Source organism: Streptomyces sp. NPDC059957 (assembly GCF_042730015.1).
Taxonomy (GTDB): domain Bacteria; phylum Actinomycetota; class Actinomycetes; order Streptomycetales; family Streptomycetaceae; genus Streptomyces.
In genome coordinates this window covers 107,729-154,043 of record NZ_JBHWMB010000011.1, presented here as the reverse complement: position 1 = coordinate 154,043, position 46,315 = coordinate 107,729, and the positions used below count along the sequence as shown (strand labels likewise).

General features: G+C 71.6%; 36 protein-coding genes and 3 pseudogenes. 22 read left to right on the top strand and 17 right to left on the bottom strand.

Features of this window, described 5'->3' with window-relative positions:
* From ACFWBW_RS10565 to ACFWBW_RS10555, 3 genes and pseudogenes are all read right to left on the bottom strand, one after another.
* Positions 1–304, bottom strand: a pseudogene (locus tag ACFWBW_RS10565) (hypothetical protein); the annotation flags it as partial.
* Positions 305–534: 230 nt separating this feature from the next.
* Entirely contained in the window at positions 535–1,290 is a 756-nt protein-coding gene (locus tag ACFWBW_RS10560) for a DUF402 domain-containing protein (RefSeq protein ID WP_385370344.1), read from the bottom strand.
* A gap of 112 nt (positions 1,291–1,402) precedes the next feature.
* Positions 1,403–2,818 (bottom strand): class II fumarate hydratase, encoded by a 1,416-nt coding sequence (locus ACFWBW_RS10555; protein WP_385370342.1) that lies wholly within the window; start codon positions 2,816–2,818, stop codon positions 1,403–1,405.
* 107 nt (positions 2,819–2,925) lie between these two features.
* Between ACFWBW_RS10555 and ACFWBW_RS10550 the strand changes: the two genes are divergently transcribed.
* The gene (locus ACFWBW_RS10550) at positions 2,926–4,473 is read left to right on the top strand and encodes a ricin-type beta-trefoil lectin domain protein (RefSeq protein ID WP_385370340.1); all 1,548 of its coding nucleotides are present in this window, start codon (positions 2,926–2,928) and stop codon (positions 4,471–4,473) included.
* Positions 4,474–4,560: 87 nt separating this feature from the next.
* On the opposite strand, the gene ACFWBW_RS10545 is transcribed toward ACFWBW_RS10550, so the two are convergent.
* Both ACFWBW_RS10545 and ACFWBW_RS10540 read right to left on the bottom strand, forming a co-directional pair.
* Complete coding sequence (locus ACFWBW_RS10545; RefSeq protein ID WP_385370338.1) at positions 4,561–5,331, bottom strand: glycerophosphodiester phosphodiesterase; 771 nt, start codon at positions 5,329–5,331, stop codon at positions 4,561–4,563.
* 526 nt (positions 5,332–5,857) lie between these two features.
* Entirely contained in the window at positions 5,858–7,522 is a 1,665-nt protein-coding gene (locus ACFWBW_RS10540; protein ID WP_385370336.1) for a fumarate hydratase, read from the bottom strand.
* A 150-nt stretch (positions 7,523–7,672) separates the two neighbouring features.
* Between ACFWBW_RS10540 and ACFWBW_RS10535 the strand changes: the two genes are divergently transcribed.
* From ACFWBW_RS10535 to ACFWBW_RS10525, 3 genes are all read left to right on the top strand, one after another.
* Positions 7,673–8,353: a DUF1707 domain-containing protein gene (locus tag ACFWBW_RS10535; protein ID WP_385370334.1), complete on the top strand. Its 681-nt coding sequence runs from the start codon at positions 7,673–7,675 to the stop codon at positions 8,351–8,353.
* A 68-nt stretch (positions 8,354–8,421) separates the two neighbouring features.
* Entirely contained in the window at positions 8,422–9,021 is a 600-nt protein-coding gene (locus ACFWBW_RS10530) for a TIGR03086 family metal-binding protein (RefSeq protein WP_385370333.1), read from the top strand.
* A gap of 181 nt (positions 9,022–9,202) precedes the next feature.
* Positions 9,203–9,577, top strand: a complete 375-nt coding sequence (locus ACFWBW_RS10525) for a WhiB family transcriptional regulator (protein WP_374213444.1) — start codon at positions 9,203–9,205, stop codon at positions 9,575–9,577.
* Positions 9,578–9,679: 102 nt separating this feature from the next.
* Here ACFWBW_RS10525 and glpX read toward each other — a convergent pair whose 3' ends face one another.
* Positions 9,680–10,711: a class II fructose-bisphosphatase gene (gene glpX / locus ACFWBW_RS10520; protein ID WP_243335787.1), complete on the bottom strand. Its 1,032-nt coding sequence runs from the start codon at positions 10,709–10,711 to the stop codon at positions 9,680–9,682.
* A gap of 211 nt (positions 10,712–10,922) precedes the next feature.
* Here glpX and ACFWBW_RS10515 point away from each other — a divergent pair, with 211 nt between their 5' ends.
* Positions 10,923–11,441 carry a DUF4245 domain-containing protein gene (locus ACFWBW_RS10515; protein WP_385370359.1) on the top strand — a complete coding sequence of 173 codons (519 nt, stop codon included), beginning with the start codon at positions 10,923–10,925 and terminating at the stop codon, positions 11,439–11,441.
* Between the two features lie 84 nt (positions 11,442–11,525).
* On the opposite strand, the gene ACFWBW_RS10510 is transcribed toward ACFWBW_RS10515, so the two are convergent.
* The 4 genes from ACFWBW_RS10510 to ACFWBW_RS10495 form a co-directional block, all read right to left on the bottom strand.
* Positions 11,526–12,116 carry a malonic semialdehyde reductase gene (locus ACFWBW_RS10510; protein ID WP_385370330.1) on the bottom strand — a complete coding sequence of 197 codons (591 nt, stop codon included), beginning with the start codon at positions 12,114–12,116 and terminating at the stop codon, positions 11,526–11,528.
* Between the two features lie 99 nt (positions 12,117–12,215).
* Entirely contained in the window at positions 12,216–12,443 is a 228-nt protein-coding gene (locus ACFWBW_RS10505; RefSeq protein WP_250742764.1) for an exodeoxyribonuclease VII small subunit, read from the bottom strand.
* A gap of 95 nt (positions 12,444–12,538) precedes the next feature.
* Positions 12,539–13,762: an exodeoxyribonuclease VII large subunit gene (gene xseA, locus ACFWBW_RS10500; RefSeq protein WP_385370328.1), complete on the bottom strand. Its 1,224-nt coding sequence runs from the start codon at positions 13,760–13,762 to the stop codon at positions 12,539–12,541.
* Between the two features lie 9 nt (positions 13,763–13,771).
* A complete protein-coding gene (locus tag ACFWBW_RS10495; protein ID WP_385370326.1) occupies positions 13,772–15,223 on the bottom strand; it encodes an APC family permease in 1,452 nt (483 codons plus the stop codon).
* Between the two features lie 87 nt (positions 15,224–15,310).
* Between ACFWBW_RS10495 and ACFWBW_RS10490 the strand changes: the two genes are divergently transcribed.
* Together ACFWBW_RS10490 and ppgK are read left to right on the top strand one after the other, a co-directional pair.
* Positions 15,311–16,351, top strand: a complete 1,041-nt coding sequence (locus ACFWBW_RS10490; protein WP_385370325.1) for a 4-hydroxy-3-methylbut-2-enyl diphosphate reductase — start codon at positions 15,311–15,313, stop codon at positions 16,349–16,351.
* Between the two features lie 50 nt (positions 16,352–16,401).
* Positions 16,402–17,154, top strand: a complete 753-nt coding sequence (gene ppgK, locus ACFWBW_RS10485; protein WP_385370324.1) for a polyphosphate--glucose phosphotransferase — start codon at positions 16,402–16,404, stop codon at positions 17,152–17,154.
* A gap of 95 nt (positions 17,155–17,249) precedes the next feature.
* Here ppgK and ACFWBW_RS10480 read toward each other — a convergent pair whose 3' ends face one another.
* Positions 17,250–17,729 carry a DUF6542 domain-containing protein gene (locus tag ACFWBW_RS10480; protein ID WP_385370322.1) on the bottom strand — a complete coding sequence of 160 codons (480 nt, stop codon included), beginning with the start codon at positions 17,727–17,729 and terminating at the stop codon, positions 17,250–17,252.
* Positions 17,730–17,862: 133 nt separating this feature from the next.
* On the opposite strand from ACFWBW_RS10480, the gene ychF reads away from it, so the two are divergent.
* On the top strand, positions 17,863–18,951 hold the full coding sequence (gene ychF, locus ACFWBW_RS10475; protein ID WP_385370321.1) for a redox-regulated ATPase YchF: 1,089 nt from the start codon (positions 17,863–17,865) through the stop codon (positions 18,949–18,951).
* Positions 18,952–19,041: 90 nt separating this feature from the next.
* Here the strand turns inward: ychF and ACFWBW_RS10470 are convergent, their stop codons facing one another.
* Positions 19,042–20,010, bottom strand: a complete 969-nt coding sequence (locus ACFWBW_RS10470; protein ID WP_385370320.1) for a hypothetical protein — start codon at positions 20,008–20,010, stop codon at positions 19,042–19,044.
* A 21-nt stretch (positions 20,011–20,031) separates the two neighbouring features.
* Here ACFWBW_RS10470 and ACFWBW_RS10465 point away from each other — a divergent pair, with 21 nt between their 5' ends.
* From ACFWBW_RS10465 to ACFWBW_RS10445, 5 genes are all read left to right on the top strand, one after another.
* Complete coding sequence (locus ACFWBW_RS10465) at positions 20,032–21,261, top strand: CapA family protein (protein WP_385370318.1); 1,230 nt, start codon at positions 20,032–20,034, stop codon at positions 21,259–21,261.
* A gap of 91 nt (positions 21,262–21,352) precedes the next feature.
* The gene (locus ACFWBW_RS10460) at positions 21,353–23,668 is read left to right on the top strand and encodes a HAMP domain-containing protein (protein ID WP_385370316.1); all 2,316 of its coding nucleotides are present in this window, start codon (positions 21,353–21,355) and stop codon (positions 23,666–23,668) included.
* A gap of 4 nt (positions 23,669–23,672) precedes the next feature.
* Positions 23,673–25,421, top strand: coding sequence for a poly-gamma-glutamate synthase PgsB (gene pgsB / locus ACFWBW_RS10455; protein WP_385370314.1), 1,749 nt, complete (start codon positions 23,673–23,675; stop codon positions 25,419–25,421).
* Entirely contained in the window at positions 25,418–25,900 is a 483-nt protein-coding gene (locus ACFWBW_RS10450) for a poly-gamma-glutamate biosynthesis protein PgsC/CapC (RefSeq protein ID WP_243335815.1), read from the top strand. Before pgsB ends, ACFWBW_RS10450 begins: the two co-directional genes overlap by 4 nt.
* A gap of 67 nt (positions 25,901–25,967) precedes the next feature.
* A complete protein-coding gene (locus ACFWBW_RS10445) occupies positions 25,968–27,044 on the top strand; it encodes a C40 family peptidase (RefSeq protein WP_385370312.1) in 1,077 nt (358 codons plus the stop codon).
* Between the two features lie 79 nt (positions 27,045–27,123).
* On the opposite strand, the pseudogene ACFWBW_RS10440 reads toward ACFWBW_RS10445, so the two are convergent.
* Both ACFWBW_RS10440 and ACFWBW_RS10435 read right to left on the bottom strand, forming a co-directional pair.
* Positions 27,124–27,448, bottom strand: a pseudogene (locus tag ACFWBW_RS10440) (hypothetical protein).
* A gap of 25 nt (positions 27,449–27,473) precedes the next feature.
* Positions 27,474–29,165, bottom strand: coding sequence for a PucR family transcriptional regulator (locus tag ACFWBW_RS10435; protein ID WP_385370310.1), 1,692 nt, complete (start codon positions 29,163–29,165; stop codon positions 27,474–27,476).
* 275 nt (positions 29,166–29,440) lie between these two features.
* On the opposite strand from ACFWBW_RS10435, the pseudogene ACFWBW_RS10430 reads away from it, so the two are divergent.
* From ACFWBW_RS10430 to ACFWBW_RS10420, 3 genes and pseudogenes are all read left to right on the top strand, one after another.
* Positions 29,441–29,752 (top strand): annotated as a pseudogene (locus ACFWBW_RS10430) ((2Fe-2S)-binding protein); the annotation flags it as partial.
* A gap of 62 nt (positions 29,753–29,814) precedes the next feature.
* Positions 29,815–32,205, top strand: a complete 2,391-nt coding sequence (locus ACFWBW_RS10425) for a xanthine dehydrogenase family protein molybdopterin-binding subunit (protein ID WP_385370308.1) — start codon at positions 29,815–29,817, stop codon at positions 32,203–32,205.
* Positions 32,206–32,410: 205 nt separating this feature from the next.
* Positions 32,411–34,519: an MMPL family transporter gene (locus ACFWBW_RS10420; RefSeq protein ID WP_385370306.1), complete on the top strand. Its 2,109-nt coding sequence runs from the start codon at positions 32,411–32,413 to the stop codon at positions 34,517–34,519.
* Between the two features lie 65 nt (positions 34,520–34,584).
* On the opposite strand, the gene ACFWBW_RS10415 is transcribed toward ACFWBW_RS10420, so the two are convergent.
* Positions 34,585–36,501 (bottom strand): FtsX-like permease family protein, encoded by a 1,917-nt coding sequence (locus ACFWBW_RS10415; RefSeq protein WP_385370304.1) that lies wholly within the window; start codon positions 36,499–36,501, stop codon positions 34,585–34,587.
* A gap of 109 nt (positions 36,502–36,610) precedes the next feature.
* On the opposite strand from ACFWBW_RS10415, the gene ACFWBW_RS10410 reads away from it, so the two are divergent.
* From ACFWBW_RS10410 to ACFWBW_RS10390, 5 genes are all read left to right on the top strand, one after another.
* Entirely contained in the window at positions 36,611–37,921 is a 1,311-nt protein-coding gene (locus ACFWBW_RS10410; protein WP_385370302.1) for a sensor histidine kinase, read from the top strand.
* A 35-nt stretch (positions 37,922–37,956) separates the two neighbouring features.
* On the top strand, positions 37,957–38,598 hold the full coding sequence (locus ACFWBW_RS10405) for a response regulator (RefSeq protein WP_385370357.1): 642 nt from the start codon (positions 37,957–37,959) through the stop codon (positions 38,596–38,598).
* A gap of 185 nt (positions 38,599–38,783) precedes the next feature.
* Positions 38,784–40,037, top strand: a complete 1,254-nt coding sequence (locus ACFWBW_RS10400; protein WP_385370300.1) for an alpha/beta hydrolase-fold protein — start codon at positions 38,784–38,786, stop codon at positions 40,035–40,037.
* 273 nt (positions 40,038–40,310) lie between these two features.
* Complete coding sequence (locus ACFWBW_RS10395; RefSeq protein ID WP_385370355.1) at positions 40,311–41,366, top strand: alpha/beta hydrolase; 1,056 nt, start codon at positions 40,311–40,313, stop codon at positions 41,364–41,366.
* On the top strand, positions 41,282–42,172 hold the full coding sequence (locus ACFWBW_RS10390; RefSeq protein ID WP_385370298.1) for a trypsin-like serine peptidase: 891 nt from the start codon (positions 41,282–41,284) through the stop codon (positions 42,170–42,172). The genes ACFWBW_RS10395 and ACFWBW_RS10390 overlap by 85 nt, the downstream gene beginning before the upstream one ends.
* A 23-nt stretch (positions 42,173–42,195) precedes the next feature.
* Here the strand turns inward: ACFWBW_RS10390 and ACFWBW_RS10385 are convergent, their stop codons facing one another.
* Both ACFWBW_RS10385 and ACFWBW_RS10380 read right to left on the bottom strand, forming a co-directional pair.
* Complete coding sequence (locus ACFWBW_RS10385) at positions 42,196–43,086, bottom strand: EamA family transporter (RefSeq protein ID WP_385370296.1); 891 nt, start codon at positions 43,084–43,086, stop codon at positions 42,196–42,198.
* A 101-nt stretch (positions 43,087–43,187) separates the two neighbouring features.
* A complete protein-coding gene (locus tag ACFWBW_RS10380; protein ID WP_385370294.1) occupies positions 43,188–44,309 on the bottom strand; it encodes a pyridoxal-phosphate dependent enzyme in 1,122 nt (373 codons plus the stop codon).
* A gap of 219 nt (positions 44,310–44,528) precedes the next feature.
* Between ACFWBW_RS10380 and ACFWBW_RS10375 the strand changes: the two genes are divergently transcribed.
* Entirely contained in the window at positions 44,529–46,103 is a 1,575-nt protein-coding gene (locus ACFWBW_RS10375; RefSeq protein WP_385370292.1) for a S8 family peptidase, read from the top strand.
* The last annotated feature ends 212 nt before the right edge of the window (positions 46,104–46,315 follow it).

Genomic DNA, 46,315 nt, shown 5'->3' with positions numbered 1-46,315 from the left:
CGGCGACGTCGATGTTGATGTCGCCGATCTGCAGGACCTCGGGGGCGGGCTCCTCGGTGCGGCGAAGACGCACCCGCACGCCGCCGGGCTCCGCGGTCCCGTCGGAGGCGGACGGCGCTTCCGCCGTGGCGCGGGGGCGGGGCAGGTCCGCCGCCTGGGGCTGCGCATGCGTGCGCACGGCCTCGGCCGCCGGGAGCGGGGCCTTGCCGTGGCCCAGTTCCTCCGTGCCGTGGCCGGGCTCGTCCGTCCGACCGCCGGAGGCAACCGGCTGGGGGCCCTCCTGAGAGGTGGGGTACTCCGTCACGCGTGGCATTCCGTCCGTTTGCGCTCGATGTGCGCTGCACTCAACTCGGTCAGTCGCGGTATACCCGCTCAGCGGCGGGGACACCATCACCCCGCGTTTCCGCGTCCCGCTCGTTACCTCTCGTTATCGCGTCGGCCTAGGTCAAATGCTGTTCCGCAGGCGACATTTGACCGCCGACACCCCGGCGGAGGACGATCCTACGATTGCACCCCGGGGGCGCATCAAGGGTCTCATGAGGTCATATGCGCCGGGGTGCGGTCCCAATCCTCCGGCAGGGCCGGTACGCCCCAGGCCGGGTCAGGTCGCCAATCCTGCCAGCCTGCGGAGAACGGCGGACCCCAGGCCCGGATCACGTCCACCGCCGCGCGACCGGCCTCGCGCACGCGCCCGGCCTGCTCCGGGTCCATCAGACCGGACCGCTGGGCCTGTGCGAACTCGTCCTCGTCGAGCCACTTCCAGCTTCGGTCCGGGTAGACGGCGATGTCGAGGAAGTGGTCCACGGAGTCCACCCCGCCGGCCCACCGGGACAGGGGCTCCTCCAGGTTCACGTACCAGTTCTTGAGCCGCCAGCCGGGCCCCCAGAACAGCCACACCGACCAGGGGTCCCCGGGCCGTGCCAGCTTCAGCACCCCAGCCCCGAACCAGCGCGACCGTACGGTGGTCCGCGGCGCGGTGTACCGGGTGGCGAGCGGCTCCTCGTGGACCGGGGTCCCGTCGGCGAGCACCGGCTTGACGCACTCGGTCCCGGGAGCCATCCACACCGCGAGCAGCTCGTCGGTGTCGCTCACCACGGTCACGGGCCGGCAGATGTGGACGGCGCCCTTCGCGGCGGGCGCGTGGTCGCGGTAGCGCCAGAGGATCTGATCCCCGGGCGCCCAGCGGACGCCCTCCGCGGTTCCGCGCTCCGCGCTCCGTGCCCCGCTCCGCGGCGAGCCCGGTGCCGAGCTCCGCGCGCTGCCGCCCCCGCGGCCTCCGGTACCTGTCATGGGCAGATCTTAGGGCGGGGGTCCCGAGGATCGCCGCGCTGCAGGTCACCGAGGTGCCCGGGGGCGGGAAACGACCGGATCCGGACCCCGTCGCGGGGCGGCCGCGCCGGGGTCAGGGGCGGGTCATCCGCAGCACGTCCAGTGCTTCGTCGAGCTGCTCCAGGGTGAGGTCGCCGCGGTCCACGTAGCCCGACTCCAGGACGACCTCCCGGATCGTCTTGCGCTCCGCGAGGGACTTCTTGGCGACCTTGGCGGCCTCCTCGTAGCCGATGTACCGGTTCAGCGGGGTCACCACGGAGGGCGAGGACTCGGCGTACTCCCTGGCCCGGGCCGTGTTGGCGGTGATTCCGTCCACGGTGCGGTCGGCCAGCAGGCGGGTCACGGAGCCCAGCAGCCGGATGGACTCCAGCAGGTTGCGGGCCATCACGGGGAGCATCACGTTGAGCTCGAAGTTGCCCGCGGCGCCCGCCACGGCGACCGCCGCGTCGTTCCCCATCACCTGGGCGGCGACCATCAGCGCGGCCTCCGGCACGACCGGATTGACCTTTCCGGGCATGATCGAGGACCCCGGCTGGAGATCCGGGAGATTGATTTCGGCCAATCCGGTGCGCGGGCCCGAGGCCATCCAGCGCAGGTCGTTGCAGATCTTGGTGAGTGATACGGCGACCGTACGGAGCATTCCGGACGTCTCTACGAGTGCGTCCCGGGCCCCCTGGGCCTCGAAGTGGTCCCGGGCCTCGGTCAGCGGCAGCCCCGTCGCCGCGGCCACCTCGGCGATCACGGCCGCGGAGAACCCGGGCGGGGTGTTGATCCCGGTGCCCACGGCGGTCCCGCCCAGCGGCAGTTCGGCCAGCCGCGGCAGCGCCGCCCGCAGCCGCTCGACGCCGTAGCGGAGCTGGACCGCGTACCCGCCGAACTCCTGGCCCAGGGTGACCGGCGTGGCGTCCATCAGGTGCGTCCGGCCGGCCTTGACCACCAGGGAGAACTCGGCGGACTTGCGCTCCATCGCGCCCGCCAGGTGCTCCAGGGCGGGGATGAGCTCGCCGGTGACGGCGGCGGTGGCGGCGATGTGGATGGAGGACGGGAAGACGTCGTTGGAGCTCTGCGAGGCGTTGACGTGGTCGTTGGGGTGCACGGCGCGGCCGAGCCGCTCGGTGGCCAGGGTGGCGATCACCTCGTTGGCGTTCATGTTGGACGAGGTGCCGGAACCCGTCTGGAACACGTCGACGGGGAACTGCTCGTCCCAGCGGCCCCCGGCGACCTCGCCGGCCGCCGAGACGATGGCGGCGGCGATGTCCTCGTCGAGCACGCCGAGCCGGGCGTTGACGGCGGCCGCCGCGGCCTTGATCCGGGCCAGTGCCTCGATGTGGGCGCGCTCCAGGCGCTGTCCGGAGATGGGGAAGTTCTCGACCGCGCGCTGGGTCTGAGCTCGCCATTTGGCGTCCGCGGGGACGCGGACGTCGCCCATGGAGTCGTGCTCGATGCGGAACGCCTCGGGGGCGTCGTCCGGCTGCTGATCTTCGGTCATCTGTGGTGCCTCCTCAAAAAGTTGAGCAATTGTCTTGTTCGGACTGTTCCCAACTCGCCTACCGGCCAGTAAATACCGGGGGTAACACCGAGATCGGGGAGGCGTTCATGGCACGTGCCCGTACACAATCAAGGATCAGACTCAGATCTACCTTCGCCGCCGTAGTGGCGGCGGCGGCCGCCCTCGGGGGCGTCACCGCCATCACCCCCACGGCCCAAGCGGCGACCACCGCGGAGTCCTCCGCGGCTGCCGCGGTCACACCCCTCACGCCCGAACTGGAGGCCATCCGGGCCGCCGAGGCCGTCAAGATCTACGGCGACTCCGCGATCCGCCCGCTCGCGGACCGCAAGACCGGCCTGATCTCGCTCGGCGACAGCGAGATCTCGGGCGAGGGCGTCGGCAACTACGACCCCGCCACCAACACCCCGTCCAACCAGTGCCACCGCTCGCCCGACGCGGCGATCCACCGCACCGGCATCGCGGCCGACTACACCTTCAACGCGGCCTGCTCCGGCGGCTACACGGGCAACATCAAGATCGGAGGCAGCAAGCAGTACGCCGACGAGCTGGTGCAGAGCGACAGCCTGGCCATCAAGGCCCGCAACACCAGGATCAAGATGGTGCTGCTGGTCGCCGGGGCCAACGACGACCTGCAGTTCGGCCCGGTCATGACCGACTGCGTCACCCGCTGGGTGCTCAGCCAGGGCACCTGCGAGCCGAAGTACGGCCCGGGCTGGCAGGCGCGCGTCGACGGACTGAAGCCCAAGGTGCAGTCGACGATCGGCGACCTGAAGTCTGTCATGCGCGACGCGGGCTACGCGGACTCCGACTACAAGCTGGTCGTGATGGGCTACCCCAGCCCGATCGGCCCCGACTTCTACGACAACCCCGACTTCCCCGGCAAGCTCCCCGGAGGCTGCGCCGGCTACGACTCCGACGCCGCCTGGGGCCGCAACTACGCGGTGCCCACCTTCGAGAAGGGCATGCGCGCGGCCGCCCTCGCCGCGGGCGCGACCTACCTCGACAACTCGCGGCTCTTCCAGGGCCACGAGGTCTGCATGGAGGACACCTGGGCCCGCGGCCTCTACCTCGACCTCGGGGACCACTTCCCGTGGGACGAGAACACCGCCCGCCAGTCCTTCCACCCCAACTACCGCGGCCACGGCGCCTTCGCTTCCTGCCTGACCCAGCTCTACGCCTCCGGCCTGCGCGAGGCCTCCTGCGCCGACCCGGCGAGCACCGGCACCCCCGTCCTGCAGGCCGGGGCCTGGGACGACCTGTACAAGCCGCTGAAGAACGAGGCGACGGGCAACTGCGTCGACTCCAACGGGGGCGCCAGCGCCAACAACACCAAGATCCTCGGCTGGGACTGCCACGGCGGCCGCAACCAGGGCTGGTGGTACGACTCCGCCAAGAAGTCCCTCCACATCGAGCTCACCCACGACCGCTGCCTGGACGCACCCGGCGCCAACTACGGCGGCGGCACCGCACTGATCATCTGGAACTGCCACGGCGGCGCCAACCAGCAGTTCGTCCGTGACGGAGCCACCTTCCGGCCCGCCGCCGCCCCGGGCATGTGCCTGACGGTGGCCGGGGCGCACGAGCCGCTGCGCCTGCAGACCTGCAACGGCTCGGCCAACCAGCGCTTCGTGTAACCCCTGCGGACCCGTACCCCCGTGGGTCCGATGTTCCGTACGACCCCCCACGCCCGGCCGGCGCACCCCGGCCGGGTGCTCATGGGCTCACAGGTCGAGCAGCAGCTTGCGTACGTCCCGGGGCCGGTTGGTGATGAGCGTGTCCACGCCCAGGCGGACGCACAGCTCCACGTCCTCGGGCTCGTCCACGGTCCACACGCGCACCTGGAGCCCCTTCGCCTTCAGCCGGGCCACCAGCCCGGGATCCCGCCGTACGAGCTCGATGCCCGGACCCGCGTGGGTGGCGTACGGGGGCCGGACCGGCCGGACCCTGCGCTCGATCAGGTACACGGCCGGCAGCCCCGGCGCGAGGCGGTGCATCCGGGTCAGCGCGGACCGGGAGAAGCTCATCACCTCGACGCGGCCGGCGGAGCCGTCGGCGAGCCCGTACTCCGAGAGCAGCGACGCGAGCTCGGCCTCCAGCCGGCCGCCTGCGCGGGTGGGGTGCTTGGTCTCCACGGCCAGCCCGACGGGGTACGGCGCGGCCAGCGCCTCCTTGAGCAGGTCCTCGAACAACAGCACCCGGGCCCCGGCGTGGCCGGGCCCCTTCCACACCCCGAAGTCGAGGGCGCGCAGCTCCTCGTACGTCATCTCGGAGACGACCCCGCGCCCGTCGGAGGTCCGCTCCACCCGCCGGTCGTGCACACAGACCAGCCGGTGGTCGGCGGTGAGCCGCACATCGCACTCGAGCGAGTCGGCCCCGTCGGCGATGGCCTGCCGGTAGGCCTCGATGGTGTGCTCGGGATGCTCGTGGGAGGCCCCGCGGTGAGCGATGACCCGCGTTCCGCGGGCCGGGGGGAGGTCGGTCGTCGCTGACATACGGAAATCCTTGCAAACCGGGGTGAACGCGCTGGTGCGGGGTCGTGTCCCCGACGTTAACCGGATGCGGTGGCCTACCGGGCAGGGCAGGGTGTCGCCATGCCGGAGCCGATGATGCCCATCTCGCCCTGTGAGCCGTGCTCGCGCTGTGTCTTCCACGCGTGGCAGCTGATCGAGGGGGGCCGGCTGCTGTGGAGGTCCGAGTGGGAGTGCGACACCTGCGGCTTCGGATCCCCGGACACGTGCAACCGCGACGAAGGATGGGGCCGGGCCCCGGAGGAAGTCCGCGCGGCCGTGGTGGCGGCAGAGGGCACGGTCCTGCTCCGCGTGAGCGGCGCCCGCGCCGCGGCCCTGAAAGCCTTTCGTGACGAGCTCGGCCTGACGATGCAGGAGCTCTTGGCCGCCGTCCGCGACGGCTACCGCGCCACCCCGGTGGAGGCCCGCCACCTGACGGCCCGCCCCCGACACCGGCCGGGTGCGCCAACGGGCCCCTCCGCCTGGTGGGGGAGGGGCCCTTCAGGGTGTTCTACAGGCCCGGGCCGCGGACCGGGATGTGGGTGAAGGTGGGTTCCGGGGCCGGGTTCTGGAAGAAGTCGTTGCCCTTGTCGTCGACCACGATGAAGGCCGGGAAGTCCTCGACCTCGATCTTCCAGACGGCTTCCATGCCGAGCTCCTCGTACTCCAGGACCTCGACCTTCTTGATGCAGTCCTGGGCGAGGCGGGCCGCCGGGCCGCCGATGGAGCCGAGGTAGAAGCCGCCGTGCTTGCCGCAGGCGTCGGTGACCTGCTGGGAGCGGTTGCCCTTGGCCAGCATGACCTTGGAGCCGCCCGCCGCCTGGAACTGCTCGACGTAGGAGTCCATGCGGCCGGCCGTGGTCGGGCCGAAGGAGCCGGACGCGTAGCCCTCAGGGGTCTTCGCGGGGCCCGCGTAGTAGACCGGGTGGTCCTTGAGGTACTGCGGCATCGGAGCGCCCGAGTCCAGCAGCTCCTTGATCTTGGCGTGCGCGATGTCGCGCGCGACGACCAGCGGGCCGGTCAGGGAGAGACGGGTCTTGACCGGGTGCTTGGTCAGGGTCGCCAGGATGTCGTCCATCGGCTGGTTCAGGTCGATGGAGACGACGTCCGCCGACTCGTCGAGGTGGTCGTCGGTGGTCTCCGGCAGGAAGCGCGCCGGGTCGCGTTCCAGCTGCTCCAGGAAGACGCCCTCCGCGGTGATCTTCGCGGTGGCCTGGCGGTCCGCGGAGCAGGAGACGGCGATCGCGATCGGGAGGGACGCGCCGTGGCGGGGGAGGCGGACGACGCGGACGTCGTGGCAGAAGTACTTGCCGCCGAACTGCGCGCCGATGCCGATCTTCTGGGTCAGCTCGAAGACCTGCTGCTCCAGGGCCTCGTCGCGGAAGCCGTGGCCCAGGGGGGAGCCCTCGGTGGGGAGCTCGTCCAGGTAGTGGGCCGAGGCGTACTTCGCGGTCTTGAGGGCGTGCTCCGCCGAGGTGCCGCCGACCACGATCGCCAGGTGGTACGGCGGGCAGGCCGCCGTGCCGAGCGAACGGATCTTCTCCTCCAGGAACTTCATCATGGAGGCCTCGTTGAGGACCGCCTTGGTCTCCTGGTAGAGGAAGGACTTGTTGGCGGAGCCGCCGCCCTTGGCCATGAAGAGGAACTTGTACGCGCCGCCGTCGGTCGCGTACAGCTCGATCTGCGCGGGCAGGTTCGAGCCGGTGTTCTTCTCCTCCCACATGGTGACCGGGGCCATCTGCGAGTAGCGCAGGTTCAGGCGGGTGTAGGCGTCGTAGATGCCGTGGGAGAGGGCTTCCTCGTCACCGCCGGAGGTCAGGACGTTCTGGCCGCGCTTGCCCATCACGATCGCCGTGCCCGTGTCCTGGCACATCGGCAGGACGCCGGCCGCCGCGATGTTCGCGTTCTTGAGGAGGTCGAGGGCGACGAACTTGTCGTTCGCCGAAGCCTCGGGGTCGTCGATGATGCGGCGCAGCTGCGCGAGGTGCGCGGGGCGCAGGAAGTGCTGGATGTCGTGGATCGCCTCTTCGGCGAGCTTGCGCAGCGCCTCCGGCTCGACCTTGAGGAACGTACGGCCGTCGGCCTCGAAGGTCGAGACGCCTTCGGAGGTCACCAGGCGGTACGGGGTGGAGTCCTCGCCCAGGGGCAGCAGGTCGGTGTACGCAAACTCTGGCATGACGGCAGTCATTCCCTCACTCGGCAGACGGCGCTGACGACCGTTTGGCAGCGCGGTATCCAGCGTAGGACCTCTTCCGGTGGCTTTTGTTGTGAGGTAAGGCTCACTGGCCAGTATCGCGATCTATCGTGTCTCGCTATGCTGGGGCCCGTGGACCTGGAAAAGCAGCCCTCATCCGCGCCGGCCCCCGCGCCGGCCCCCGCACCCGCACACGGGCTGCGCGCCTCCGACGCGGACCGGGACCGGATCGCGCACATCCTGGCCGACGCCGTCGCCGAGGGCCGGCTGACCGCCGAGGAGCACTCGGACCGGCTCGACTCGCTGTACGCGGTCAAGACGGTCGCCGAGCTGGACGTGCTCGTACGGGACCTGCCCGCACCCGGCGCCGGCAGCCGGCAGGAGCCCGCGTACGCGGAATCGCCCGCGGGCGCGCCCGTCGAGACGGTCGTGGCCGTGTGCAGCAGCTCCTCCCGCAAGGGGCGCTGGCGGCCGGGCGCGCACACCCGCGCGATCTCCGTCATGGGGGACATCAGCATCGACCTGACCCAGGCGGTCTTCGAGCAGCAGGTCACCGAGATCAACGTGACCAGCATCCTCGGCAACGTCGAGATCCTGGTCCCGGAGAACGTCACCCTGCGCGGCTACGGCAGCGGGGTCCTCGGCAACTTCGAGGTGCACGGCGAGGGGCGCGGCGAGACCGATCCGCAGGCACCGGTCGTGATCGTCCGCGGCTTCGCGCTGCTGGGCAACATCGAGGCCCGCCCCAAGCTCGGCGCCCGCCTGGTGGACCTGGCGCGCAGGATCCGCAAGGGGTGGGAGGGTACCCGGTAAGATCGACGCGCGGGCAACTGCCTCTGAAATAAGCCTCTTTGGCCGGTAAGTTCTCGTAGGGTCGGCCCATGACCGTATCCAAGTGGGACCTGCTCGACCAGGCATACGATGCCCTGCGCTCCGTCGCGGGAGCCGTACCGGCCGGCGCCCTGAGCGCGCCGACGCCGTGCGACCAGTGGAATGTCGGCCAAGTGCTCCAGCACGCGGCGGGCGATCAGCTCGCCTACGCGGGCCGCCTCACCGGAGGGCCGGGACCGGCCGAGGACCCCTTCGCGCCCACCGGCGCCCTGGCCGGCAGCCCCGAGGAGCTGCTGGAGCCCGCCCTCGCCGCCGCCGCCGAAGCCTTCGCGGGGGTGGAGCCGGGCACCGCCGAGGTGGCCGTCCCGCTGCCCCCGTTCACCCTCGACGCCGAGACCGCGGTCGCCGCGGCCGCCCTCGACGCGGCCGTCCACGCCTGGGACATCGCCGTCGCCACCGGCCAGGTCTCCCCGCTGACCCCCGCCCTCGCCACGGCCCTGAGCCCGGCGGCCCGGGCGCTCGCGGAGCCGCTGCGCGGGTTCGCGTACGGCCCGGCGCTCCTCCCCGCCCCCGATCCGGACGCCGATCCGGTCGGTGCGCTGCTCGCCTTCCTGGGGCGCCGCCCCGACTGGACGCCGTCCGCCGCGTGACGTCCGGGTGACGGGGGCGGGGCCGGGCGGGGTCGCCCGGGGCCGTCCCGGGCGGGGCCGGGCGGGATCACCTTTCGGTCGAACCGGCCGGATCGGCGGCACAGGGTGCATAGGGGCGCGCACAGCGGGTAGGGACAGGTGCGTCGCCTCTCGCTCGCGTATACGTCGTCAGGAGTAGACCGTGCCGCATCCGCCGCGCCAGTCCCTGCAGGTAGCCGCCGTCCAGAGTCTTCAGGGGCGCCCGGCGGCGGTCGTGCCGAAGCCGCGGGTGCCGGCCAGGGAAGAGGACGGTCCATGGCACGCGGACGCGGTGTGCCGGCGCGACGAGGCGGGCCTGTTCTTCGCCCCGTCCAAGGAGCCGACCGCCGCCCGGCTGTCCCGTGAGGACGCTGCCAAGCGGGTCTGTGCCCGCTGCCCCGTCATGGTCGCCTGCCGGGAGCACGCGCTGATCCAGCCCGAGCCCTACGGAGTCTGGGGCGGTCTGACGGCCGCCGAGCGCCGGGTGGTGCTGGCCCGCCGGCGGCGCCGGGCGGGGGAGCTGCGCGAAGCCTCGTAGAGCCGGAGCTTCGTCGGCCCGCAGCGCTGCAGGCATACGGAAGGGGCGCCCCCGCCGCACGCGGGAGCGCCCCTTCCGTGATGCCGTGCCGTCGCCCGTGGCCTACTTGGCGCGGTCGAAGTCGATCGCGCTGTACGCGCGGAGCTTCGAGAGGCGGTGGGTCGAGTCGATCTGCCGGATCGTGCCCGACTTCGAGCGCATGACCAGCGAGGAGGTCGTCGCGGTCTCCGAGCGGTAGTGGACGCCGCGCAGCAGCTCGCCGTCCGTGATGCCGGTGGCGACGAAGAACACGTTGTCGCCGGAGACCAGGTCGTCCGTGAACAGGACGCGGTCCAGGTCGTGGCCGGCGTCGATCGCCTTCTGGCGCTCGGCCTCGTCCTTGGGCCACAGCTTGCCCTGGATGGTGCCGCCCATGCACTTGATCGCGCAGGCCGAGATGATGCCCTCGGGCGTGCCGCCGATGCCGAGCAGCAGGTCGATGCCGCTGTCCTCCGTGACGGCCAGGACCGAGCCGGCGACGTCTCCGTCGGAGATGAACTTGATGCGCGCGCCGGTCTCGCGGATCTCCTTGACGATGCCCTCGTGGCGGGGGCGGTCGAGGATGATCACCGTGACGTCCTCCACGGCCATGTTCTTGGCCTTGGCGACGCGGCGGATGTTGACGGAGACCGGGGCGTTGATGTCGACGAAGTCGGCGGCCTCGGGACCGGTGACCAGCTTCTCCATGTAGAACACCGCGGACGGGTCGAACATGGTGCCGCGGTCGGCGGCCGCCAGGACGGCGATGGCGTTCGGCATGCCCTTGGCGTTCAGGGTGGTGCCGTCGATGGGGTCCACGGCGATGTCGACCTCGGCACCGGTGCCGTCGCCGACCCGCTCGCCGTTGAAGAGCATCGGGGCTTCGTCCTTCTCGCCCTCGCCGATGACGACGACGCCGTTCATCGAGACGGTGGAGATCAGGGTGCGCATCGCGTTGACGGCAGCGCCGTCGGCGCCGAGCTTGTCACCGCGCCCGACCCACCGGCCCGCGGCCATGGCGGCGGCCTCGGTGACCCGTACGAGTTCCAGGGCGAGGTTGCGGTCGGGTGCCTCCGGAGAGACTTCGAGCTGGGGCGGCAGGTTGTGCTCGGTCATCGGAGCGCACCTTTCTGTACGGCGACGGCCGGGAGTGAGGGTCCCTCGACTCTATCGGTACGTCGACATATTGAGCAGACCGGGTCACGTATGAGCGCCATATCGGTCAGCTGATTGTCCTGAGCGGACATCTTGCGCTGCCCGTGGCGCGCCATCTCGACCCCGGCGGTGATCGCCCCGGGCCATGCGGGACGATGGTGGCGTGGCAGGTATGAAGGGCAAGCAGACGGTCGTGGACATGATCCGGTCGCTGGCGGTGATCGGGCTCGTGGTCGGGGGGATCTATTTGGTCATCCCACATGACGAGAAGGCCGATCCGACGAGGGTGGTCGACTACCGCGTCGAGAGCATCACCGCCCGGCGCGCGGCTCCGTACCCCGTGGCGGTGCCCGTCGGGCTGCCGCCGCAGTGGCGGGCGACCTCGGTCGGCTTCGCGCGCAAGGAGGCCAGCGCCTGGCACCTGGGCTTCCTGGACCCGCAGCAGCAGTACGTGGCGGTGGAGCAGTCCGCGGACGTCACGGACAAGTACATCGGGAAGGTCACCCGCAGGGCGCAGGCCACCGGGGAGACCCAGCAGGTCGGGGACCAGGTCTGGGAGCGCTGGGACGGCGAGAAGTACGACGCCCTCGTGCGCAAGGAGCAGGGCTACGTCACGGTGGTGACCGGGACGGCCTCCTTCGAGCAGCTCGGCGCGATGGCCGCGGCGCTGGAGTTCAAGCAGGGCTCGTAGCGCGCGGCGAGACGCAGTGAAAAGGCCGCGCTCCCCGGTATCCGGGGAGCGCGGCCTTTTCGTTCACTGCCTGCGGGGTGAGGCTCAGACGGTCGTGACGACCTGGTCGAACTCCAGGCGCGGGGAGCGCGCGAACCAGGCGTCCTCGCCCGGCTTGCCGATGTTGACGACCATCAGCAGGGTGTGGTCGGCGTCCAGGAACTCCTTCTCGACGCCGGCGGGGTCCACGCCGGTCATCGGGCCGGCGGCCAGGCCGGCGGCGCGGACGCCGATGATGAAGTACGCGGCCTGCAGCGCGGAGTTGAGCAGCGCGGACTGCTCGCGGAGCGGGCGCTCGGAGAAGAAGACGTCCTTGGCCTGCGGGAAGTGGGGGAGCAGCTGCGGGAGCTCCTCGTGGAACTCGTTGTCCGCGGACAGGATCGCGACCAGCGGGGCGGCGGAGGTCTTGGCCTGGTTGCCCTCGGACATGTGCTTGACGAGGCGCTCGCGGGCCTCGGGGGAGCGGACCAGGGTGATGCGCAGCGGCGTCTGGTTGAACGCGGTCGGGCCGAACTTCACCAGGTCGTAGATCGCCTGGACCTGCTCCTCGGTCACCGGCTCATCGGAGAACGTGTTGGCGGTACGGGCCTCACGGAAGAGGAGGTCCTGAGCGGCGGCGTCGAGAACGAGAGACATCGGAAAGCCTTCTTCTGTACGGGACTGCTGAAGCGATGCCCAGAGACTACGACGAAAGTAGATGAAAATTCAACTAAATCTGTCTCCGGGTGATCGGGATCACTCCCCACCGGCCCCCTCGGCCGCCTCGCGCGCCGCCAGCGCCGAGTCCAGCCGGGCGCGGGCCCCCTCCAGCCAGTGGCGGCACACCTTCGCGAGCTCCTCGCCGCGCTCCCAGAGCGCGAGGGAGTCCTCCAGTGAGGTGCCGCCGGCCTCCAGCTTGCGGACGACCTCGATCAGCTCGTCCCGGGCCTGCTCGTACCCCAGCGCCGTATCGGTCTCGGCCATTCCCGCTCCCACCTTAAATGTGTAATACACCGAAAATTGTTGCGGCAGTGTGAAACGAACTGCCGGTGAAACGACCCGCCGGTGAGGCGACCCGCCTACGAGGGCTCTTCGGCGGCGGCGACCCGCACCGGGAACTCGCCCTCCGCCACCCGCGCCCGCAGCACATCGCCCGCCGAGACGTCCTCGGGCGAGCGCACCACGTGCCCGTCGGCCCGCTGGAGCACCGCGTACCCGCGCTCCAGCGTGGCGGCCGGGGACAGCGCCACCACGCGGGCGAGCGTGTGCGCCAGCTCCGAATCGGCCCGGTCCAGCAAGTGCCCCAGGGTCCGGCGGCCGCGGGCCAGCAGCGCGTCCACCTCCGCCTCCCGGGTCTCGACCATCCGCCGGGGATGGACGAAGACCGGCCGCGCGAGCGCGTGCGCGAGCCCCCGCTCCTCCCGGTCGAGCAGCCCGCGCACGGCGCGCAGCCCCCGGCCCTGCAGCTGGCGCACCCGCTCCAGCTCCTCGCCCACGTCCGGGACCACCTTCTTCGCCGCGTCCGTGGGCGTGGACGCCCGCAGGTCCGCGACCAGGTCCAGCAGCGGGGAGTCGGGCTCGTGTCCGATCGCCGAGACCACGGGCGTACGGGCCGCCGCGACGGTCCGTACGACCTCCTCGTCGGAGAAGGGCAGCAGGTCCTCCACGCTGCCGCCGCCGCGGGCCACGATGATCACGTCCACCTCGGGCATGGAGTCCAGCTCCTTGACCGCCTGGATCACCTGGGGCACCGCGTGCACCCCCTGGACGGCGACGTTGCGGACCTCGAAGCGGACCGCGGGCCACCTGCGCCGGGCGTTCTCCAGCACATCGCGCTCGGCCGCCGAGGCCCGCCCCACCACCAGCCCGATCAGCTGCGGCAGGAACGGCAGCGGCTTCTTGCGGTCCAGCGCGAAGAGCCCCTCGGAGGCGAGGGAGCGCTTGAGCCGCTCCAGCCGGGCGAGCAGCTCGCCGATGCCGACGGGCCGTATCTCGGTGGCCCGCAGGGACAGCTGCCCGCGCGGGGCGTACCACTCGGGCTTGGCGAGCACGACCACGCGCGCGCCCTCCGTCACGGAGTCCGCGACCTCGTCGAAGACCTGCCGGAAGCAGGTCACGCTCAGGGAGATGTCGTGCGAGGGATCGCGCAGCGTCAGGAAGACCACCCCCGCTCCCGGCCGCCTCGAGAGCTGCGTGATCTGCCCTTCCACCCACACCTGACCGAGCTTGTCGATCCAGCCCCCGATAAGCCGGGACACCTGACCGACCGGCAGCGGCGCGTCAGCCGACGAATTCAGACCCATGCACGCAGGCTAACCGCCCGCACCGACACGGGCGTCGGGCAGGGAGTCCTCGTCCTGCCCGCGTCGCCCGCGCTGGGCCACCAGGACGCACAGGCCGACCAGCAGCCACACCGCCCCCACCAGTTGCGCCGTCCAGGAGGCCTCGACGATCACCGCGACGGTCACGGCGGCGCCGAGGACCGGGATCACCAGGTGCTTGAACCAGTTCGGAGCCCCCTCGCGGCGCTTGACCACGAACCAGCCGACCACCGAGGCGTGCAGCAGCGTGAAGGCCACCAGCGCCCCGATGTCGACCACCGAGACCAGGTGGTCCAGCCCGTCGTCGCGCCGGGCCGCCCACACGGCCGCGATCAGGGTGACCGTCGCCGCCAGCAGCAGGGCCGGCCGCGGGGTCCCGTGCGAGGTGTGGGAGAGGAAGCGGGGCAGCCGCCGCTCGCGGGCCATCGCGAAGAGCAGCCGGCCCGCCGCGGCCTGCCCGGCCAGGGCGGCGAAGGCGGCCCCGATGGCCTTGCTGATGGCGACCAGGTCGTGCAGCCACATCCCCACGGAGGCCTCGACCGTCGTGTAGAAGGCCGAGCCCTGCTTCCCCGGGTCGGCCGCCAGCTCCGCCGCCGTCAGGGGGCTGAGGAGGGCCGCCAGATAGGTCTGGGCGATGAACAGCACCCCGGTCACTGCCAGGCAGAAGAGCACCGCCCGCGCCACCTTCGCGCTGCCGCCGGTGACCTCCTCGGCGAAGGAGGCGATGGCGTCGAAGCCCAGGTAGGACAGGACCGCGACCGACACCGCGCCGAGCACGGCGGCCGTGGAGAACCCGCCGAGCGAGCCGTCGCCGGTGAAGGGGGAGAGCCAGCCGCGGTGCTCCGCGCCCCGGACCAGTACGGTCACCGCCGAGACCAGGAACACCAGCAGGACCGCGATCTCCATGGCCAGCACGGCGAAGCCCACGCGCGCGGCGGCCCGTACGCCCCACAGGTTGAGCGCGGTGGTCACGACCACCGCCAGGGCCGTCCACACCCACCGGGAGACCTCCGGGACCAGGGCGTTCATGGCGATCCCGGAGAAGAGGTACGCGACCGCCGGGATCAGCAGGTAGTCGAGCATCGCCATCCAGCCGGCGATCAGCCCGGGACCCTCGCCGAGGCCCTTTCGGGCGTACGTGAACACGGAGCCGGCCTGCGGGGCCACGCGCACCATCTGCGCGTAGGAGAAGGCCGTGAAGGCCATCGCCACCGTCGCGACGAGGTAGACGAGGGCGACGGCGCCGTGCGATTTGGCGTCGAGGGTGCCGAAGACGCCGACCGGGGCCATGGGGGCGATGAAGAGCAGCCCGTAGACCACCAGGTCCCGGAATCCGAGACTGCGGCGGAGCGAGGTGCCGGGCGCGGGCGACGGGCCGCCGGACGTGCCGGACGAGGGGCCGGACGGGCCGGGCGGCGTACTGGGATCCGTCGCGGACGCCATCTTTCCTCCGGGGGTAAGGCAGGTGCGGATGTTCGACCCAGTTTGTGCCGAACGGGCGACCCCCGGCCTGCTGGACACCCCCGTACGATGGAGCCCATGACTGCTGACGCCCCCGCTCCCGCATCCCGCCGCGTTCTCCTCGCCGCCCCGCGCGGCTACTGCGCGGGCGTGGACCGAGCCGTGATCGCCGTCGAGAAGGCTCTCGAACAGTACGGCGCGCCGGTCTACGTGCGGCACGAGATCGTCCACAACAAGTACGTCGTGCAGACCCTGGAGCGGAAGGGAGCCGTCTTCGTCGAGAAGACGGAGGAGGTCCCCGAGGGCTCCATCGTGATGTTCTCCGCGCACGGCGTGGCCCCCGTGGTGCACGAGGAGGCGGCGCGCGGCAAGCTCGCGACGATCGACGCGACCTGCCCGCTGGTCACCAAGGTCCACAAGGAAGCCATCCGCTACGCGAACGAGGACTTCGACATCCTCCTCATCGGCCACGAGGGCCACGAGGAGGTCATCGGCACCTCCGGCGAGGCCCCGGACCACATCACCATCGTGGACGGCCCGCACGACGTGGAGAAGGTCACCGTCCGCGACGAGTCGAAGGTCGTCTGGCTGTCGCAGACCACCCTCTCCGTCGACGAGACGATGGAGACGGTCGACGCACTGAAGACCAAGTTCCCGCTGCTCGTCTCGCCGCCCAGCGACGACATCTGCTACGCCACCTCGAACCGCCAGGAGGCGGTCAAGGTGATGGGCAAGGACTGCGACCTGGTCATCGTCGTCGGCTCCAAGAACTCCTCGAACTCGATCCGCCTCGTCGAGGTCGCCCTCGACGCGGGCGCGCAGGCCTCGTACCTCGTCGACTTCGCCAGCGAGATCGACGAAGCCTGGCTCCAGGGCGTCACCACCGTCGGTCTGACCTCGGGCGCCTCGGTGCCGGAGGTGCTGGTCGAAGAGGTGCTGGAGTGGCTGGCCGTGCGCGGGTACGCGGACGTGGAGATCGTCAAGACGGCCGAGGAGTCCATCGTCTTCTCCCTGCCCAAGGAACTGCGCCGCGACCTGCGCGCGGAGGCGGCGGAGCTCGTGGCGCCGCCGGGCGCGGCCTCGGGCGCGGCCGGGGGCGTACAGAAGTAGGCATCTCCTCGGCAGGGCGCTCCGGCCGGTCCTTTCGTACGGTGGGGTCCATGGAGATCTTCGGCGTGGACATCGGCGGTTCCGGGATCAAGGGCGCTCCCGTGGACCTGAACCGTGGCGACCTGGCGCAGGAGCGCCACAAGGTGCTGACACCGCAGCCGGCCACCCCCGACGGGGTGGCCGGCTGCGTCGTCGAGGTGGTGCGCCACTTCGACTGGGACGGCCCGGTGGGGGTCACCTTCCCCGGGGTGGTCACGGGCGGGGTGACCCGGTCGGCGGCCAACATGGACAAGGCCTGGGTCGGTGTGGACACGGCGGCGCTGCTCTCCTCGCGCCTGGACGGCCGTCCGGTGACGGTCCTGAACGACGCGGACGCGGCCGGGGTCGCGGAGATGGCCTACGGGGCGGGGCGCGGGGTCGACGGCACCGTCATCCTGCTCACGCTGGGCACCGGGATCGGCAGCGCGCTCTTCACGGACGGACATCTGGTGCCCAACAGCGAGCTCGGCCACCTCGAGCTGAAGGGCCACGACGCGGAGACGCGGGCCTCGGTGAAGGCGAAGGACGACGGGGAGCTGACCTGGGAGCACTGGGCGCGCCGGGTCGGGAAGTACCTGGCGCACGTGGAGATGCTGTTCTCCCCGGACCTCTTCATCATCGGCGGCGGCGTGAGCCGCAAGCCGGAGAAGTTCCTGCCGCTGATCGAGGGCGTCCGGGCGCGGATCGTGCCGGCGGAGCTGCAGAACAACGCGGGCATCGTGGGCGCGGCGATGGCGGCGCGCTCGGCGGCGGCGGCGCAGTAGCCGCCGGTCCCGCTCCCGGGGCGGCGCAGTAGCCGCCGGTCCCGGTCCGGGTCCCTGCCCCGGCCGCGGCCGCCCCGGACCCGGCCCCGCCGGGCTCAGGCGACGCGGCGGGGCATCCGGCGGCGGCCGATGAGGACGGCTTTGCGCACCACCGCGATCAGCGCCGCCACGAGCGTGCCGGCGTACAGCCAGCCGGCGTGCAGGGACAGCGCGGACACCAGCCCCATCACCTCGCCTGCGAAGCCGCCGGAGCCGCCCGACACGGGCCACACTCCGGCGGCGAAGGCGATCGGGGCGGCGATCGGGGCGGTGATCAGGTCGGCGGGCCGCACCCACAGGGCGGTGGCCGCCGCGACGGGCAGGAAGAACAGGCCGTAGACGAACAGCGAGGCGTCGAACAGCAGCCAGTCGAGGCCGCCGATCAGAAACATCGCGGCGCAGGCGAAGAGCCCGCCGCCGAGCCCGGTCAGTTTGGGCCGCGGCAGCCGGCGTACCGGCGTCGGCGCCCGCTGGGGGGACTGCTCCGCCGACCGCTCCGCCGGGTGACGTACCGTACGCGCCTTGTATCGCTCCACCCCCCAAAACTAGGCGGGGAGGCTGCCGATCGCGTGCCCGGACACGCGTACATCCGTGCCCCCTCATCGAAAGTAAACTGCTCCTTGGCCCACTCCGGGCCGCCGCCCCCTCCAGCTACGGGAAGTCGCCAACGTGTCGCTCACGATCGGAATCGTCGGCCTGCCGAATGTCGGCAAGTCGACCCTGTTCAACGCCCTGACCAAGAACGACGTGCTGGCGGCCAACTACCCGTTCGCCACGATCGAGCCGAACGTCGGCGTCGTCGGCGTTCCGGACGCCCGCCTCGGCGTCCTGGCCGGCATCTTCGGCTCCGCCAAGCTCCTCCCGGCGACGGTCGACTTCGTCGACATCGCGGGCATCGTGCGCGGTGCGTCGGAGGGCGAGGGCCTCGGCAACAAGTTCCTCGCGAACATCCGCGAGTCGGACGCGATCTGCCAGGTCATCCGCGCCTTCAAGGACGAGAACGTCGTCCACGTCGACGGCAAGGTCTCGCCGAAGGACGACATCGAGACCATCAACACCGAGCTGATCCTCGCGGACCTCCAGTCCATCGAGAAGGCGGTGCCGCGCCTGACGAAGGAGTCCCGTCTCCAGAAGGAGAAGGTCGCGGTCCTCGCCGCCGTCGAGAAGGCCCAGAAGATCCTCGAAGCGGGCGACACCCTCTTCTCCAAGGGCATCTCCAAGGGCACGGAGCAGGGCGACCTGCTCCACGAGCTGCACCTCCTCACGGTCAAGCCGTTCCTCTACGTCTTCAACGTGGACGAGGACGAGCTGACGGACGACGCCTTCAAGGCCGAGCAGAGCGCGCTGGTGGCCCCGGCCGAGGCGATCTTCCTCAACGCCAAGCTCGAGGCGGAGCTCATCGAGCTCGAGGACGACGAGGCGCTCGAACTCCTCCAGTCGGTCGGCCAGGAAGAGCCCGGCATGGCCACCCTCGGCCGTGTGGGCTTCGCCACCCTGGGCCTGCAGACCTACCTGACGGCCGGCCCGAAGGAAACCCGCGCCTGGACCATCAGGAAGGGCGCCACCGCCCCCGAGGCCGCCGGTGTGATCCACACGGACTTCCAGCGCGGCTTCATCAAGGCGGAGATCATCTCCTTCGCGGACCTGGTCGAATGCGGCTCGGTCGCCGAAGCCCGCTCCAAGGGCAAGGCCCGCATGGAGGGCAAGGACTACGTCATGCAGGACGGCGACGTGGTCGAGTTCCGCTTCAACGTCTGAGTGGTCACGAGGGGCCGGCTCCGGTGGGAGCCGGCCTTTTCGACGTGCGGTCACCGCAAGAGTCAAATGCGGACAAGTGGGTCGAAATTGTCAAGATTTCGACCAACGCTTGGTGAGGACCGTTATCGCCTCTGTCACATCGTCGAGGCGCCCGTTGTCCGTCCTTATCGCCCTTGCGAGCTCAATGTGGAGAAAACGCAGCTTTTCCTCGGCCGCCACCTGGCCCTGCTCGTTCGAGCTTCCGGCCAGTTTGCATTTCCGGACATTGGCCCGGCAGACCTCCAGGCCCTCGTCGGCCAGCGCCGCCGACAGGACCCTGGCCTCGGACGATGCCCGGTCCCCGGCCCCCGTCGAGACCACGGCCTCGAATTCGGGGAAGGACTCGTTGGCGAAGCCGTGCAGCTGCACCCCCGGCAGGCGGCGCTCCATCAGTTCCTCGATCACCTGGTGGAACACCGAGTCCGTGCGGTGCGCCACATCGGCCGCGTCCCCCTCGCCGGCGGTCCGGTGGGCACCGGCCAGCACCAGCACTCCGCCGGGCGCCCCGCGCAGCACCCGGGCGCCGAGCCGCTCGGTCTCCTGGTCGGCGATGGGGTGGGGGACCTGCACGCTCCAGCTCGGCCGCACGCCCAGGTTCACGTACACCCGGCCCCAACCCCGGTTCGCCGAGCCCGAAGTGCTCGCCGCGTCGGCGATCTCGGCGAAGTCGCGGCCGCTCGCCGTGTCCGTGAAGGCCTGCACCGTGAAATCGACCTCGGCCAGGCGCTCGCGGGCAGCCTGCTCCTCGCCGTCGAGGAGCAGGGCGACACCCTGGGTGACCGTCCGGCGCTCGTCCGCCGTGGGGATCCGGTAGCCCCCGTGCTCCCCGAATCCCTGGGTGAATGCCGTAATCCGCTTTTCCAGGTCGACCCCCGGTGCCGCCGAAGGTCTGGAATTCACCTGCATTTCGCCCGATGGTTGCCCTGCGGAGAGCGTGAAATACGCCACAATCGCCGCCATGGCGGCCACTGCGCACAGAGTTGCCTTAATCGTTATACGTTTCGCGAGGAACGGAGTCATGATCGGATAAAGATAGACCGAGTGAAGATATCCGCCTCTCTCGTCACGCTCCGCACCGGAGCGCTCACCCTGCTCCTGTCGACAGCCCTCGCCGGCTGTGGACTCCTCGGAGACGGGGGATCCGGTGGCGATGCCAAGGGCCGTCTGTCGACCGGGGCCGGTGGACGCTCCTTCACCGTGGCCGCTGCCGGTGACGTACTCATCCACCCCGAGCTGACCACTCAGGCCGAGCAGGACGCCAAGGCCAAGGGCAAGGGCGGCATGGACTTCGGGCCGATCATGGCCGGGGTGAAGCCGGTCATCAGCAAGGCCGACCTGGCGATCTGCCACATGGAGCCGGTGCTGGGCAAGCCGGAGGGGCCGTTCCAGAGCTTCCCGGACTTCATCGCGCCGCCGCAGATCACCACGACGCTCAAGGACCTCGGGTACGACACCTGCTCGACGGCGTCGAACCACGCGCTCGACCACGGTGTGGGAGGCGTCAAGCAGACCCTCGACGCCCTCGACAAGGCCGGCCTCAAGCACACCGGCTCCGCCCGCAGCCAGGCGGAGGGCGCCAAGCCGCTGATCATGGACGTCAAGGGCGTCAAGGTCGCGCAGATCTCCTTCGCCGGCGGGTTCAACGGGCGTCAGGTGCCCGCGGACAAGCCCTGGCTGGCCAACAAGACCTCGCTCGATGCCATCTCGGCCGCCGAGAAGGCCGCCCGCGCCGCCGGCGCCGAGGTCGTCATCCTCAGCATCCACTGGGGCAAGGAGCACCAGCCCGCCCCGAACTCGCTCCAGCTGAGCCTCGCCAAGAAGGTCGCCGAGAAGACCGGCATCAACCTGGTCATCGGCCACCACGCCCACGTCGTGCAGCCCATGGAGAAGGTCGGCGACATCTGGGTCGCGTACGGGCTCGGCAACCAGCTCGCCCGGCACGAGGTGCCCAGCGGGCTGTCCGAGGAGGGCGTCATCGGCTGGTTCGAGTTCGCCGAGAAGAACGGCAAGTGGGACGTCAAGGCCCGCTACGTCCCCACCTTCGTGGAGCTGCCGCCGGACCTCGAGGTCACCGACCCCGCGGTCAAGCTGCCCGAGACCGGAGCGGTCAAGGATCACCGGCTGATCGACCTCGCCACCGCGCTGAAGAACGGCAGCGGGCTGTCGGCCGAGCGGCGTGCCCGCTACCAGCTCGCGTACGACCGCACCCAGGGCACCCTGCTCAACCGGGGCGGCAGCGAGGACGGACTGGAGCCCCTGGCGAACCGTTAGGACCGGGGAGACGTCCACTCACCGGAGGGGTCGCCCACAGCGACCACCCGCACCCGCACCCGCACCATTACCCACATCCACAGGAGTCCCGTTGTCCGCGTCGCGCACGAAGCGGCGGCAGAAGGCCCGCCGAAGGGCTGACATGTCGCTGCTGGGCGGCATCCGGCCGCCCATCGCCGCGCTGTCCGCGCTGCTGCTCGCACTTGCCGCGCTCACCGCCTTCCACCTCGGCAAGGTGGGCAATGAGTCCGTCCCCGAGGCGGTCCGCACCTCTCAGCAGTACTTCGCCGAGGACGGCGCCATCGCGATGCGGGCCTCGCTGGACGAGTCGATCACCGACATCTCCCGCACGGCCACCCTCTTCAACGCGGGCGACCCGGTCTCCGCCGACACGGTGCTCGACAAGCTCGGCAACGTCTACCAGAAGTGGCGCGGCACGGCCGTCATCGAGGTCAAGTCCGGACGGCTCGAGGCCCAGCGCGGCGAGAACGTGCCGCTGAAGGCCATCGACCACACCAAGCTCGCCGAGGCCAACGGCCTCGTCCCGCGCATGGTGCGGCTGGAGAACGGCGAGACCCGCCTGCTCACCTTCGCCGTACTGTCCTGGCCCGGCCAGCCCCAGAAGCTGCTCGTCGCCTCGAGCAGCCTGCGGTTCCCCGGCGTCAGCCTCGGCAAGTTCCGTGCCATCGCGGTGAGCGACGACACCGGCCAGATCCTCAGCAGCGACGGCCTCGCCAACGACGAGCAGATCCAGTCCGACGAGGTCAAGGAAGAGACCGAGCGGGCCCGCAAGCAGCTCAAGAAGTACGCCAAGATCGCCTCGCGGAAGACCAAGGCCAACCCGCTGACCACCAAGGAGCCCGGTGGCGGCGGCTTCCGCGGCGTCAGCGGCAGCCTGCTCGGGCCCTCCAACGACGGTGAGCGGACCGTCGTCGGCTACGCGAGCCTGACCGGCCCCGAGGCGGGCAAGGGCACCGCGGCCACCGCCCTCGGCCTGACCGTCATCTCCCTGATCAGCGTCACCGAGGACCGTGCCTCCCTCGTCGACCCCTTCTTCGGGATCGTCGCCGCGGCCGTCCTGCTCGTCATCGGCCTCCTCGCCGTCTCCCTGCTCATCGGCACCGTGCAGAAGCCGCTGCTCCAGCTCTTCCTGGAGAGCCGCCGGCTCAGCCGCGGAGACCTGAACCGGCCGGTCAACCGTCCCAAGTACGGTGAGGCAGCCCGCATCGGCACCGCGCTGGAGCGGCTGCGCCGCCAGCTGCTCGGCGAGTCCGCCGAGGACCAGAAGGCGCACAACCCCGGCCGCGGCCGCGGCCGGATCGGCGCCCGCGCCCTGCTCGCCACCTGCGGCGCGCTCCTGCTGCTGTGGTCCGCGCCCCTGGTGCTGCTGCTCAACCGGGCCGGCGACTCCGTCGGCGTACCGCAGACGATCGTCCACGACCAGCGCGAACGCACCGACACCCTTGCCGACCGGGTCCGCCGCGCCCTCAACGAGGGGCACACGGACCTCGCCTCCGTGGGCTCGCTGATCGGCCCGGCCACCACCCCCGCCGAGATGACCGGGATCCTGGAGCGCACCCTCACCCAGCACGGGCGCTACGAGTCCTTGTACGTCCTCCAGGCGGACGGCACCATCACCGCCAAGGTCGGGGCCGAGCCCCGGCGCCCGCAGGGCAAGGCACCCGCCGTCGACGCGCCCGTGGCGCTGCTCGAATCCGGCAACGCGCCGGTCATCGTCGAGTTCGCCGCGGCCCCCGGCCTCAAGGGCGCGTCCGTGGTAGGAGAGCTGCGCATCGACTTCCTCAACTCCCTGCTCAAGCGCCCCGGCCTGGGCGAGATCCGGGTGATCGACGAGAAGCAGCGCATCATCGGCGGCAACAACGGCTACCTGGCCTTCTCGCAGCTGCCCAACGAAAGCCTGCGGGCGCTGGTGGCCGGCACCAACCAGAAGGTCGGCAAGGGCCCGCGCCCCAGCAGCGTCGTGCTGCGCGGCAGCAACGACGACATCACCATCGCCGCCGCGGTCCCGATGGCAGGCGGCGGCGCCGCCAAGCCGCTCGCCTGGACCGTGGTCAGCTGGCAGCCCGCCAAGGGCCTGGCCATCCCCGAGTACAACCTGCAGAACCGTACGGTGCTGGCCGGACTGCTCGGCCTCACGGCCGCCCTGGTCTGTCTCGGCTGGCTCCAGATCGTGGTGGTCCAGGCGCTGCGCGAACTCGCGCGGCGCGCCGAAGCCCTGGCGGACGGCGACCGCCGCACCGTCCTCTACCCGCGCCACCACGACGAGGTCGGCGCCGTCACCCGCAGCCTGGAAGTCATCAGGCAGCAGCTCCAGGAGCTGCGCAAGCGGGAAGCCAGCAGCACCGCCGGCCGGTCCGGCCAGGCTGCCAAGGCCGGAAGGAACTGACCCCGTGCTCTTTCTCTTCAGCGTGTTGCTCGTCACCTGCTTCGTGATGCTGATCGCCGGCATCATCGAGCAGCGGCGGCACTTCGCCAACCTGGAAGAAATACCCACCCGGGTGCTGGTCAACGGCATCCGCGGCAAGAGCTCCATCACCCGGCTCGTCGCGGGCGCGCTGCGCGGCGGCGATCTGGTCACGGTCGCCAAGACCACCGGCACCGCGGCCCGCTTCATCCACCCGGATGCCACCGAGGAGCCGGTCTACCGCAAGTTCGGCATCGCCAACGTCGTCGAGCAGATCGGCATCGTGCGCCGCGCGGCGGCCTACAAGCCCGACGCGCTGGTCATGGAGTGCATGGCGGTCATGCCGCCGCTCCAGGAGCTCAACCAGGCCAAGCTGATCCAGTCCACCATCGGCGTGCTGTGCAACGTGCGCGAGGACCACGTGGCCGAGATGGGCCCGACCCTCGACGACATCGGCCGTTCGCTGTCCCGCTCCATGCCGCACGGCGGCATCTGCGTCACCGCCGAGAAGGACCGCTTCCACGTCCTCCAGGAGGAAGCGGACGCCCGGGACTGCCGGCTCATCTACGCCGACCCCGAGATCGTCAGCGACGAGGAGCTGCGCGGCTTCAGCTGGTTCACCTTCAAGGAGAACGTGGCCATCGCGCTGGTCGTGGCCGAGCTCCTCGGCATCGACCGCGAGACCGCGCTGCAGGGCATGTACGACGCCCCGCCGGACCCGGGCGTGCTCTCCGTCGAGCGCTACGTCGGCCCCGGCGACAAGCGGCTGCGGTTCGCGAACGTGTTCGCGGCCAACGACCCCGAGTCGACGCTGATGAACATCAACCAGCTCCTCGACCTCGGCGCGATCAACCGCCCGCTGAACGTGGTCATCAACTGCCGGCCGGACCGGGTCGAGCGCAACGGCCAGATGGGCCAGATCGTGCCCGACCTGCAGCCCGACAAGGTGTTCGTCATCGGCCACCCGTCGAAGAGCGCCATCGACGCGATCCCCGCGGACTGGCGCGACCGCGCCGTGGACCTCGGCGGCGACGGGCGCGACGGCGAGGAGTTCATGAACGAGCTCTTCGACCACCTCAGCGCGGACTCCTCGCTCGTGGCCATCGGCAACATCCACGGCCAGGGCGAGATCCTGCTGGAGCACCTCGCCGAGCTGCCCTCCTTCGAGGAGGACGGCGAGGTCCTGCCGACCCCGGGCGCGCCCGTGCAGCACGTACGGCACGACCAGACCATGACGCTGTACCTCAAGCACCTCGACCCGTACGCGAACCTGCCCGCGGCCGAGGAGGAGCGCCGGATGCGCAACCCGCAGATCCCGGCGCCGCGCGGGGAGGGGCAGCACTACCCGAACCAGCAGTACCCGCACCAGCACTACCCGCAGCAGCACCAGCAGCAGTACGCGAACCAGCAGTACGGCAACCAGCAGCACCCGCAGCAGCAGTTCCCGCCGCAGCCCCTGGCCTACGAGCCCGCGTACGAGCAGCAGCAGTACCAGGCGGCGCAGCAGCAGCACCCGCAGCAGCGCCAGCAGCGGCCGGAGCTGACGTCGGCGGCGTGGCCGCAGCTCCAGCAGCCGCAGCCGCTGCCCCTGCACCCGCAGCACCCTCAGCAGCAGCAGCAGCCGCAGCTTCCGCCGCCGCCCCGGCAGCAGAACCAGCAGCCCCAGAACCCGCAGCCCGAGAACCCGCAGCACCCGCGGCCCCCGCAGTGGTCTAACCCAGGAGAACCCCGTTGATCCCCGCCGTCCTCACCCCCGAGATCGCCGCGATCGGCATCGCCCTGGGTCTGCTGTTCTCCCTCGTCTGCTACCTGACGACGAACCTGTCCCCCGGCGGCATGATCACCCCGGGCTGGCTCGCCCTCACCCTCATCGAGGACCTCCAGCGCGCCGCGATCGTCCTCGGCGTCACCGTCCTGACGTACGCCCTCACGCTCGTCGCTCAGCGCTACGTGATCCTCTACGGCAAGCGCCTGTTCGCGACCGTCGTGCTCATCGGCGTGCTGCTCCAGGGCGGCGTCGTGATCCTGCTGCAGATGAAGTTCCCGCTGCTGTACGCGAACCAGACCCTCGGCTTCATCGTGCCCGGCCTGATCGCCTACCAGCTGGTCCGCCAGCCCAAGGGGGCCACGCTGCTGGCCACCGGGTCCGCGACGCTCATGACGTACGTCGTACTGACCGCCGGCATCCTGCTCGGCGTCATGCCGCACGCGTGACCCCGCCGCGGCCCGCCGCCCCCGCCCGCCCTTTCGTCCGCTCGACCGACCTCGCCCGGAGTAACCGATGACCGCCACGTCCAAGCGCCGCACACGTCCCGTCCTGCACGCGGCCACCGTGGTCGCCCTGCTGGCAGGCAGCGTCTACTTCACCGTCGAGCTGCGCAAGGAGGAGCAGGCCAAGGCGCCCGCCATCCAGTCGCTCCTCGACGCCCCCGTCGCCGGCAAGGGGGGCGGCGACGAAGGCGCGCAGAAGTGGGAGCGGCTGAAGAACCCGGAGCGTTCCGTGCTGCGCGACGGCAAGGGCGGGATCCTCGCGACCTTCACCGACGGCGCCCGCACCGCCACGCTCACGGGCCCCAGCCGCACCTTCACCGAGCCGGCCACCACCAAGACCCGGGTGGTCACCGAGAACTGGGTGCGGCTGATGCCGGAGACCTGGCGCAGCGGTGCCGAGAAGGAGCAGTGGTTCCAGGAGTGGTACAAGAAGTACCACGGCAGCGAGGAGGACGACATCTTCGCCATGTCCTTCCAGTACGGAGACCAGGCCCCGGTCAAGAAGGACGCGGAAGGCGTCTCGTACGCCGGTGACGCGAACTTCGGCCCGATCAACCCCAACGGCTCGGTCGGCAACGACTACCGCCTGGAGGAGTCGGACTTCTACGACTACCTGGGCATCCCGTACACCTTCCGCAGCGGGACCACGGCGAAGCCCGAGGCGATGCGCGCCCGCTCGATGGACTGCTCCGGCTTCGTCCGGACCGTCTTCGGCTACCGCGCCCGCTTCCCGCTGATGGCCAACGACACCGCCGGGGACGGCCTGCCGCGCACCGCGAACGGCATGGCCCGCTCCAAGACCGGCGTGGACGTCATCCCGCTCAAGGGGGTCGGCGCCGAGGCCCGGCCCACCTCCATCGACGTCCTGCAGCCGGGCGACGTGCTGTTCTTCAAGCTGGACGGGCGCACCGGGGAGCGGCTGGACCACACGGGCATCTACCTCGGCACCGACACCGACGGCCACCAGATCTTCATATCCAGCCGCGAAGAGGCCAACGGTCCGACCATCGGCGACAAGGGCGGCACCTCCCGCCTCGACGGCAACGGCTACTACGCGACGACCCTGCGGAGCGCGAAGCGGCTGTGACCGGGGGCGCGTAGCCCGGGCACGGGACAGGGGCCGGACTCCGACGAGTCCGGCCCCTTCCGGATGCCCTGCCGTCTCCTCAGCTGCTGCGGGCCGGCGTGAGCTTGTCGAGGTCCACGCTGATCTCGAAGGGCACCGGACGCCGGAGGGTGCCGCGGAAGATGCCGGCGGGGGCGTAGGCCCTGGTGGTCGAAAGGGTCACCTCGTAACCGGCCGGGGCCTGCGCCACGAGGTGTCAGCCCGGTGCAGACCTCCGTGTGCGACCAGGGCAGGGGCACCAGCATGAAGACGAGGGCTCCATCGATCAGTTCGGTGTGACGGGGTGCCTCGGGGAGGTGGTCCAGGTCCTCCGAGAACCAGCCTTCCAGACGAGGCGGGTACATCCAGTCGGGCAGTGCGGTCATGAGCCGACCCTAGCGATTTCGGCGGTCAGCCGGATTTCAGGGCAGCCAGGAAGTCCAGCCGGGTTTCCAGGCGGGACAGGTCGCGGTGCGTGAGCTGTTCGATGCGGGCGATGCGCTGGCGCAGCGAGTTCACGTGGAGGTGGAGGCGGCCGGCGCAGGCGGTCCAGGAGGCGTCGCAGTCGAGGAAGGTCTCCAGGGTGGTCAGGAGGTCGGTGCGGTGGCGGGCGTCGTGATCGCGCAGGGGGCCCAGGAGGCGGGTGGCGAAGGCGCGGCGGGCTTCGGCGGGGATGAGGGGGAGCAGGGACAGGATGTGGGTGGTGAGGTCCTCCGGGCCGCGGACCGTCACCTGCCCGGGGGCGGCGTGGGCGATCCGCAGGGCGTTGTGGGCCTGTTCCAGGGCACGGCGGGCGTTCCCCGGCTCGGGCACGGGGGAGCTGACGCCGATGGAGACGCTGTCCGCCGGGCCGAGCCAGCGGGCGAGCGCCGCGGAGAGCCTGCGCTCGAGGGCGGCGTGGTCGAGGGCCGGGTCGGGGTGCGCGTCCGAGGGCTCGGGGACCAGGACCATCAGTACGGCACGGTCGCCGTCGAGGGTGGCGGCGATGTCCTCCGTGGAGACCGGCACCGGGCCGTCCTCCTGGAGCAGGGCCTCCTCCAGGAGGACGCGCAGGGCCGCGGCGGGGACCGGACGGGCCCCGTGCCACTCGCCCCCGGCGACCACGAACTGGAGGCGCGGCCAGTAGCCGACCCCGCTGACCACGGCCTGCGCGGTGCTGCGCAGCCGGATGGGGATCTCCTCGGCCGGGACGTCGCCGTGCAGCAGGGCGAGGGAGCGGTCGGCCAGGTCGTTGCGCGCCGTCTTCGCCTGCTCGTGGGCGGCCCGGGCGTCGGCGACCAGTTCGACGGTGCTGTCGAGGAGTTCCCGGTCGGGGGCGGGCCAGAGCGAGGTGTCGGCCTCCATGACGACGAACCAGTCGCCCAGTTCGTCGGCGTGGCCGGCTGCCCGGACGGGCGCCGGTACCGGTACGAGGGAGTAGGGGCGGGCGCCGACCGTGACGTGGTGGGGGCCCCGCTCGCGCGCGCGGCGGGTGGCGAGGTAGCGGGCGGCCAGTGCCGCCGCCGTCCTGGCGCGCAGCGGCGGCCGGGCCCCCGCGACCTGGCGTCCGGTCGCGGACAGGACGCGCACGTCGACGCCGAGGGTGTGCCGCAGGAGCTCCAGTACGGAGTCCGGGGCGGCCCGGTCGGTGAGGAGCCGCCGGTGGCGTTCGACCAGGGCCGCCAGGCCGGCGAGGCCGCCGGGGTCCCGGCGGTGCAGCCGGCGCAGGACGTGCTCGGTGATCGCGGCGAACGAGGTCTCCGGCCGTACGGCGATCAGCGGGAGCCCGTGGCGCCGGCAGGCACGCACGAGGTCGTGCGGAACGAGTCCGTGCTCGACCTCGCCGGCCGCGAGGGCCGTGACGCCCGCCCGGTGCAGGACGCTTACGAACGACTCGGCGTCCCCGTCCCGCTGCCACCAGGCCAGCCCCGTGAGGACGAGTTCGCCGCCGGTGAGGAAGCGGCCGGGGTCGGCCAGGTCGTTGGTCGCGACGGCGGAAACGGTCCGGTCGAGCGGGGCGCCGGGCGGGCCCTCGGAGGAGGAGGAGTGGGCGTCCTCGGTGTCATGGCCCACGAGGAGGAGCAGTCCGAGCTCGGTGGCGTCCAGGAGTTCGCGTAGCCGCATGATCGCTACTTTCGCACGGCGCGCGGTGTGAGGGAGGTGGATCGGTGCAGGTCACCGGCGTGCGGCCGGATGAAAGCACGCTCGTCCACAGCCGTCGCGGAAGCCTGTTCTGAGCGATCGGTGACTGCCTCGCCCCGTGGGGCGCGGGATCTACTTCTGGGCATGCGGCCGGCGACGACTTCCGGCCACACGCGAAGGAGGAGAGCCGCTCGTGGAACTTCCTCGCCCCGCCGACCGCCGTGGAACGAGACCCGGCGCGGAAGGAGTTGCCTGACATGCGCGTGAACCTCACGGTCAACGGCCGTCCGAGAGAAGCCGATGACGTCTGGGAGGGGGAATCCCTCCTCTACCTGCTGCGGGAGCGGCTGGGCCTGCCCGGCTCCAAGAACGCCTGCGAGCAGGGCGAATGCGGTTCCTGCACCGTCCGTCTCGACGGCGTGCCGGTCTGTTCCTGTCTGGTCGCGACCGGTCAGGCCGAGGGCCGGGACGTGGTGACGGTCGAGGGACCGGCCGCCTACGCCGGGCAGCGTGTCGCGCACGGGGGTCGCGACACCGGCACCGACACCGTCGCAGGCGGGAGCGAGGGCGACGGCGCTCTGGCCGCTGCCCGCCGGGAACACGAAGGACTCCAGGAAGAGGCGGTCTGATCATGGCTGGCACCACCACCGGCATTCCCACCGAGGTCACCCAGGGCGCCCGTACCCGGGGCGGCATCGGAGAGTCGACGCTGCGACCGGACGGCACCCTGAAGGTGACCGGCGAGTTCGCGTACTCCTCGGACATGTGGCACGAGGACATGCTGTGGGGCCAGGCCCTGCGGTCCACGGTCGCGCACGCCGAGATCCTGTCCATCGACGTCTCCGAGGCCCTGACCCTGCCCGGCGTGTACGCGGTCATGACCTACGAGGACCTGCCGACCCCGGTGAAGTACTACGGGATGGAGTTCCAGGACACTCCGGTCCTGGCACACGGCAAGGTCCGTCACCACGGCGAGCCGGTGGCCCTGGTGGCCGCCGACCACCCGGAGACCGCCCGCCGCGCCGCCGCGAAGATCAAGATCGAGTACCGGGAGCTGCCGATCGTCACGGACGAGGCCTCGGCGCTCGCGCCCGGCGCCGTACTCGTCCACGAGAACCGCGACGACCACCACTCCGGCCACGTCCCGCACCCGAACATCGTGCACCGCCAGCCCATCCTGCGCGGGGACGCGGCGGCGGCCCGCGAGCGCGCCGACGTCATCGTCACCTGCGAGTACACCTTCGGCATGCAGGACCAGGCCTTCCTCGGCCCCGAGTCCGGACTCGCCGTGCCCTGCGAGGACGGGGGAGTCGACCTGTACGTGGCCACCCAGTGGCTGCACTCGGACCTGGGGCAGATCGCCCCGGTCCTCGGGCTGCCCGAGGAGAAGGTCCGCATGACCATGGCCGGCGTCGGCGGCGCCTTCGGCGGCCGCGAGGACATCTCGATGCAGATCCTCGCCAGCGTCCTCGCGCTGCGCACGGGCAAGCCCGTGAAGATGGTCTACAACCGCTTCGAGTCCTTCTTCGGGCACGTGCACCGCCACCCGGCGAAGCTGTACTACGAGCACGGCGCCACCCGCGACGGCAAGCTCACGCACATGAAGTGCAGGATCGTGCTCGACGGCGGGGCCTACGCCTCCTCCACGGCCTCGGTCGTCGGGAACGCGGCCTCCCTCTCGGTCGGCCCGTACGTCATCGACGACGTGGACATCGAGGCGGTGGGCCTCTACACGAACAACCCGCCGTGCGGCGCGATGCGCGGATTCGGCGCCGTCCAGGCCTGCTTCGCGTACGAGGCCCAGATGGACAGGCTCGCGGCGAAGCTGGGCATGGACCCGGTGGAGTTCCGGCAGCTCAACGCCATGGAGCAGGGCACGATCATGCCCACCGGCCAGGTCGTGGAGGGTCCGGCCCCGGTCGCCGAGCTGCTGCGCCGGGTCAAGGCGCGTCCGCTGCCGCCCGAGCGCCAGTGGGAGAGCGCCGACGGCGCGGCCGACGTGCGCGCGCTGCCGGGCGGACTGTCGAACACCACGCACGGCGAGGGCGTCGTCCGGGGCGTCGGCTACGCCGTCGGCATCAAGAACGTCGGCTTCTCCGAGGGCTTCGACGACTACTCCACGGCCAAGGTCCGCCTGGAGGTCATCAACGGCGAGGCCGTCGCCCTGGTCCACACGGCCATGGCGGAGGTCGGCCAGGGCGGCATCACCATCCACGCGCAGATCGCCCGTACCGAGCTCGGTGTCCAGCAGGTCACCATCCACCCCGCCGACACCCAGGTGGGCTCGGCCGGTTCGACCTCGGCGGGCCGCCAGACGTACATGACGGGCGGATCCATCAAGAACTCCTGCGGGCTGGTCCGGGAGCGGGTCCTGGAGCTGGGCCGGCGCAAGTTCGGCGCCGAGCACGCGGGGTGGGCCGGCGCCGGACTCCTCCTGGAGGACGGGAAGGTGATCACCGGCGGGGGCGAGGTGCTCGCCGCCCTCGCGGACGTCCTGGAGGATGAGGTCGTGGAGATCGAGGCGGAGTGGCGCCACCGCCCCACCGAAGCCTTCGACCTGCGGACCGGTCAGGGCAACGGCCACGTCCAGTACTCCTTCGCCGCGCACCGCGCGGTCGTGGAGGTGGACACGGAGCTCGGGCTCGTCAAGGTCGTGGAGCTCGCCACGGCCCAGGACGTGGGCAAGGCCCTCAACCCGCTGTCCGTGGTCGGCCAGATCCAGGGCGGCACCGTCCAGGGCCTGGGCGTCGCGATCATGGAGGAGATCATCGTGGACCCGAAGACCGCGAAGGTGAAGAACCCCTCCTTCACGGACTACCTGCTCCCGACCATCCTCGACGTGCCGACGCTCCCGGTCGACTACCTCGAAATGGGCGACCCGCACTCCCCGTACGGGGTCCGGGGCATCGGCGAGGCCCCGACCCTGTCGTCCACCCCGGCCGTCCTCGCGGCGATCCGCGCCGCGACCGGGCTGGAGCTGAACAAGACGCCGGTGCGCCCGGAGCACCTCACCGGGTCCTGACCGCTCGCCGCGCCCGGATGTCACCCCGATGATGCCGGGGTGTCACCGGCCGCCGGAAGCGGGCACGGGGGAGGGGGGTCCAGGGCCCCCCTCCCCCCCTTCTGGCCTCGCCAACGTGCCCTAGTCTCTTGACCGTTAACGACTCGGGGGCAAGTCCGCACTCTTTGTCCTCGCGTCGTTCCGCAACAAGGACCGGGGGAAGAACATGATGCGGAAGATAGCCGCCCTGCCCAGCGGGAGACTGGGCAAATGGGTCGTCATCGCGGTGTGGGTGGCCCTGCTGGTGCCGGCCCTCATGCTGGCCGGGAAGCTCGGCGACGTGGAAGAGAACGACAGCGCGGCCTGGCTGCCCGGCAACGCGGAGTCGACCTCCGTCGTGGAGCGGGCCGAGAAGTTCATGCCCGCGGGCACCCTGCCCGCCGTCGTGGTCTACGACCGGTCCGCCGGGGTCACCGATGCCGACATGGCCAAGGCCAAGGCCGACGTCGAGGCCTTCAAGGGCATCGAGAACGTCGTCGGGCAGGCACAGGGCCCGGTGAAGTCCGATGACGGCAAGGCCATCCAGACGGTGGTCCAGGTCAAGACGGACCAGTCGGGCTGGGAGGGGATCGGCACGGTCGTCGACGCGATGACCGAGGTCGGCAAGAAGAACGCCGACGGTCTCGGCTTCCACGTCGCAGGCCCGTCCGGGTACGCGGCCGACTCGATCAAGGCGTTCAGCGGGGGCGGGGCCCTGACGACGATCACCGCGCTCGTGGTGGTCGCGATCCTGCTGCTGACGTACCGGAGCCCACTGCTGCCGCTCCTGCCGCTGCTGACCGTGGGCGCCGCCCTGGTCACCTCGGAGGCGGTGATCTACGTACTGGCGAAGAACGCCGGCCTGGTCGTGAACAAGCAGACCAGCTTCATCCTGACCGTCCTGGTGTTCGGCGCCGCCACCGACTACGCGCTCCTGCTCATCTCCCGCTACCGCGAAGAGCTGTTGCGGCACGAGGACCGGCACGAGGCGATGGCGGAGGCCCTGTACCGCTCCGGCCCCGCGATCATCGCCAGCGCCGCGACCGTCGCGGTCAGCCTGATGCTCCTGATGCTGGCCACCCTCAACTCCACCCAGGGACTCGGCCCGGCCTGCGCGGTCGGCGTCCTCGTCGGCCTGCTCGCCATGGTCACCCTGATGCCGGCCCTGCTCGTGGCCTGCGGCCGCTGGATCTTCTGGCCGGTCAAGCCCGCCTACGGGGCGCCCGCCACCGCCGAGGGCGGAATCTGGGCCCGGATCGGCACCGCCGTCTCCGGCCGGCCGCGGCTCGTGTGGATCGGTACCGCGCTCGCGCTCGCCGTCATGGCGCTCGGCATCCTCGGCCTCAAGGCCGACGGGATCGCCAACAAGGACCAGTTCACCAACACCCCGCAGATGGCCGTCGGCGAGCAGATCCGGTCGGAGCACTTCCCGGCCGGCTCCGGCGATCCCATCTTCGTCGTCGGCAACGCCGTCTCGGGGGAAGAGATGCGGACCGCCCTGCTCGCCGTCCCCGGCATCGCGTCCGTCTCACCCCCGACGGTCATGGACGGCGATGCCATCCTGCTCGGTGAGCTGAAGGACGACCCCAGCAGCACGGCCGCGATGACCACCGTCTCGAAGGCCAGGACCGCGGTCCACGCGATCGAGCGCGCCGATGCCCAGGTCGGCGGCAGCTCGGCGGTCATGCTCGACACGCAGACGGCCGCCGCCCGCGACTCCAAGGTGATCATCCCGATCGTCCTGGTCGTGGTGCTGCTGATCCTCATGCTGCTGCTGCGCTCGGTCGTCGCGCCGCTGCTGCTCATGGGCACGGTGGTGCTGTCCTTCGGCGCGGCCCTCGGCGTGAGCAGCCTGGTGTTCAACCACGTCTTCGGCTTCGCGGGCGCGGAAGCCTCCTTCCCGCTCCTGACGTTCGTCTTCCTGGTCGCGCTGGGCATCGACTACAACATCTTCCTGGTCACCCGGGTGCGCGAGGTGGCGGTGGAGCAGGGCACCCGGCGCGGCGCGCTGCTGGGCCTGTCCACCACCGGTGGTGTGATCACCTCGGCCGGTCTGGTGCTGGCCGGCACCTTCGCGGCGATGGCCTCGCTGCCGCTGGTGTTCGCGGCCGAGCTGGGCTTCGCGGTGGCGTTCGGCGTCCTGCTGGACACCATGATCGTCCGCTCGGTCCTCGTCACGGCGCTGACCCTGGACGTCGGCCGGTGGATGTGGTGGCCGAGCAGGCTGTTCCTGCGCGAGGAGGAGCCCGAGCCCCGGGTGGAGAGCCCCGACCTGCAGTCCGTCGGCGGTAAGTGACACCTCGTACGCAGATGCGCGAAGGGCCTCCCGGCTTCGGCCGGGAGGCCCTTCGCGGTGGGTGCTCAGACCGAGGCCAACCCGGCGTCTACACCGGGCACTTCACCCGACCGCGTCCTGCGCCGCCCCGCCCGGCGGCGCAGGACGTGAGCCGCCGGCAGCAGGGTGCACAGGGCCGAGAGCGCGGCGCAGACACCGGCGACCGCGGCCATCGGCAGCCAGGGGACGACCACCGGCGAGTCGACCCCGAGGACCGCCAGGGCGGCGCGCATGCCCGCCAGGTTGACCGCCGTGACCGCCGTCCCCAGGAGCGCTCCGACCGCGGCCGCCAGCAGGGACTCGGCCGTCGTCACGGCGAACACCTGGCCGCGGGTGGCCCCGGCCAGCCGGAGCAGACGCAGGTCGGCGCCCCGGTCCGAGGTGGCCATCAGCAGCGTGTTGGCCAGCGCGATCGCCGTGTAGAGCAGCGCGATGCCCAGGACCAGGACGTAACCGAGCACCGTGAAACGGTTGATGCGCGGGTGCGTCGCCCTCAGCCACTCCTCCGTGGTGTGGGCCGTGGCCCCGTACCGGGCCGCCGCCCCGCCGATCGCCGCGGCCGCGGACGCGGGAGCCTTGACCTCGATGCGCGAGACCTTCGCGCCGGGCGCGTTGCGCGGGGTCACGTAGGCCCCGTTGTCGCCGGTGCCCGTCCTCATCACGGCCACGATCCGCAGCCGGGTCTCGGTGCCGTCCGCCAGCCACAGCGGTACGGAGTCCCCGACCCGGTGCTGCCACCACTCCTGCGTGACGATGATGCCCCCGTCGTCCAGGTCGGCGACCGAGCCCGCCACCACCGGCAGCCGGGAGACCTCCGCCAGCGCCGCCGGGTCGACCGCGAAGGCCTCCGTCGGCACCTTCACGAACCCCTCCTCCAGCACCGTCAGCCGGGTGTCGGCCACCGCGAGGGCGCTCGCCCCGGGGACGCCGGCGAATCCCCGGCCCGCAGCCGAGTCCGGGAGCCGCCCGCCGGTCAGTACGTAGTCCGCGCCGGTCCGGGCACGGGCCTCCACCGCCTTCGCCTCCTTCAGGGTCCAGGCCGAGCCCAGCAGCGATCCGGTCAGCGCGACCATCACCAGCACCGGCGCCGCCACCGCGGCCGTCCGGCGGATCCCCGCCGCGGCGTTCGCCCGCACCAGACGGCCGGCGTAGGAGGTCAGCCGGACCGGAACCCACATCAGCAGCCGTACGACGGGCCGTACGAGCACCGGAGCCAGCAGCCCGCACGCGGAGATCAGCAGCATCGGCTGCACGGTGTACGTCTTGCGCTTGAGCAGCGAGCCCGGATCCGTCCCGAGCCGCCACCCCACGAAGGCCACCGCGCACAGCAGCAGCCCGCCCCCGGCGACCCAGCGCCCCGGAGTCATGGGCCGCTCGTCGGTCACGCTCTCGCGCAGCGCCTCCAGCGGACCGACCCGGCCCGCCCGCCGGGAAGCGGCGTACGCACCCGACACCGCGACCAGCAGTCCCGTCCAGAACGCCGTGTGCAGCGGCCAGCTCTGGTCCCCGATCGCGTACCCGGCCGGCGCCAGCCCCTGCGCCACGGTCCAGCGGGCCATCAGCGGGGCACCCTCCAGGCCCAGGGCGATCCCGGCCGCGGACCCGGCCAGCCCGACGGCCGCCGCCTCCGTCAGCACCAGCCGCCGCAGCTGCCCCGGCGTCGACCCGGCCAGCCGCAGCAGCCCCAACTCGCGCCGCCGCGCGGCCACCGCGTACGAGAAGGTCGACGCCACCACGAACGCCGCCACGAACGAGCTGACCCCGCCCGCGGTGCCCAGCATCGAGTTGAGGCCCACCACCTCGGCCCCCGGCGGCAGCGCCGCCGACGCGGCGAGCCCCAGCCCCATGACCGTCATCAGCGCGACCCCCAGGGCCACCGCCACGAAGGTTCCCACCTGTGCCGTCCAGCGCCGCCGCAGCGACTTCAACGCGATCTTCAGCATGGTTCCCAGACAACCGTCCGCGCGGCCCCGGGTCAGCGGGGCAGGGGCGAGTATCAGGGGTAGGGCCAGCCCTACCGCGCCGCCCGCGCCCGCCGCCTACCGTGGACCCATGCCGCCTTCCCTCCTCGGCCCGGAACCGGGCCGGTACCTGCGCTCCGCCCGGCCCTGGCGCGCCGCCGCCTACCTGCTCGGCGGCGGCCTCGGCGGCGCCTTCGCTTTCCTCGTCATGCTCCTCCTCGCCGTCTCCGGGACGGTTCTCGCCGTGGTCCTCGTCGGCCTCCCGCTGCTCGCCGCGCTCGCCCTGGCCGGAGTGCCCTACGCGGCCCTGGAGCGCCGCCGGCTGCGGCTGGTCGACCCCGTGCCCGTGCCCGACCCGCACCGCGATCCGGACCGTACGGGGCTCGGGGCGTGGGCGCGCACCCGCTTCAGCGAGCAGGCGACCTGGCGGGAACTGGGCTACGTGCTCCTCGCCGCCACCGTCCTGTGGCCGCTGGAACTGCTCGCCGTCGGCGCCGCCCTCGTCCTCCCCGCCGACCTCATCGCCACCCCCGTCCTGCTGGCCCTCGACGGGGAACAGGTCAACCCCCTCAAGATCCACGGCATCACCGGCTACCCGGAGGCCCTGCTGTGCGCCGCCGTCGGACTGCTGCTGCTCCCGCTCCTCCTCTACGGGCTCGGCGTGCTCGCCGGAGCCCGGGCGGCCCTGGCCCGGCTGATGCTCAGCCCCGGACCGGCCGATCTGGCCGTCAAGCTCACCGAGTTGACCAGCTCCCGGGCCCGGCTCGCGGCCGCCTTCGACGCCGAGCGCCGGCGCATCGAGCGGGACCTGCACGACGGCGCCCAGCAGCGCCTCGTCGCGCTGTCCATGACGCTGGGGCTGGCCCGGCTCGACGCTCCGGCCGGCAGCCCGCTCGCCGGGCAGCTCGCCGCCGCGCACGCCGAGGCCGGGCAGGTGCTCACCTCGCTGCGCGAGCTCATCCACGGCATCCACCCGCAGGTCCTCACCGACCGGGGGCTGCCCGACGCCGTCGCCGACGTCGCCGACCGGTCGCCGATCCCCGTCGACACCGACTTCGAGCTTCCCGGCCGGCTGCCCGAACAGGCCGAGTCCGCCGGGTACTTCTTCGTCAGCGAGGCCCTCGCCAACGCGGCCCGGCACAGCGGGGCGAAGCGGATCACCGTCACCGGCCGCCACGACGGGGCCCGCCTGACCGTGGAGGTGGCGGACGACGGCCGCGGCGGCGCGGACGCGGCGAAGGGGAGCGGACTGACCGGCCTGGCCGACCGGGTGTCCGTCGTGGACGGCAGACTGACCCTGACCAGTCCTCCCGGAGGTCCGACCCTGCTGCGCGTGGAGATCCCTTGCATTCCGAAGGCACCGAAGGCACCGAAGGCACCGAAGGCGCCGAAGGCCCGGTGAACCCGGCCGCCCCCGCGGGCGTCACCCGGCCGCCCCTGCGCGTGGTCCTCGCCGAGGACTCCGTGCTGCTGCGCGAGGGCCTCGTCGGGCTGCTCGCCCGCTTCGGCCACCGCACGGTGGCGGCCGTCGGCGACGCCGCCGCGCTCGAAGCGGCCGTCGCCGAGCACCGGCCGGACATCGTCGTCACCGACGTGCGGATGCCCCCGGACCACACCGACGAGGGCTTGCGGGCGGCCGTGCGGCTGCGCGAGACCCGCCCGGACCTGCCCGTCCTGGTCCTCTCCCAGTACGTGCAGCGTTCGTACGCCGCCGAGTTGCTCGACTCCGGCGACGGGACGGCCGTCGGGTACCTGCTCAAGGACCGCGTCGGGCAGGTGGAGGAGTTCCTCGACGCGGTCGCGCGGGTGGCGGCCGGCGGGACCGTGGTCGACCCCGAGGTGGTGCGCCGGCTCATCAGCCGCCGGCGCGACCCCCTGGAGCGGCTGACGGCCCGCGAGCGGGAGGTGCTCGCCCTGGTGGCCGAGGGGCATTCCAATGCCGAGGTGTCCCGCCGGCTCACCGTCTCGGAGGCGGCGGTGGGCAAGCACATCGGGAACATCCTGATGAAGCTCGACCTGCCCCCGGCGCAGGAGTCCCACCGCCGGGTCCTGGCCGTCCTGGCCTACCTGCGGGGCTGACGGGACCCGCCGCCCCGGCCCGAGCGCGGGGGTCCTCGACGCGCTGAGGTGAGGTGCCCGGGAATTCGGATCATGTTTTTGCGCTGATTTGGAACTTTCCGGGGGATTCACACATCAGGACTAGGGGGATCCCCAGTCCCCTCTGCCCCACCGGGGGGCAGCCATGACCGTTCGGAGCGAAGTTCGTGCACCAGGACCCGCAGCGCCCGCGGCCCGACGACCAGCCGTACCAGTCCCACCAGCCGTACCGGTCCCACCCGCCGTACCGGCCCTATCACCCCGATGACGACCCGGCGTACCGCGACGAGGCCTACGTCCCCCCGCACATACCCGGGCCCCCCGGCGGCCCCGTTTCCCGCAAGCCCGCGCGCCGCTCCCGCCGCGTGCTGTGGACCAGCGCGGCCATGGCCTTCGTGCTCGTCCTCGGCGGCGCCGGCTTCGCCGCCTGGAAGCTGGACTGGTTCTCCGGCAACGGCTCCTCGGTGAGCTTCGGCGCGACCCCGCCCTCCGCCGACACCGGAGCGGCACAGGGCAGCCCGGGCAAGGCCTCCGCGAGCCCGCCGGCGCCGAGCGGCGACCCGGACGTACAGCTCGCCACCGGCCCGGCCTCCGCGTTCAAGCAGACCGCCAAGCTCGACGACGGCACGATCATCGCCAAGACCCGCCTCAAGGGCGCCAAGTCCGGCTTCGAGGGCGACGTCTGGGTGTGGACGCCGAAGGAGTACAGCGACCCGAAGTACGCCAAGAGCGGCTTCCCGGTGCTCATCGCGCTCCCCGGCGGCAACGGCTTCCCGAACAACTACTGGGCCGACCGCAGCCTCGGCCTCCAGAAGGCCATCGGTGAAGGCGTCAAGGCCGGCACCAGCCTCCCGTTCATCGTGATCATGCCGGTGCTCAACCCGGACCCGAAGTACTACTACGACGGCTCCGACATCCCCGGGAAGCCCAAGATGGGCACCTGGATCGCCGAGGACGTCCCGGACTTCACCCGCGCCAACTTCCGTACGTACAAGTCCCGCGACGGCTGGGCCTTCATGGGTTCCTCCTCCGGCGCCTTCGTCGGCATGAAGCAGGTCCTCCAGCACCCGGACAAGTTCAAGGCCGTGATCGCCAGCGGCGGCGAGATCGTCCCCGACTCCCCGTTCTGGAAGGGCCACCAGGCGGAGATGGACGCGAACAACCCCGAGAAGCTCGCCCAGAAGCTGATCGACGCGGGCGGCCCCGAGGTCTACATCAACTTCCAGATCGGGACCAAGGAGAGCGGCAAGGAGCGCATGACGCAGTTCCGGCAGAAGTACGCCAAGGGCCCGGTCAAGATGACCATCCGGGACATCCAGAACGGCGAGCACAACGGCTGGCACTACGTGCGCGGCATGAAGGAAGGCTCGCTGGAGTGGGTCAGCAAGGTGCTCAAGGGTCCCAAGCCCGCATCGGGCTGACCGCGATCGCCCCCGTGTGCCCCTCGCCACGTCCACCCGTCCCAGGCAACCCATCCGGTCGTTCACACCTCTGTAATGGATGTAAGGGGGACCAAACGGTCCAACCCGCGCTCCCGGAGGGCGCCGGAGAAGGAACGGGAACGATCCGTGCACCAAGACCTGCAGGGTGACGCCACCGCCACGACCGAGGAACCCGGCGCGACGGCAGCGGGCACAGCCGCCGCGACCGGGGACGGCGCCGCCGCGACCGGGCACCGCCGCCCCAGGCGCCGGCTGCGCCTGATCCTGATCGGCGGGGGTCTCGGGCTCACCCTCCTGGCGGGCGGCGGGGCGGCCGCGTACCACTACGGCCTCTTCTCGGACATAGGCGATCCCGTCGCCTTCGGGCAGCCCCGGCCCGCGGCCTCCACCGGCTCCGACGCCGGGCCCGGCGCGCTCGAGCCGACCGGGCCGAAGGCCGCGTTCGTCCGGACCTCCCGGCTGCCGGACGGCACCCAGATCGGCAAGACCACCCTGAAGGGCAAGAAGTCCGGGTTCACGGGCGACGTGTGGGTGTGGGTGCCGAAGGAGTACGACGACCCGGCGTACGCCGACAGCGCCTTCCCGGTCCTGATCTCCCTGCCCGGCGGCCGCGGCTACCCCACGAACTACTGGGGGACCGGCCCCGGACTCGGCCTCCAGCAGGCCGTGAGCGACGGGGCGAAGTCCGGCAAGAGCCTGCCCTTCATCCTGATCATGCCGGTGATCAACGCCGACACGAAGCACCACTTCGACGGCTCCGACATCCCCGGCCAGCCCAAGATGGGCACCTGGATGGCCGAGGACGTCCCGGATTTCACGAAGGCCAATTTCCGCACCTTCACCTCCCGCGACGGCTGGGCCTTCATGGGCTCCTCGTCGGGTGGTTTCGGAGCCCTCAAACACGTCCTGAAGCACCCCGACCGCTTCAAGGCGGCCATCGCGAGCGGCGTGGACATCGTCCCCGACTCCCCGCTGTGGAAGGGGAACACGCAGGCCATGGACGAGAACAACCCCGAGAAGCTCGCCGCGAAGCTGATCGCGGCGGGCGGCCCCGACGTCTACGTGAACTTCCAGATCGGCACCAAGGAAACCGGCCGGGAGAAGGCCGAGCGGTTCATGAAGGAATACGGCGGGGGTCCCGTGCACACCAGGCTGCAGGTGATCCAGGATGGTGAGCACAACGGGAAGTCGTACGTACGCGGGATGAGGGAGGGCGCGCTGGAGTGGATCAGCAAGGTGATGTCCGCACCCACCCCGAAGCCCCGGCCGGCCCCGAGCGGCGGCGCCGGCGGCGCCGCCTCGCGGTGAGCCCCGGCATCAAGGGGATCGGGATCGTCTCGGCCGCCCTCGCGGGGGTCGCCGCGCTGCTCGCCCTGGTGTTCGTCAAGGACGCCGGCGGTTACGAGGACCGCGCGGTGCTCCCCTTCCCGACCGTCGGCGTCCTCATGGCGGGCGGCGAGCACTGGTGCACGGCCAGCGTCGTCGACAGCCCGCAGGGCAATGTCGTCGCCACCGCCGCGCACTGCGTGGCCCCCGCCGGCGAGGACGGCGTGCCGGGCGAGGCCGCGCACGACGGGCTGGCCATCGGCGAGCTCTCCTTCGCCCCCGCCTTCTCCGGCGAGGGCTCAGGGCAGCAGCCCCTCGGGCTGTGGAAGGTGCGCTCCGTCCAGGTCGACGAGCGCTGGAGCAAATGGGGCGAGGACACCGCCGACTTCGCCTTCCTCAGCGTCGAACCGGACGCGGAGGGGCGCAGCCTGCAGGAGGTCGTCGGCCGCGGGGAGGCTCCGAAGCCCGTCTGGACCTCCGGCTACGAGCGGGAGGTGACGGTCGTCGGCTATCCGGAATCCGAGCACAACCCCGAGAACAAGCCCGTCGCCTGTACGACGCAGAGCCGGCACGACGAGGACGACCCCGCCATGCTCTACATCAGCTGCTCGGGGTTCTGGACGGGGACGAGCGGCAGCCCGTGGATCGCCGACCGCGGCGGACCGGGGCGGCCGGGGCAGCTCATCGGGGTGCTGAGCGGCGGCGACACCGACGTGGACTCCACGGCCGCGCTGTTCGACGACCGGGCGAAGGCCCTCTACGAGCGGGCGGCGAAGGCCACCGGCTGAGGCCCCCGTGGGCCCTTGCGCCCTCAGCCGCGCCGCTCCGTGCTCACGATCACGCACACCGCCGCCACGACGATCGCGCCACCGAGCAGGATCGGCCAGGTCAGGGCCTCGTCGAGGATGAGCCAGCCCAGGGCGACGGCCACGACGGGATTGACGTAGGCGTACGTGGCCACCAGCGAGAGCGGGGCCGCGCGCAGCAGCCACACGTACGCGGTGAAACCGACGAGCGAGCCGAACAGCACGAGGTAGCCGAGGGCCAGCCAGGACGCGGTGGAGTACGAGGTGAGGTCCAGCCCGTGGTGTTCGCCGCGGCACAGGCCGACGAGGATCCCGCCCGCCCCGCCCGCGAGCATCTGGTACGCGCTCCCGGTGAAGGGGTTCGCGGGCAGGGTCAGCTTCGCCGCCGAGAAGGAGCCGAGCGACCAGCACACCGAGCCGGCCAGCACCAGGAGCACCCCGCCGAGCGCGATCTCCCCGCCGAGACCCGGGCTGGTCAGGACGGCGAGCCCGCCGAGGCCCAGCAGCACCCCGGCCAGGGTGCGGGGGGAGGGCCGGTCGCCGGAGCCGGCGCGCAGCAGGACCAGCCACATCGGTACGGCGGCCACCAAGAGGGCGGCCAGCCCGGAGGGGATCGAGGTCTCGGCGAGGACGACGAGGCCGTTGCCGCCGAGGACCAGCAGCAGCCCGACCACGACGGCGGAGCGCACCTCGCCGCGGGTGGCCCTGAGGGCGGCCGGGCCGCTCTTCCAGGCGACGATGCCGGCCAGGAGGAGGCCGGCGGTGATGAAGCGGGCCCCGGCGGAGAGGAAGGGGGGCATGGTCTCGACGACGATCCGGATGCCGAGGTAGGTCGAACCCCAGACGACGTACACGAGGGCGAGGGCGATCCAGACACGGGTCGTTGGGGTGCGCATGACACGGAGCCTATGTCGTTGGCCTCTGCATCCATCGGGCGGTGCCCCGGACGGTGGCCCTCCGGTCGGGCGGCCCGGTCGGGGCCACCGTCAGGCCGCCCTCAGGCCGCCGGCGCCGCCAGTCCCGTCTTGGCTCCCGCGCCGCAGAGCGGGACGACCGCGGTGCGGCCCTGGAGGGGGTCGTCGGGGGCGGTGGGGCCGACGGCGGCCCAGCAGGCGGCGGCCGTGGGTTCCACGAAGAGGCCGCGCCGGGCCAGGTCGAGCTGGGCCGCGCGGACGCGGTCGTCCGTGACGGTCAGGAAGGTCCCGCCGGACTTGCGGACGGCCGCCAGGATCTGGCGGGCACGCGGCGGAGCCGGGATCGCGATCCCCTCGGCCAGAGTGGGGAGTTGGGGTACGGCGTCGGAGTCTTCGGCGCCCGCGTGGAAGGCGGAGGCCAGCGGGGCCACGGCCGCCGACTGGACGGCGATCAGCGTCGGCGGGCGGACCCCGCGCAGGGCCAGCTCCTCCACCGCCAGCGCGGCCCCGAGCAGCAGGGTGCCGTTGCCGACCGGGACGACGATCACCTCGGGCAGGTGGCCGCCCAGCGCCTCCCAGATCTCGTAGACGTACGTCTTGGTGCCGTGCAGGAAGTACGGGTTGAAGACGTGACTGGCGTAGAACACCCCCGGCATGTCGGCCGCCTCGCGGGCCGCCACCGCCGCCGCCTCGCGGCCGCCCGGCACCACCGTCACCGTCGCGCCGTGCGCGCGCATCTGCTCGGTCTTCTTCGCCGAGGTGCCCTCCGGCACGAAGACCTCGCATGGCAGTGCGGCCCGCGCGCAGTAGGCCGCGAAGGCCGTTCCCGCGTTGCCGCTGCTGTCCGCCACCACCCGCTCCGGCCCCAGCCGGCGCGCCAGTTCCGCGAGCATCACCGCGCCGCGGTCCTTGAACGACAGCGTGGGCATCAGGAAGTCGAGCTTGGCGTGCACCCGCTCCGCCAGCGGCACCAGCGGGGTGTTCCCCTCCGCCAGCGTGACGGCGAACGCGCCGGTGAGCGGCAGTGCGGAGCCGTAGCGCCAGAGCGAGTTGGGGCCGGCCGCGGGATCCAGCACGGCGGCCGGGTCGGGGGCGAAGTCGAGGTCCCACGGGCCGCCGCACACCGGGCAGCACCAGGGGGCCGTCCGCGCGTCGGCGCGGGTGCCGTCTGCGGCGCAGACGTAGCCGGGTAGTGCGTGCGTCATGTGCGGTGAGCCTTTGCTCGTTCATGGCCGAGGTATGGCACGGATGTTACGCGTTCGTTGTCCTCTTGTGGTGGAGCGACTCCGTGGGCCAACCTTTCGTCAGCGGCGCATCGTTGGGCCGAATTGATTGACATGTGCATGGCTAAAAGCCATGCCCTGAAGACAGCCCGACGGCCGCGCACCCCCCGCAACGCACCACCTATGAGGAGGACCCCTCAGATGTCTGCGACGCGTCACACCCGCCGGAAGATCACCGGCATCGGAGCGACCGCCACACTGGCCCTCGCTCTCGGAGCCGCCCTCGCCTTGCCCGCCTCGGCGGCCCCGCTCGCCCCGCAGGGCGTCATCGAGAACGCCGGCGCGGAGGGCACCATCTCCGGCAGCTACATCGTGACCCTGAAGGACTCCGCCGCCCGCTCCACCACGGACAGCGGAAAGGCCGTGGCCAAGCGGTACGGCGCGAGGATCGACCGGACCTACAGCGCGGCCCTCAACGGCTACTCCGTCGAGGTCTCCGAGGCGCAGGCCAGGAAGCTCGCCGCCGACCCCGCGGTCAAGTCCGTCGTGCAGAACCGGGTGTTCACCGTCGACGCCACCCAGCCCAACCCGCCCTCCTGGGGCCTGGACCGGATCGACCAGGCGGCCCTCCCGCTGAACCAGAGCTACACCTACCCGGACAAGGCCGGCGAGGGTGTGACGGCGTACATCATCGACACGGGCGTCCGTAAGACACACCAGGACTTCGGCGGCCGCGCCGCCGACGGCTACGACGCCATCGACAACGACAACACCGCCCAGGACGGCCACGGCCACGGCACGCACGTCGCCGGCACCGTCGCGGGCACCGCGTACGGCGTGGCCAAGAAGGCGAAGATCGTCGGCGTCCGCGTGCTCAACAACCAGGGCTCGGGCACGACGGCCCAGGTCGTCGCGGGCATCGACTGGGTGACCGCGAACGCCGTCAAGCCGGCCGTGGCGAACATGTCGCTGGGCGGCGGCGCGGACTCCGCGCTGGACACCGCCGTGCGCAACTCCATAGCCAGCGGCATCACCTACGCCGTCGCGGCGGGCAACGAGACGGCCAACGCCTCCACCAAGTCCCCGGCGCGCGTCGCCGAGGCGATCACGGTGGGCGCCACCACCAACACGGACGCCAAGGCCAGCTACTCCAACTTCGGCACCGTCCTGGACCTCTTCGCGCCGGGCTCCTCGATCACCTCCACGTGGGGCACGGGCGACACGGCCACCAACACCATCTCGGGCACGTCCATGGCCTCTCCGCACGTCGCGGGCGCGGCCGCCCTCTACCTCGCGGACAACCCGGGCAGCACCCCGGCCCAGATCTCCGCGGGCCTCGTCGCCGCCTCGACCCCGAACGTGGTGACCAGCCCCGGCACCGGCTCCCCGAACCGCCTGCTCCGCGTCGGCACCGGTACCACCCCGCCCAACCCGGGCACCCGCTTCGAGAACCTGAACGACTACGCGATCGCCGACAACGCCACCGTCGACTCGCCGCTCACCGTCAGCGGGATCTCCGGCAACGCCCCGGCCACGCTGAGCGTCTCGGTCGACATCAAGCACACCTACATCGGTGACCTGAAGGTCGACCTGGTCGCCCCCGACGGCACCCTGTACAACCTGCACAACCGCTCGGGCGGCAGCGCGGACAACATCATCAAGACCGTCGCGGTCAACGCCTCCTCCGAGGTGGCCAACGGCGTGTGGAAGCTCCGGGTCAACGACAACGCGAACATCGACACCGGCAAGATCGACTCCTGGGCGCTGCAGTTCTGACGACCGGGTTCTGCGGCTCGGGTTCTGAAGCTCAGGTTCTGAAGCTCAGGTTCTGACGCTCAGGTTCTGACGCCCCGGTTCCCATGCCCGGGCAGCAGGGACGCGAGGAACAGGCGGGGGGGGACGTTTTTGCGGCCGATCCCGTTTTGGCAACGTCTCGAGCGCTTTCGATCCCTTTGCCGGAGATCCTTGGGACCACCGAACACGGACGA

Bases quoted from the DNA above. Each gene is read 5' to 3' on its own strand.
- ACFWBW_RS10560 (WP_385370344.1), bottom strand. From the start codon at position 1,290: ATGACAGGTACCGGAGGCCGCGGGGGCGGCAGCGCGCGGAGCTCGGCA.
- ACFWBW_RS10555 (WP_385370342.1), bottom strand. From the start codon at position 2,818: ATGACCGAAGATCAGCAGCCGGACGACGCCCCCGAGGCGTTCCGCATC.
- ACFWBW_RS10550 (WP_385370340.1), top strand. From the start codon at position 2,926: ATGGCACGTGCCCGTACACAATCAAGGATCAGACTCAGATCTACCTTC.
- ACFWBW_RS10545 (WP_385370338.1), bottom strand. From the start codon at position 5,331: ATGTCAGCGACGACCGACCTCCCCCCGGCCCGCGGAACGCGGGTCATC.
- ACFWBW_RS10540 (WP_385370336.1), bottom strand. From the start codon at position 7,522: ATGCCAGAGTTTGCGTACACCGACCTGCTGCCCCTGGGCGAGGACTCC.
- ACFWBW_RS10530 (WP_385370333.1), top strand. From the start codon at position 8,422: ATGACCGTATCCAAGTGGGACCTGCTCGACCAGGCATACGATGCCCTG.
- glpX (WP_243335787.1), bottom strand. From the start codon at position 10,711: ATGACCGAGCACAACCTGCCGCCCCAGCTCGAAGTCTCTCCGGAGGCA.
- ACFWBW_RS10515 (WP_385370359.1), top strand. From the start codon at position 10,923: ATGAAGGGCAAGCAGACGGTCGTGGACATGATCCGGTCGCTGGCGGTG.
- ACFWBW_RS10510 (WP_385370330.1), bottom strand. From the start codon at position 12,116: ATGTCTCTCGTTCTCGACGCCGCCGCTCAGGACCTCCTCTTCCGTGAG.
- ACFWBW_RS10505 (WP_250742764.1), bottom strand. From the start codon at position 12,443: ATGGCCGAGACCGATACGGCGCTGGGGTACGAGCAGGCCCGGGACGAG.
- xseA (WP_385370328.1), bottom strand. From the start codon at position 13,762: ATGGGTCTGAATTCGTCGGCTGACGCGCCGCTGCCGGTCGGTCAGGTG.
- ACFWBW_RS10495 (WP_385370326.1), bottom strand. From the start codon at position 15,223: ATGGCGTCCGCGACGGATCCCAGTACGCCGCCCGGCCCGTCCGGCCCC.
- ACFWBW_RS10490 (WP_385370325.1), top strand. From the start codon at position 15,311: ATGGAGCCCATGACTGCTGACGCCCCCGCTCCCGCATCCCGCCGCGTT.
- ppgK (WP_385370324.1), top strand. From the start codon at position 16,402: ATGGAGATCTTCGGCGTGGACATCGGCGGTTCCGGGATCAAGGGCGCT.
- ACFWBW_RS10470 (WP_385370320.1), bottom strand. From the start codon at position 20,010: ATGACTCCGTTCCTCGCGAAACGTATAACGATTAAGGCAACTCTGTGC.
- ACFWBW_RS10445 (WP_385370312.1), top strand. From the start codon at position 25,968: ATGACCGCCACGTCCAAGCGCCGCACACGTCCCGTCCTGCACGCGGCC.
- ACFWBW_RS10435 (WP_385370310.1), bottom strand. From the start codon at position 29,165: ATGCGGCTACGCGAACTCCTGGACGCCACCGAGCTCGGACTGCTCCTC.
- ACFWBW_RS10425 (WP_385370308.1), top strand. From the start codon at position 29,815: ATGGCTGGCACCACCACCGGCATTCCCACCGAGGTCACCCAGGGCGCC.
- ACFWBW_RS10420 (WP_385370306.1), top strand. From the start codon at position 32,411: ATGATGCGGAAGATAGCCGCCCTGCCCAGCGGGAGACTGGGCAAATGG.
- ACFWBW_RS10415 (WP_385370304.1), bottom strand. From the start codon at position 36,501: ATGCTGAAGATCGCGTTGAAGTCGCTGCGGCGGCGCTGGACGGCACAG.
- ACFWBW_RS10410 (WP_385370302.1), top strand. From the start codon at position 36,611: ATGCCGCCTTCCCTCCTCGGCCCGGAACCGGGCCGGTACCTGCGCTCC.
- ACFWBW_RS10385 (WP_385370296.1), bottom strand. From the start codon at position 43,086: ATGCGCACCCCAACGACCCGTGTCTGGATCGCCCTCGCCCTCGTGTAC.
- ACFWBW_RS10380 (WP_385370294.1), bottom strand. From the start codon at position 44,309: ATGACGCACGCACTACCCGGCTACGTCTGCGCCGCAGACGGCACCCGC.
- ACFWBW_RS10375 (WP_385370292.1), top strand. From the start codon at position 44,529: ATGTCTGCGACGCGTCACACCCGCCGGAAGATCACCGGCATCGGAGCG.